Source organism: Kitasatospora sp. NPDC097691 (genome assembly GCF_040302665.1).
Taxonomy (GTDB): Bacteria; Actinomycetota; Actinomycetes; order Streptomycetales; family Streptomycetaceae; genus Kitasatospora.
In genome coordinates this window covers 1-54,354 of record NZ_JBEORY010000029.1, presented here as the reverse complement: position 1 = coordinate 54,354, position 54,354 = coordinate 1, and the positions used below count along the sequence as shown (strand labels likewise).

Here is a 54,354-nt window from a genome sequence, read left to right as displayed (position 1 = left end):
GGCCTCCAGATGCGCGAGGGAACCGGTGGTCATCAGGATCAGCACCCCGCCCTGGATGCCGGCCAGCAGCGCCGAGGCCTCCCGTTCGGCGTCCAGCGCGGGGTCGACCTCGCCGGCGGCCTGCAGGTGGCGGACGCCCGCGGCGAGCTGCCCCTGCCACTGCGCCAGCAGCTCCCCGGCCACCGCCCGGGCCGCGCCGGTGGCCGAGCCCAGCTCGGACAGGGCCACGTGCAGCGGGCAGTCCACGCCCTGCGCGCGGTAGCGGGCGAGGACCTTGTCGCGCCACTGCCGCCAGGCCTCCCAGGAGGTCAGCGCGCCCAGCTCGGGCTGCTGGTCGTCCAGGACCCGGGCCGCCTCGTGACGGGCGACGGCCAGCAGCAGTTCGTCCTTGCCGCCGGGGAAGTAGTGGAACAGCTGGCTCTTGCTGGTCGCGGTGCGGGCCATGACGTCCTCCAGGCGCAGCGCGAACACGCCCTCCTCGCGGATCCGCCCGGCGGCGCCCTCCACGATGCGCTGCCTGGTCGTGGCGCCCTTGCGGGTCAGCGGCACGTGCCCTCCCGGTGCCGGTCGTCCTGGTCCTCGGGTCCGATCCTCGCGCAACGCAGCGCGGGGCAGCGCCGCGCGGCCCGTCACGGCAGAAGCAGCAGCTTGCCCGTGGTGCGGCGGGACTCGATGTCCGCGTGCGCGCGGGCCGCCTCGGCGAGCGGGTAGCGACCGGTGATGCGCGGGATCAGCTGCCCGTCCAGGACCAGGTCGAACAGCTCGCCGGTGCGCCGCACCAGTGCCTCGCGGGTGGCGACGTGGTGGTGCACCACCGGGTAGGTGAGCAGGATGCTGTTGGGCAGGTCGGTGGGGCGCAGCGTGGGCACGCCCATGAACGGGCCGTAGTAGGCGTGCACCCCGTGCGGGCGCAGGGCCAGCTGCGAGGAGGCGAAGGTGTCGGCGCCGCCGCCGTCGTAGACGACGTCGGCCCCGCGGCCGCCGGTCAACTCCCTGACCGGCTCCTCGAATCCGGCGCCGGAATGGACCAGCACGTGGTCGGCCCCGGCCTGCCGGGCGGCGTCGGCCTTCTCCGGGCGGGAGACCAGGCCGATCACGTTGCCGCCGCGGGCCTTGACCAGCTGGGTGAGCAGCAGGCCCACCCCGCCGGCCGCCGCGTGCACCACCGCCGTGTCACCCGGGCCGACCGGGTAGGTCTCGGTGCTCAGGTGGCCGGCGGTCAGGCCCTGCATCAGCAGGCCGCCCGCGACCTCGTCCGGCACCCCGTCGGGCACCTTGACCAGCGAGACGGCCGGGACGGCCAGCAACTCGGCGTAGCTACCCGGGTGGTAGAACCAGGCGACCCGGTCGCCGACCGCCAGGTCGTCCACCCCCGGCCCGAGCGCGGCGACGTACCCCATGCCCTCGGCCCCGAGGACGGCCGGCGCCGCCCAGCCGCCCGCCCCCTGCGCACGGGCGCCGACGTCCATGTAGTTCACGCCGGCCGCGCCCAGGCGCACCAGCGCCTCGCCGGGGCCGGGCACCGGGTCCGGCAGCTCGGTCCAGCGCATGACCTCGGGGCCGCCGTGCTCCTCGATCCGGATCGCGTGCATGGGGGTGACCGCCTTCCTGTGCGGGCTCGTTCGGGAGGGAACGACCAGCACGGTAGGCAGCCGAAAATGGACCCACAAGTCCAGAACTGCGGGCGGGACCGGGCTCTTCACCCGGCCGGGAGCAGCGGCACGGCGACGTCCGCGACGTGCTCGTCCGGGCCGGCGGTCGCCCAGTTCGGGTGGTACACCTCCCGGTTGCAGCCCGTGCGTTCGTGGCCGTGCGCGCGCAGCCAGGCGGCGACGGCGTCGTGGGCGGCGGCCATCGTGGCGAAGTCGCCCTGCCGGCGGGTCAGTTCGGTGTACGCCTCGCGGTGGGCGGGCTCGACACGCACCCCGAACGGGCCGTCCGGCGCGAGGGCCGCGCCGGTCGGGGCGCAGACCTCGACCAGGGCGTCGGAGTCCTCGGACACCAGGCCGTGGTAGACGGCGAACAGCGGCCCGGACAGGCAGGCCCCGGCCTGCCGCAGCCTTTCCAGCAGCAGCCGGCTCGACTCGGCGAGAAAGCCCGGCAGTTCGGCGGCGGTCACGTGCCGCCGCACGAACAGGACGTGCTGCTCGGGCACGTCACGCTCGGCGACCTCGTACACGGCCGGGCTCCTTCCGGTCAGCACGGCCCGGGCGTAGCCCACCGCCTCCCGCCGGGCCGCGTGCACCTCCTCCTGCTCGCGCCAGTACGCGAGCAGCAGCCGTTCGCCCTCGGCGCCGTTCGCGTCGAGCACGGCGGCGATCCGCGCCAGCGGCAGCCCGGCCGCCCGCAGCAGTGCGATCCGCCGGGCCCGCTCGACCTGCCCGGGCCCGTAACGGCGCACCCCGCTGCGCGGGTCGGTGGCGGCGGGCCGCAGCAGGGCCCGCTCGTCGTACAGCCGAAGGGCCTTGACGCTCAGCCGGGTGCGGGCGGCGAGCTCCCCGATGGTGATCAGTTCGTTCTGCACGCCGCCACTGTGCGTCCTGCCCCTGGGGGAGGGGCAAGCCGGTCGGCACGTGATCTGCCGTGCCTATGCTGGATCCAGAGGAAAGGACGGCACCATGACGAACGATCAGATCGTCGGGATCCCCGGCTGGGCGGAGGGCCGGGGAATGCTCATCCGCGGCGGGACGGGCCCGGGCGCGGACTCCGTGGTCCACTCCTACGCGCACGGCGGGCGGCGCGGGCTGCCGGCCGTCGTCTTCGCGCAGTCGACCGCACGGGACCAGACGGAAGCGGCGGTCAGGAACCTGCTCGGACGGGGCGACCGGCCCGAGCAGCTCGAACTCGTCGAGGAAGCGCCCGCCCCGGTCGTGATCGGCGGCACCGCCGTCACCGCGGTGCGCCGCCGCTCGTCCGACGGGCGCCTGACGTGCGTCAGCTTCCCCTGGCAGGGCGCCATCGTCGCCGTCGCCGCGTGGGAGCACCCGCTCGACGCCGCGTTCTTCGCCTCGCTCGGCGTCGTCGACGCGTAGACGCCGCCGCCGTCAAGGGGGAGTTGATCGTTGTCGACCTGCACGTCGCCATCGCGGGCCCGGCCTTCCTCACGTACGTCGAAGCCGCGGGGGGCGGCCTTTCGGAGGAGGGAGTGGAACCGGTTGAGGACTTGACCTCAAGTCGACTTGACGTACAAGAGTGAGCGGCATGCCGAACGACACCGCGTCCCCGCGCCGCGCCGCCCCTTCCGATGCTGACCCGACCGACCTGGCCGACCATCAGCACGTCCGTGCCGCGCTGCCGCTGTCCGACACCGTGCTCGACGAGATCGCCGCACATCTGGCGGTCGGGGCGACGGTGGTCGGCATCGGGGAGTCCACGCGCTTCTCCCGGGAGACCTTCGGCGTGCGGGACCAGCTGTTCCGTCGGCTGGTCCGGGACCACGGCTTCCGCGCGCTGGCCGTCCAGGACAGCGCGGGCGCCGCCGCCGCCCTCGACGCGTACGTCGGCGGCGGCCAGGGCCCGGCCGCGTCCGTGCTGGCCGGCGCCTGGAGGCCGTGGCGCACCGAGGAGATGGCCGGCGCCCTGGAATGGATCCGGGCGTTCAACCGGGACCACGCGGACGACCCGGTCCGGATCCTCGGCGTGAAGCCGGTCCAGGCCGGGCCCGCCGACTACGACGCCGTCCTGGATCACACGCGCGCCTCGGCACCGGAGCGGCTCGCGCAGCTGGCGGCCCACCTGGACCCCATCCGCACCGCCCACCGGATCGACGAGCACGTGCAGCGGGCGCAGGGCATCCACCCGGGACGGCCGTTCGCCGAACACGCCCGCGACGCCCTCGCGTTGGTCGAATCCCTCCCGGGCGGTGACCGCGACGTGCTTGCACGGATGCGGCTGATCCTGGAGTTCCACGACCGCAGCGTCGCCGGACGCGGCAACTACGCGGGCGAGGCCGAGGTCGGGGCCGACATCGTCGCCGACTTCCAGCACAGGACCGGCCTGCGCACCGTCTACTGGGACGGCATCGCGCACACCTCGGCAGCCGAGACGGTCCTGGGCCTGGCCCCCGAGCGCGGTCCGCAGGCCACCGTCGGCAGCCTGCTGCGCAAGCGCTACGGCGCGCAGTACGTCTCGGCGGCGATCGGCTTCCACCACGGCGACCTCGGCATCGCCGTCGTCCCGGACCCGGGCGCGGACCTGGTCGACGCGAAGCTCGGCGTGACGGGCCGGCCCGCCCGCTGGCTGGACCTGCGCCACGGCGACGTGCGCGGACAATGGGACGGACCGGCGAAGACCCGAGTCGTCAGCGGCGTCTACACCCCGGAGCGCGACGCCGCCGAACACCTGGCCGTCACCTCCCTGGCCGAAGCCTTCGACGTCCTCGTGCACCTCCGCGAGGTCACCCCGGTGCACTGGCTGTCGTGAGCCCGGTGGGGCCGGCCGGGCCCCGGGCCCCAGGCCCCGGTCAGCCGACCGGGACCGGGACGCCCCGGACGAGGAGCGGAAGGCCGGCGCCGTGCTCCCAGGCGTCCCAGGCGTCCTCGACGCGGCGGTGCTGGTCATCGGCCATGACCCGGTGCAGCTTGGGCTGCGGCACCCAGTGCAGGGCACGGATGTCCGCCGGCGGCTGGTGCGGGCGGACAGCCCCGGCCTGCCGGGAGGTGACGACCCCGCCCGCGTACACGAAGTCCAGGGCCTCGGGGAGTTCGGCGGCGGGGGAGTAGTCGACCGTCAGGATGGTGCGCAGCGGCAGGACGAGCCCGGTCTGCGTTTCGAGATGCCGGCGGGCCGCGAGGTGGGGGAGTTCGTCCTGTTCGGCGCTGCCGCCGGGCAGGACCAGCCCGCTGTGGTGGGCGGAGTCGACCAGGAGGACGAAGTAGTCGCCCGACCCTCCGGGGTCCTCCCGCAGGACGAAGGCCTGGTGGCCCGATCGCCGGCCGGGGGGCTTGCTGACGAGACGGGGCGACGTGCTCAACTCTGCTCCAGATGTGAGGAATTGCTGTCGGACGAGACCGGCCACCCGTCGAACGGCCGACGCCGCGGCCGCCCGCAGGTGCCCGGCGCGAACTCCCGCGGATCCAGCGACCGGATCGCAGAGAGGGCGACCCGCCGCTGAGGGCCGCTCGCCCCCAGCGGCCGAAGCACCGCCTTGCCGAACACGGCCTCCACGAAGACACCCTCACTCGGCCTGCCACCTCCAGCGTCGCTGAAATCCCGCACCACCTCGTGGAGTTGGAAGAAGGACTGGGGATTCGGGGCGTCGGGCACGGGGGTCTCCACAGGTAGCGCTGCGCTTCCGGCGAATCACCGGGTGTAGCCATGGTGGCCTGATCGCCCCTACTATCGGAAGCCGATCTGAAGCTTGAAGTCAGTGCCCGGCAAGTAGGTGAAGATCAGTGAATCTCAAGGAACTTGATCCAACTTCAGGACCGTGGGCGCCCTTTGGGGTGCAACTTCGCAGGTCACGCAAGGCAGCTGGCCTCACACAGGCCCAGCTGGCGAGGCTCGTGGGGGTTGATCCCTCCTATGTCTCCTACGCTGAACTTGCCCCGCCTGGCCGGACCCCGCCGAGCGAGAAGTTCGCACGTGATGCCGACCGAGTGCTGGCGACGGGCGGAACCCTGCTGCTGATGTGGCTCCAGGCCAAGCACTCGGCATTGCTGGAGGGCTTTCCGGAGTACGCGGCCAACGAGACGCGAGCCAGTGAGATCCGGATCTTCGAACTCGGTGTCATTCCCGGCTTGCTGCAAACGAAGTCCTACGCGGCGGCTCTTGCCAGGGCGGACGTCCGCCGAAGGGACATCACTCCCCAGCAAGCGGAAGAGAGGCTGACCTTCCTGCTCGCGCGGCAGGAAGCCCTGGCGCGACGAGATCCGCCGCTCATCCACGCCGTGTTGGACGAGAGCTGCCTCCGGCGGATCATCGGCGGCCCGGAGGTCATGCGGGAGCAGCTTGGGCAACTTGAACAGCTCTGCGAGCAGGGACGCGTAGTCCTTCAGGTAGCACCGTTCAGTATGGGGGAGCACAGGCCGTTCGCCCTGCCTATGCGGCTGCTGACGCTCCCTGACGGCTCCCTGTTTGGTTACTCTGAATCCGAGGGGCGAGGGCACGTCGAGCGGGATGACGACCGGCTCCGTGACTGGCGCAGGCGATACGATCGCCTCCAGGTGGGGGCGCTGGCCGAGTCGGCGACTCTCGAACTGATACTCCATGCTCGGAAGGAATCTCATGGCTGATCTCGACTTGGCTTCCGCGTCGTGGGTGAAGTCGACATACAGTCAACAGGGCGGCGACTGCCTTGAGGTCGCGCGAGGCTCTCGTGAGCTGATGCCGGTCCGTGACTCGAAAGACCCCCAGGGACCGACCCTGCTCTTCCCTGTCGGGGCGTGGGAGTCGTTCGTCGCTGCTGTCTGTAGCGGTGAGTTCGGCGAAGTCTGAGAGGAATGTCGTGATTCCCCGTGTAGACCTGACCGGTGCCCAGTGGTTCAAGTCCTCCTACAGCAACAACGGCGGTAGCTGCGTCGAGGTGGCTCCCGACTTCCCTGGCCTGGCCCCGGTCCGTGACTCGAAGGATCCCCAGGGCCCCGCCCTCGTCTTCCCCGGCGCAGCCTGGGAGTCGTTCGTCGTCGCCGTCCGGGGTGGCGAGTTCGGCGAGGTGTGAGAGGAGTGTCATGACCGACCGCGTAGACCTGACCTGCGCCAAGTGGCGGAAGAGCACGTACAGCAACGGGCAGGGCGGCTGCGTCGAAGTTGCAGATGGCTACCTGGGCGTCATGCCGGTCCGTGACTCGAAGGACCCGCAGGGGCCTGCCCTCGTCTTCCCGGTCACTGCGTGGGAGTCATTCGTCGCCGCCGTCCGCAGTGGTGAGTTCGGCGAACTGTGAGAGGAGCGTCATGACCGACCGCCTAGACCAGGCCGTCGCCCAGTGGTTCAAGTCCTCCTACAGCAACAACGGGGGCAACTGCGTGGAGGTAGCAACCGCCTTCCCTGGTGTGATACCTGTCCGCGACTCCAAGGACCCCAATGGGCCGGCCCTGCTCTTTGCCGCCGAGGCCTGGGTGTCGTTCGTTGTTGCTGTCCGCAGTGGAGAGTTCGGCGAGGTCTGAGAGGAAGTCCAATGATCGGCCGCGTAGATCTGTCCGGCGCTTCGTGGGTGAAGTCGACATACAGTCAACAGGGCGGCAACTGCCTTGAGGTCGCGCGAGGCTCTCGTGAGCTGATGCCGGTCCGTGACTCGAAAGACCCCCAGGGGCCGACCCTGCTCTTCCCTGTCGGGGCGTGGGAGTCGTTCGTCGCCGCTGTCTGTAGCGGTGAGTTCGGCGAAGTCTGAGAGGAGCGTCGTGATTCCCCGTGTAGACCTGTCCGGCGCCCAGTGGTTCAAGTCCTCCTACAGCAACAACGGCGGTACTTGCGTCGAGGTGGCTCCCGACTTCCCCGGCCTGGCCCCGGTCCGTGACTCGAAGGATCCCCAGGGCCCCGCCCTCGTCTTCCCCGCCGCAGCCTGGGAGTCGTTCGTCGCCGCCGTTCGCAGTGGTGAGTTCGGCTCCGTCTGAACCTCACGTGCCGCCGGCCCGGACCGCCGCCGCAGGCGGTCCGGGCCTGCGGGCGTGACCGATGTCACGCGCCAGAACCGAAACCCCGTCAGTTCGTTGCTCAGTCTGACCACCGGAATGGTCGACAAGGCGATCAAGAAGCTGGAGGAGGAGGCCGCGATCGTCGGCGGCACCCTGGTCGTCGGCGCCGCGCTGGCCTTCGTCACCTTCAGCATCTCCGCGGACATCGCCGCCGCCACCGCCGCGGGCATCGTCGCCACCGCCGCGTCGGTGGGCGTCGCCGTCTCCGAGGTCGTCGCCACGATCGCCGCCACCGTCCTGGTGGGCGCCGCCTTCGGTGCCGTCGAGGCGATCACCGTGGACCTCGCCGTTGCCCAGCCGATCCGGGTCGAGTTCTTCGACGGCGGCTACAGCCTCACCGAGGCCCTCGACTCCGCCGAGACCGGCGAGATCATGGGCGCCGCCGGCGGCGGCCTCGGCGCCGGCGGACGCATCGTCGTCAACGCCGCCGAACGTGCCGAAAGCGCCTCGGTCGTCCTCGCCGGCCTGGCCAAGGTCGCCAACGCCGCCGACACCCTCCCCGGCCAAATGGTCACCGGCGCCGGCCTCAGCATCGGCTACGACGCCGAGTTCAAGACCGGCCCGGTCATGCCCCTCGACGTCGTCGTCGGCGCTGCCGGCGGCGCGGCAGGACCACGCGGACGTCCCGGCGAGAACGTTCCACGCGGCCCGAGGCATGCCAAGCCAGTCGAACTGCCGATGCCCGGGAAGCTGCCGCTTGAGTACGTTGAAGATCATCCGAGCATCGACAAGGTGGAAACGGAGCTGGCACGCGTCCCGGGGCACATCTTCGACAAGGTCTGGGACCATCTGAAAGAGGTGCCGGGCGGCGGGGTCAGCATCGGTCCCAGGCCCATCACTCAACTGCCGGGCGGCTACCATCTCGCCGGCGTGAACCCGGTAGGGGGCACGTCACCGGCGGATTTCATACCTGGTATGTACGTACCCGGCCAGCGTAGACTCCTGGTCAATTCCATTGCCAAGGCGCCCAGTAGTGTTGCGGTCCATGAGTTCGGGCACGCGGTCGATGAAGCCTACGGCAATCTGAGTCGCCAGCCGGAGTGGCTGCATGCGCGACAGCAGGTCCTGGACCGGATCGGCGACAATCCGCGTTTGGATGCGTACACCCGCCAGCCGCACGAGTACTTCGCCGAGGCGTTCAATCACTGGACTGCCGGGACACTGGAAAAGTTCACGTACGGCGACCGCGAGGCGGCGCAGATTCTGGAGGGTTACTTTGAGCGAGCATTCTGATTCCGAGACCTACCACGTCACCGGGCATCCGATGCTCGACGCCAATGGCGTCACGATCTGGCAGCGGTACGGCGGAAAGGCCCCGGAGGGGTTCTTCTACGACGGGTGGCACAACTTCGAGCCGGGGGACCCTCGTTACGACGAGCTGCTTCCCGCCGCTCGGCAGAATCCGCAGGATGTCGAGGAGAGCACGGCCCCGGTCTACCCCAAGACCTTGGCCAAGCTCCAGGAGATGCGGCGCAAGACGCGGGAGTGGAAAGCGGAGCACGAGCAGTCCTGACGTGCCGCAGGCCCGGGTTGCTTGTGGGAGCGGCCCGGCCCTGCGGACGTCTCCGCCGCGCAAGCCACGGGGCGGCGCAGATTCTGGAGGACTGTTTTGAGCGAGCATTCTGAGCAATCTGAGAGCTACCACGTCACCGGGCATCCGAGGCTCGACGCCGATGGCGTCACCATCTGGCAGCAGTACGGCGGAAGGGCTCCGGAGGGGTTCTTCTACGACGGGTGGCACAAGTTCGTGCCGGGGGATCCGCGCTACGACGAGCTGCTCCCGACGGCACGGCAGTATCCGCTGGTCGTTGAAGAGAGCACAGCCCCGATCTACCCCAAGACCTTGGCCAGGCTGGAGGAGATGCAGCGCAAGACGCGGGAGTGGAAAGCGGAGCACGAGCAGTCCTGACGTGCCGCAGGCCCGGGTTGCTTGTGGGAGCGGCCCGGCCCTGCGGACGTCTCCGCCGCGCAAGCCACGGGGCGGCGCAGATTCTGGAGGACTGTTTTGAGCGAGCATTCTGAGCAATCTGAGAGCTACCACGTCACCGGGCATCCGAGGCTCGACGCCGATGGCGTCACCATCTGGCAGCAGTACGGCGGAAAGGCTCCGGAGGGGTTCTTCTACGACGGGTGGCACAAGTTCGAGCCGGGGGATCCGCGCTACGACGAACTCCTCCCGCAAGCACGGCAGTATCCGCTGGTCGTCGCAGAGAGCAAGGCTCCGGTACGCCCCGAGAGCTTGGCCAAGGTGAGGGAGATGCTGCGCAGGACGCGCGAGCGGGATGCGGAGCGCGAGCAGGCCTGACATGCCGCAGGCCCGGGCCGCTCCCACATGCGGTCCGGGCCTGCGGACGTTTCCGCGCCCCTCTTACGAGCCGGCGGTGGCCGCCTCCAGGGTGGTGGCCATCACCGGGCTGGTGAAGGTGTTCGTGGCGTCGCCCGTGGACTCGTGGTACGAGCCCCACTTGAGGTAGTTGCGGTTGCCGTCCCAGGTGGTGCCCTTGAAGGTGCCCGAGCCGGTGGTGAAGGTCTGCTTCTTGCCGTCGAACCAGAAGTCGATCGTGCCGTCGGTGCGGCCGAGGCGGATCTTCAGCGCGTAGGAGTGCCACTGGCCGTTGGCCGTCGGCGCGGTCCACAGTGTGTGCGCCACGTGGTCGGTGTCCCACTCCTGCAGTCTGATGCGGCCGTTGGTCGCGTCGATCTCGATCGGGTGGTTGGCCGTGTCCGTGCTGGGGTCGCACTTGAGCTGGAAGACGTACCGGCTGTTGGCGTCCTTGATGTCCACCTTGGACGACCAGCCCAGGTAGAAGGTCTCGCCGTTCTTCAGGTCGGGGCTGAGCGTTTCGCAGCGTTCCTGCCCGGCGGCCTGGTGGGCCCGCCACACCTTGCCCTTGGCGGCGTCGTTCACGACCTTGAAGTTGCCCGAGGCGCACTGCACGGCGGCGAAGGAGGACGCCCCCTTGCTGGTGCTCGGGGTCCACAGGACCTGCCCTGCCGCGCTGCTGGGGGTCGCGGCGGCCCAGGAGAGTGCGAGGACGGCGGCGGCCACGCTCCCGTAGGCGAGCTTGCGGCGGTCGGTCAGGTCGGACATGCCTCTCCCGGGGGGTCGGACGGTCGGCGCGGGGCGTTCGCAGCGATTCGACCATCCGTCGGGCCCGCGGACCAGGCGGAAGCACGGGCGGAAGTAGCCGCGGGGCCACTTCCGCCCGTGCCGCCCGTGTCCTCGCCGGCCGTCAGCTACCGGCCCCGGCCCCGGCCTGCTCGTCGTACGAGGAGGTGCCCTCGTCCAGGAGCGGCTCCTGGACCTTGAGGTGGGCGGGGGCGAGCGCCCGCAGGGCGTGGTAGCCGGTGATGACGACCAGGGTGCCCAGGGCGATGCCGCTGAGGCTGAAGGTGTCGGTGAACTTCAGGGTCACGTTGCCGATGCCGATGATGATGCCCGCGGCGGCCGGCACCAGGTTGAGCGGATTGCGCAGGTCCACCCCGGACTTGGTCCAGATCTGCGCGCCGAGCAGGCCGATCATGCCGTACAGGATGACGGTGATGCCGCCCAGCACTCCGCCGGGGATCGCGGCGACGACGGCGCCGAACTTCGGGCAGATGCCGAAGAGCAGGGCGAAGCAGGCCGCGGCCCAGTACGCGGCGGTGGAGTAGACCCGGGTCGCGGCCATGACGCCGATGTTCTCCGAGTACGTGGTGTTGGGCGGGCCGCCGACGGCGGTGGAGAGCATGGAGGCCACGCCGTCCGCCGAGATCGCGGTGCCCAGCTTGTCGTCCAGGTTCGTGCCCGTCATCTCGCCGACGGCCTTGACGTGTCCGGCGTTCTCCGCGACCAGCGCGATCACCACGGGCAGCGCGACCAGGATCGCGGACCACTGGAAGGAGGGGCCGTGCAGGGTGGGCAGGCCGACCCAGTCCGCCTTGCCGACGCCCGACAGGTCCAGGCGCCAGTGGTCGGTCAGGTGGCCGCTCGCGTCCACCGAGTGGATCTTCCCGAAGACCCGGTCGAACAGCCAGGAGATCCCGTACCCGAAGACCAGCCCCAGGAAGATCGCCACCCGTGACCAGAAGCCGCGCAGGCCCACCACGGCCAGCCCGGTGAAGAGCATCACCAGCAGCGCCGTCCACTGGTCCTGCGGCCAGTACACCGACGCGGTCACCGGGGCCAGGTTGAAGCCGATCAGCATGACCACCGCGCCGGTGACGATCGGCGGCATCGCCGCGTGGATGATCCGCGCCCCGAACCGCTGGACCGCCAGGCCCACCAGGAACAGCGCCGCGCCCACCACGAACACCGCGCCGGTCACCGTCGCGCTGGTGCCGCCCTGTGCCCGGATCACCGCGGCGACGCCCACGAAGGACAGCGAGCAGCCCAGGTAGCTGGGCACCCGGCCGCGGGTGGCCAGCAGGAAGATCACGGTCGCCACGCCGGACATCATGATCGCGAGGTTCGGGTCGAGCCCCATCAGGACGGGCGCCACGAAGCTGGCCCCGAACATCGCCACCACGTGCTGGGCGCCCAGTCCTGCGGTACGGGGCCAGGAGAGCCGTTCGTCGGGGCGGACCACCGCCCCCGGCGCGGGCGTGCGCCCGTCACCATGCAGCTTCCAGCGCACGCCGAGATCCATGAGGTATCGCTTTCTCTGTACTTCCGGGTAATGGTCCGCCCCATTCTGGTGGCCGCCGGGTGTTCCGCCGAATCCGCGCGTCCCGTCCGCGCGTTCCAGGGGCCAGGCATCGTGCCTGGTCAGAGCCCGCCCGGGCGTTCCGGCGTCCCTGACTGCCCGTGACCGCTGGCGGCCGGGACGGATCTCCGCGCACGCTTGCGTCATCCGGCGGGCGGCGCTCCGCCACCCGGGAGACAGCCCATGATCGACATGCCGCCCACTGTCATATGCTTGTCACATCAATGAGGGGCGGGTCTTGGATTTCCGACTGCTGGGCTCGGTGGCCGCGGTGGCCCCGGACGGCCGGGAGCTGCCGACCGGGTCCGCCAAACGCCGCAGCCTGCTGGCCATGCTGCTGCTGAACCCCGGCGCACCGGTCACCGTCGACCGCCTCACCGAGACCCTGTGGGACGAGGAACCGCCCCGGCACTCACGCACCGTCATCCACAACCACGTCTCCGGCCTGCGCGCACTGCTCGCCGCGCACGGCGCGCCCGCCGGCGGCGTCGAACTGGTCACCGACGGCGGCGCCTACCTGCTGCGGGTGCCCGAACTCGCGGTGGACACCGCCCGCTTCGAACACCTCCTGCGCCGCGCCCGGTCGACACCCGACACCACCGACGCGGTCACCGCGCTCCAGGAGGCGCTCGCGCTGTGGCGCGGCCCCGCACTCGCCGGCGCCGCGCCCAGCGTCCCGCTGCAGTGCGCCGCGCACGCCCTGGAGGAACTGCGCCTCGCCGCCGTCGAGGAACTGGCCCGCGCCCACGGCCGGCTCGGCGACCACGGCGCGGCGGCCGGCGTACTGTCCACCGAGGCCGTCATGAACCCGCTGCGCGAGCCGCTGGTCGCCGCGCTCGTCCTGGCACTCGGCCGCGCCGGGCGGCGCTCGGAGGCACTCGACTGGTTCCACCGCACCCGCCGGGCCCTGGCCGAGGAGCTGGGCATCGACCCCGGGCCCGAACTCGTCGAGGCCTACGACTCCCTGCTGCGCACCGACGCCGCCGCCCTGCGGCCCGGCCGGGTCCCGCCGCCGCGGGTGCCCACCGTCGGCGGCCCGTCCTGCGCCCCCGACCCGGAACCCGCACACGCCCGCGCCGCCGCCGTACGCACCCCCGCCGCAACCGCCGCCGGGCCTGCCGCCGCCGCACCCACCCCCGCCCCGGCCGCGGCCCCCGTCCCCGCCCCCGTTCCCGTCCCCGCCCCCGTTCCTGTCCCCGCACCCGTTCCCGCCACCGCCGGGCCGGCCCCCGCCGTCCGCCGGCCGCGCCCCGCGCCCTGGCCCTTCCCCCGCCGCCCGCGCGGCTTCTCCGGCCGGGAGGACGAACTGGCCGCGCTCGACCGGGCCACCGCCGGCCCCGGCGCGATCGCCGTCGTCACCGGCGGCGCCGGGGTCGGCAAGACCACCCTCGCCCTGTACTGGGCCCACCGCCGCCAGGACGACTTCCCCGACGGGCGGCTGTTCGTCGACCTGTGCGGCCACAGCCCGCTGCCCGAACGCTCCACCCCCGCCGTCCTGCGCGAACTGCTGCTCGGCCTCGGCCTGCCCGCCGAGCAGATGCCCGCGACCCCCGAGGCCCTGGCCGCCCGCTACCGCGAGCTGACCGACGGGCGCAGGATGCTCATCGTCCTGGACAACGCCCGCCGCTCCGACCAGGTCCGCCCGCTGCTGCCCGACGGCGACGGCTGCGTCACCCTGGTCACCAGCCGCGACCGGCTCGGCGGCCTGGTCGCCTCCGACGCCGCCCGCCCCGTCCCGCTCGCCGAGCTGTCGCCGCCGCAGGCCGTCACCCTGCTCGCCGCCACCCTCGGCGCCGACCTGGTCGCCGCCGAACCCGAAGCCGCCGCCCGGCTGGCCGGCCTGTGCGACGGCCTGCCGCTCGCCCTGCGCCTGGCCGCCGCCCGCGTCGCCACCGGCCCGGCCCGTGACCTGGCCACCCTCGCCGACGAACTGGCCGACGAACAGGGCCGGTTGGGCATCCTCGACGTCGAGGACACCAGCGTCGCCGCCGCGCTCGGCCTCACCGTCCAGCACCTGCCCCGGTCCGCCCGCCGGATGTTCCACCGCCTCGGCGCCCACACCGGCACCACCCTCGACAGCCGCACCGCCGCCGCCCTCGCCGACTGCAGCACTGCCGAGGCCTCCGGCGCCCTCGGCCGGCTCGCCACCGCCCACCTCCTCGTCGAGATCGGCCGGGACGCCTACGCCCTCCACGACCTCGTCCGCCTCTACGCCCGCAGCCTGCCCGGCGACGTCGACGACGAGGTGCTGCCGCGCCTGCTCGACCACCTGCTGAACACCCTGGTCGCCGCCTGCGACGCCGCCGAACCGGGCAGCGAGCCCTGCTGCACCCTGCCGCCCGGCACCCGGCGCCCCGCCGACGTGCGCCCCTTCCCGGACCGCGCGAGCGCGCTCGCCTGGTACGCCGCCGAGCGGGACACCCTGCGCGGCGCGGTCGAGGCGGCGGTCGCGGCCGGACTGCACGACCGGGCCTGGCGCCTGGTCCTGCTGCAGTGGCCGCTGATCGTGTGGCAGGTCCGGGACGGCTGGGTGCCGCTGCTCGAACACGGCCTGGCCGCCGCCGAGGCCGACCAGGACCCGGCCGCCCAGTCCCGGGCCCGCGCCCTGCTCGGCTGGGTCCTGCTGGAGGAGGGCCGCCACGAGCAGGCCCTCGTCCACCTGGAGCGCGCCCCCGACCTCGCCGCCCGGGCCGGCGACGGCACCGCGCAGGCCGTCGCCCTGATGAACCTGGCCGTCGCCCTCGGCCGCTACGGCCCCAACGCGCGGGTCCGCGGCCTGCTGGTGCGCGCCCTCTCGCTGTCCGAGCGGGCCGACCGCGCCGACCTGGTCGCCCTCGCCCGCCAGCACCTCGCCCAGGAATGCCTGAGCGCCGGCGCCCCCGACGAGGCCGCCCACCACGCCGCCCGCGGCCTGGCCGTCGCCGAACCGCCCTTCCCCGCCGCCCGCCGCGTCCTGCTGCAGACCCTCTACGGCCGCGCCCTCGCCGCCACCGGCCACCCGGAGGAAGCCGCCCTCCACCTCGAAGCCGCCCTCCGCGCCGCCCGCGCCCACCAGTACGGCGAGGGCGAGGCGGGCGCCCTGGCGGCCCTGCGGTCCCTCCCGGCCACGGCGGCTCCCGGGGCGGTCACGGCTCCGACAGCTCCGACGGCGGCGACCACGGCGACGGCCACGGCCACGGCCGGGGTGTACGGCCGGGGGCCCTGCTGACCGGTGCCGGGCGCGGTGGTGCGTGCGGACCGGGCGCGGTGCGTGCGCTTGACCCGGTGGCGGGGTCAGGTGCCGAGGAGGTCGGCCACCAGCCGGCCGGCGTAGGCGGCGTCCAGCCCGTCCGGGCGGAACAGGATCCGGTACATCAGCGGCGCGACGACGCGGTCCATCGCCTCCTCGACCCCGGGCGGCCGCTGCCCGCGTTCGCGGGCGCGGGCGAGGACGGTGTCGAGCTGCTCGGCGGCGTAGGCCGAGCAGCGGCCGGCGTTGCCGCCGTCGGGGTCGCCGAGCAGGGCGTCGCGCACGTAGGCGCGGCCCGCGGGGGAGGCCATCTCGTCGAGGAACTGCTCGGCCCAGGCCGTCAGGTCGCGCCGCAGGTCGCCGTGGTCCGACGGCGCGGTGTCGGGCCGCAGGCGCTCCACCGCGACGTCCGACAGCAGCTCCTGGAGGTCGCCCCAGCGGCGGTAGACCGTCGACGGGGTGACCCCGGCCCGCTGGGCGACCATCGGCACCGTCAGCCCGTCCCGGCCCGTCTCCGCCAGCAGCTCGCGCACGGCGGTGTGCACCGCCGCCTGGACCCGGGCGCTGCGCCCGCCGGGGCGCACCATCTGCCTGCCACTCATGGGGCCATCTTAAAGCGCAGCCGTTGCGTTTAGAGCGGGCCGCGCTGTCACGCCGCAGCCACGCCGTCGCCGGCCGCCGCCGCGCCGCTGCTGTGCCACCACCGCGCCCGCCATAAAAGCTAATGGTTTGCGTTAGTCGGCTCGCGGGTTCTATTCTCCACCTAACGCAAACCCGTTGCTTTTAGCGGTGCGGCCAGGCCGCGCCACGACGAAGACGAAGGAGCACCCCGATGCCCGCCCCCGCCTCCGCCCCGGCTCCCGCTCCCGACCCGACCTGGACCGTGGGGGACATCACCGTCCACCGCGTCGACGAGATCCCGCTGCCCCGCGAGACCGGCCCCTGGCTCCTGCCCGACGCCACCCCCGAGCTGGTGACCGGTCAGGACTGGCTGCACCCCCACTTCGCCGACCCGGACGGCACGCTGCGCCTGGCCAGCCACACCTTCGCGTTCACCGTGGGCGGCCTGCGCGTCCTCGTCGACACCGGCATCGGCAACGGCAAGCAGCGCGCCAACCCCGCCTGGCACGACCTGGACACCGACTACGAGCAGCGCCTGGCCGCCGCCGGCTTCCCCGCCGACGCCGTCGACCTGGTCATCCTCACCCACCTGCACGCCGACCACGTCGGCTGGAACACCCGCAGCGTGGACGGCCGCTGGGTCCCGACCTTCCCCCGTGCCCGCTACCTCACCTCCCGCACCGAGCGGGAGTTCTGGGCCGGCCACCCGATGGAGGACGCGCGCCGGCAGATGTTCGAGGACTCCGTCCTCCCGGTCGAGCACGCGGGCCTGCTCGACCTCCTCGACGTCCCCGCCGAGGGCCTCACCGTCGCCCCCGGCCTGCGCCTGCTGCCCACCCCCGGCCACACCCCGGGGCACGTCGCCGTCGAACTGACCAGCCGGGGCAGCACCGCGCTGATCACCGGCGACTGCGTCCACCACCCCGTCCAGCTCGCCCACCCCGGCGTCGGCGCCTGCGTCGACATCGACCCCGAGCGCTCCCGGACCACCCGCCGCGCCCTGCTCGCCTCGCTCGCCGACACCGGGACCCTCCTGCTGGGCACCCACTTCGCCCCGCCCACCGCCGGCCGCGTCCGCACCCACGGCGACGCCTACCGCCTGGAGCCCGTCCCCGCGGCCTGAGGAGCGGCGGGGCTCGAGGAGCGGCGGGGCTCGAGGCGCGGCCGTGGCCAAAGGCGTGGCCGGACCGGCCCGCGCGCGGCCGGTAGAACGCGGCGCCGCAGGGAAAGTGACGTCGCATCAGTGCCGACGGGGCGGCACCGTGCCCGAACGGTTCGTCCTCGCCGCCCGTGCCCGCCCCGCCCGACCGAGGGAGCCGCGATGACCGTCCCGCCGGAGCCGGACCGACCGAGCGAACTGCTGGAGCTCTACAAGCTCGCCGTGGAGATGGCCGACCGCGTCTCGGCCCGCCGGGGCAGCGCCAACACCTTCTTCCTGTCCGTGCAGACCGCGCTGGTCACCCTGATCGGATTCGGCATACCCCGGCTCTCCGAGTCCCCGTGGTGGGTGCCGACGGCCGTGGCGCTGGCCGGCATCACCCTCTCCCTCGCCTGGTGGATGCAGCTGCGCAGCTACCGGGACCTCAACGCCGCCAAGTTCAAGGTCATCAACGGCCTGGAGGACCGGCTCGCGGCGCGGATCTACACCGACGAGTGGGACACCCTCAGGAGCGCCTCCCGCGGCGGCCGCTGGCACAAGCACTACACCGAACTCGGCACCACCGAGCGGGCGGTGCCGGTGGTCTTCGCGGCGGCCCACCTGATCCTCCTCACCGGCACCCTGGCCGGCGGCACACTGTCCTCATGAGCCACCTCGACCCGATCGCCGATCTGATCCGCGACTGCCTGCCCTCGGAGGCGAGACCTCCCGCGGGCTCCGACGACCTGTTCCGCATCTACGCCGTCCTGCTCCAGGCCAAGGGCGACGCGGTCACCGACGAGGACGTCCACAACGCCTGGACCGCCTGGACCCAGGCCACCGACGACAGCCACCGCGCCCTGGTGCCCTTCGACGAGCTCGACGCCCCCACCCGCGCCCTCGACACCCCGTACACGCTGGCCATCCGCACCGCCGCCCGCAAGCTCCACCACCCCACGGCCTGACGGCGTCCGGGGCCGCGGCGCGCCCCGCCGCGGCCCGAACGGCAGGGTCACTCCGGACCCTCCTCCTCCGCCTCCGCCTCCTCCGCCGGGAGGGCGTACTGGGCGAGCCCGTGGCCGAGCGACCAGTCCACCGGCGCGTTCTCGGTGAGGACGACGAACACGTTGCGCGGCTCCGTGCCCGCGTACGCCTGGGCGAGCCGGGCGATCCGGCGGTACAGCGCCCGCTTGCGCGCGGCCGGGCGCCCGGCGCGCAGCGTGATCGAGACGTAGACGATCCCCTCGTCCCGGTGCACACCCAGGTAGCCGCCGTAGCGCAGCGCGCCGCTGACGCCGTCGTGCCCGACCAGGACCTGGAAGAGGTCGTCGGGCGGGATGCCGAGCGTCTCCACCAGCGCCTCGTGCACGGCGCGCCCGAGGGCGTCGAGCCGGGCGGGGTCGGCTCCCGACGCGTCGATCCGGACGAACGGCATGGCAACTCCCTTCCCGGGGCGGCGTCTGGCCGACACCCACTGCTGTACATACTAGTAGGTACAGCAGTGGGTGGGGCGGTTCGCGGGCCACCCACCCGGTTCCCGAACGGGTTTCACGAAACCTCCACCCCGGGAGCCCGCATCGATCGGCGGGCACCGGGTATCCGGGGCGTTCGACCGTGCCGACACGAGGAAGGGAATCCGATGGTCACGCCCACTGGTGAACTGCCCGTCTCCGCCGACCCGTCGACGGGCGGGCCGTCGTCCCGTCCGGCCGTGCCCGACGCGGCGCCACGGGAGCCGCTGCCGCCGCAACTCGCCGAGGTCGACGACCCGCGGGAGATCGCCCCGGCCGACGCGCGGGAGCTCACCCGGGTGCTGCTGCGACGCCTCGCCGCCCTGGAGGAGGGGACGCGCGAGTACTCCTACGTCCGCGCCACCCTGGTGGAGATGAACCTGTCCCTGGTGCGGTTCGCGATCCGCCGCTTCAGCACGCACCGCGAGCCCCAGGAGGACCTGCTGCAGGTCGGCGCGGTCGGCCTGATCAAGGCCATCGACCGCTTCGACCCCGACCTCGGCGTCGAGTTCACCACCTTCGCCGTGCCGACCGTCCTCGGTGAGATCCGGCGCCACTTCCGCGACACCACCTGGGCCGTCCACGTCCCGCGCCGCCTCCAGGAACTGCGCATCGCCCTGGCCCGGGCCCAGGAGGAGCTGGCGCAGGAACTGGACCGCGCACCCACCGTGGCCGAGCTCGCCGACCGCCTGGGGCTGTCCCCGGAGGAGGTGGTCGAGGGCCTGACCGCCGCCAACGCGCACACCGCGGGCTCCCTGGACACCGGCACGGAGGACGACGACCGCCCCGGGCCCCTGGGCGAGCGCCTCGGCGAGGACGACCGGGACCTGGCCCTCGTCGAGGACCTGGTGGCGCTCAAGCCGCTGGTCGCCGCGCTGCCCGAGCGCGAACGCCGCATCCTTTCGATGCGCTTCTGCGAGGACCTGACGCAGTCCCAGATCGGTGAACGCCTCGGTCTGTCCCAGATGCACGTCTCCCGGCTGCTGAGCCGCACCCTGCGACGCCTGCGCGAGGGCCTGGAGGACGCCTGACCGTGCGCCGCGGGGAAACCGCCCGCGGCGGGGCCGGTTCACGCCCCCCTGCTTGGCCGACGGGCGCGACCTCCATAAGGTCGGAGGGCACGGACACGGAGGGGACGACGATGATGCCATCCGACGACGACCGACGGGACACCGCGCTGGCGGCCGCCGCGCCCCGGACGGAACCGGCGGTGCGGAGCCGTCCCGGCGCCGGCGGCGCGCTGGTGTGCGCACTGGAGGGCGACCTCGACATCGAGACGCTCGCGCCGGCCGCCGACGCGCTCGCCGCCCTCGTCGCGCAACGCCCCCGGGCGCTGGTGATCGACCTCGCGCAGGTGGGCTTCTGCGACTCCTCCGGCCTGAACCTGCTGCTCAAGACCCGCCTCGCGGCGGGGGAGGAGGGGGTGGCCCTGCACCTGGCCGCCGTGTCTCCCACCGTCATGCGGGTGCTCGAACTGACCGGCGCCCACGCGGTGTTCTCCCTGCACGCGTCCGTCGAAGCGGCCCTGACGGCCTGAGCCCGGCGCGCCCGGCCGGGCCCCTCCGGCGGGCCCTCCGGCGGGCCCCGGCGCGGGCCGCGCCGTTCGGACGCGGCCCGGGCCCGGGCCGGTGCATAATCCCGAAAGCGCCGGGAAACCGACCATGCGACAACCGCCGTCGATCCGAAGGGGTGCCCTCACATGACGATGAGCCGGGGAACCCTGGAGGGTGATCCGCACCGGACCGGGCCCGCGCTGCCCCCCGGCGGCCAGCGCCGACGGCTGACCCTGGCCGGGCTCCCCAAACCGGTCGCCCACGCCAGGACCTTCACCCTGCGCGCCCTCGGCGACTGGTACGGCCCCGCCCCCGCGCCGGACGCCCACGAAGGCGTCGCCTCCGACGTCGTCCTGCTGGTGGCGGAACTCGTGGCCAACGCCATGCTGCACGGTGACGGCCCGCTGGAACTGGTCCTGGACGCCGCCGCGCACCGGCTGCGGGTCGAGGTCAGCGACCGCAGCCCGGCCATGCCCGCCCCGCGCCTGCCGCACGAGCCGGCCCTGCCCGGCGGCCACGGCCTGGTCATCGTGCAGCGCATCGCCGACCGCTGGGGCGCCGAACCGCACAGCCAGGGCAAGACGATCTGGGCCGAGCTCGACGCCCGGCGCCTGACCGGCGCCTGACCGGCGCCTGACCGGCCACCACCGTACGGGGGGCGGCCGGTGGCGCGGCGGCCGGACGCGCGGTCAGAGGATGCGGCCGTTGCCGTAGAACGGGCCGTAGTAGAGCCCGTACCGGTCGCGGACGTCGATCCCCGCCTCGGCCGTCCCCGGGTCGAGGTCGGGGCCGCGGCGGATCTCCTCCTTGGTCCGGTCGACGTACACCTTCCGCTCCCCGAGCCCGATGCGGGTGACGGTGCCGGCCGGCAGGAGCACCCGTCGCCCGAAGATCCAGGGGCCGGTGTCGACCACCAGGTACTGCGCGCCCACCTCCTCGGACAGCCGGTCCACCCGGCCGATCGGGCCGTCCTCGGCCTCCACGTGGAACCCGACGAGGTCGACGCCGACGGTGTGGCCGGCGGCGCTGCGGAACTCCCAGATGCCGACGTTCCCGCTCATGCCCTGCTCCCTTCCGCCGCGTGCCGAGAGCCGGCCGGACTGCCGGGCCCGGCGCCACGCGCGGGGACCGCGTGCCCCGCACCGCCGCTTCCATGCCGCCCCTGCGCCCGGCCGCGCCCCGGCGGGGTACCGGCGGGGTGCCGGGAGGAATGACCGCGTCCCGCCGGGACAGACGAGCAGGCGACACCGGCGCCGGGCGGCGCAGCCCGGCCGGGTGCCTGGGACACGCGGCCCGGCGGGAGAGCCCGGGCAGGAGGGAAGGACGGACGATGTGGTGGAGCCTGGTACGCCTGGCACTCGCGAGCGCCGCGGCGCTCCTCTTCGCGTACGGCCTGGACCGGGTCGCGCAGTTCGCGCTCCGGCGGCCGGCCGCCCGCGGGGGCGGCACCGGCGTGCCGCGGCTGGTGCGCAGGTGCCGGATGCCGATCCTGGCGCTGACGGCGTGCCTGCTCCTGCTCGGCGCCCTCCCGTGGATCGCCGCGCCGCCCGCCGCCCGCGAGGGGCTGCGCCACCTGGCGGTGATCCTCGCCGTCGCCGCCGGGGGGTGGCTGTGCGCCCGGCTGGTGGCCCTGCTGGTGGACAGCACCCTGCGGCTCGCCGTGCACCGCCGCGACCCGGCGTGGGCCGGCCGCGCCCGCACCCAGGCCGATCTGCTCGGCCGGATCGGCCAGGCGATCGTCGCCCTGGTGACGCTGGGCGCGGTCCTGATGACCTTCCCGGCGGTGCGCGGCATCGGCACGAGCCTGCTCGCCTCGGCCGGCCTGGTCGGCGTGGTCGCCGGGGTGGCGGCCCAGAGCACGCTGGGCAACGTCTTCGCCGGCATCCAGATGGCCTTCGGCGACCTCGCCAGGATCGGCGACACCGTCGTGGTGGGAGGCGAGTGGGGGACGGTGGAGGAGATCACCCTGACGGCCGTGGTGATCGAAACCTGGGACCAGCGGCGGCTGGTGATGCCGATGTCCCACTTCGTGGGCCGCCCCTTCGAGAACTGGTCGCGCCGCTCCAGCCGGATCACCGGCACCGCGCTGCTCTACCTCGACCACCACGCCCCGATCCCCCTGCTGCGGGAGGAGTTCGACGCGTTTCTGGCGAAGAGCGAGCTGTGGGACGGCGAGGGCAGCGCCCTGCAGGTGGTCGACACCACCCCGACCACCATCGTGGTCAGGGTGCTGGCCACTGCCGCGGACGGCGCCGACGCCTTCGAACTGCGCTGCGAGCTGCGCGAGCACCTCGTCGGCTTCCTGCGCGACCACCACCCGTACGCCCTGCCCCGCCTGCCGGTGGCACAGGCGCCCGGGCGGCGTCCGGAGGTTCCCGACCCCGGGGCCGTGGCCGATGCGCCCAGGCCCGATGCGCCCAGGCCCGCTGCGTCCCGCCGCGATGATCTGCCCCGCCCCGAGGTGCCCCGGCCGTTCCGGGGCCCGGCCCGGCCGTGACCGCCGGCGGTGCCCCCGGCGGCCCGGCGGCTCAGCGGCCCTCGACCGCGCGGGCGTCGCCGGTCAGCGCGTAGCGGCGGCAGGCCAGCAGCTCCTCGCAGGTGCTGCCGATCTCCTTGCCGAGCAGGTGCAGGACGCCCTCGGCGTCGCGGTCCGGGACGTAGCCCGGCGCGACCCGCAGGGCGAGCAGGCCCAGCTCCCGGAAGCCGCCCAGCAGCCGCTGCTGCGCGCCCAGGCCGCGGGCGACGACGGCGCGCCAGGCCTCGACGTCGTGGCCGTCGGGCCGCTGGACGGCCTGCAGGTCGACGGGCGGGACGTCCGGGCGCTCGCGCAGTTCGGTGACCGCGTCGGCGACGGCGGCGCCGACCAGGGCGGGCTGCGCCGGTGCGCCGCCGGCCTCGGTGCGCACCAGGGCCAGCCGCTCGGCGATCAGGTCGGCGAGCTCGGCCAGCCGGCCGCGCAGGTCGACGACCGCCTGGACGGACAGCACCGGCCAGGAGTCCCAGGTGTGCGAGAGCGAGGGCCCGGCCTCGCGCTCCACGGTCGCCTCGATCGTCTCGGCCACCGCCGCGAGGTCCAGCAGCCGGTAGGCCGTCGGCCGGGACAGGCCGAGTTCCGCCATCGCGTAGGCGCCCCACGAGGGGAAGCCGAGCGCCGTCCAGACCCGGCCGTCGTGCGCGGCGCGCACCCGGTCGGTCAGCACCAGGGCGGCGGTGCGCGCGTCCGCCACCGCCGCCCTCAGCTCGCCGGTCAGCCGCCGTGCCTCGGCCGCGCCGACCACCGGGCCCGGTCCGCCGTCCTGTCGTGTGCCCATGTGTCTGCTTGTGCCCGCTCCCGGAGGGGGCGAACCGGGACGGACCGGGGCGAATCGCCGACGCGGGCCCGGGTGCCGCTCTCCGGCGCGGGGCGCGGTTCAGCCGCCCGTGGCCCGACCGCCGGCGCCCTCGCTCGCTTCTTCGCCCTCCTCGCCGGCGCCCGCGCCCGTCCGACCGCCGGCGCCGGCGAGGAGGGCGTGCACGGTGGCGGCCATGGTGTGCCGTGCCTGTCCGACGTCCAGGCCGCCGTCGCGCCAGTGGTGCCAGGCGCTCCACGTGGTCACCGCGTCCAGGCCGTTGAGCAGGTCCGTGCGGGCGGGCTCGGGCAGCGGGTCGAGTTCCGCGGCGAAGACCTGGGCGAGCCGCAGGCGCGCGAAGTCCAGCATCTGCCGCACGGCCTCCCGGACCCGCGGGGAGGGGTTCTCCAGGCGCATGATGGCGAGTCTGGCCGGGGTGACGCCCTCCAGGATGCGCGCGCGCTGTTCGGTGAGCGCCGCCACGCGCACCTCGCGCGGCCCTTCGGTGGGCAACGGCCTGATCTGGGTGGCGAGTTGCTCCAGGCGCCGGTTGACGGCCACTTCGGCCAGCTCGGCCATGTCCGCGAAGTGGTGGAAGACCAGCCGGCGCGAGACGCCCGCCCGCTCGGCCACCTTGTCGGCGGGGAAGTGCGCCTGGTTCTCGTCGAGCAGCGACAGCACCGCGTCGGCGATCTTCTCGCGGGTCTGCCGCCCGCGTTCCGTGCGCCCGTCGGGGACGGGCGCGGCGGCCTCGGTCCGTTTCACGTGGGTCCCTCGACCTCTCGTTGACATTCTTGCACCGCGAGTGCAAGTGTACGCGTTGCACGGTGAGTGCAATAAGTTTGGCGGGGGCCCTTGCGCGCTGCCCGCCGCACGAGAAGGGCCGTCCGCCGCCGATGTTCACCACTGTGGGGCGCTGGTGCGCCCGCAGGCCCAAGCGCGTCCTCGCGGCCTGGCTGATGCTGGCGGCCGCCGCGCTCGCCGCCCTCGCCACGTTCGGGCGCGTCACCAGCGAGGCCGTCTCCATCCCCGGCAGCGACAGCCAGGCCGCGAAGGACATCGCCGACCGCGCGTTCCCCGCCCCGGCCTCCGGCAAGCAGCCCGTCCTGCTGCACACCCCCGACGGCGCCGCCCCGCTCACCGCCCCCGCCACCGCCGCCGCGGTCCGCAGCGCGGCCGCGGCCATCGCGTCGGTGCCGCGCGTGGTCGCCGTCACCACGCCCTACGACCCGGCCGGCGCGGGCGCCGTCAGCGCCGACGGCCACACCGCCTACCTCTCGGTCGAACTCGACGTCTCCGGACGGGACGTGACGCCCGCGACGACCGACGCCGTGCTCGCCGCGGCCGCCCCGGCCACCGCCGCCGGCATCGAGGTCACCCCGGGCGGCTACCTGGCCGCCGCGGTCGACAAGGGGAGCACCGGGCGCAGCGAGGCCATCGGCCTCGGCACCGCCCTGGTGATCCTCGCCCTCACCCTCGGCAGCCTCGTCGCCGCCGCCCTGCCACTGCTCGCCGGCGTGGTCGGCCTCGCCATCGCCCTGCCCGTCCTCGGCCTGGCAGGCCACCTGATGGACGTGCCCGAGGCCGGCGAGACCATCGCCGCCATGATCGGCCTGGGCGTCGGCATCGACTACACCCTCTTCGGCCTCACCCGCTTCCGGGACCTGCGCGCCGCCGGGATCGGCGTCGAGGACGCCGCGGTGCGCACCACCGCCGGCTCCGGCAAGTCCGTCGCCTTCGCCGGCAGCGCCGTCGTCGCCGCGCTCGCCGGACTGGCCCTGGGCGGACTGCCGCTGCTGTACGCCCTGGCGCTCGCCCCCGCGATCGCCGTGCTGACGGCGCTGGGCGTGAACCTCACCCTCCTGCCCGCGACCCTCGTCCTGCTGGGAGGCCGCCTGACCCCCCGGCCCGCCGCCCCCGCCCCCGGCGGGCGCCCGCGCGGCTGGGGGAGGATCGCGGCCCTGGTCGCGGCCAGGCCCTGGCCCCTGCTGCTGGCCGGCCTGGCCCTGCTCGGCGCCCTCGCCGCCCCGGCCGCCGGCCTCCACCTCGGACAGCTCGACGCGGGCAGCAAGGCCGCCGGAAGCATGAGCCGCACCGCCTACGACCGGATGGCCGCGGCCTTCGGCCCGGGCGCCAACGGCACGCTCCAGGTCGTCGACGTGCTGCCCACCCCGGCCGCCGCAGGAACCGCCGACCCGCGCGCGGCGGCCGTGACCGCCGCGCTGCGCACGGCCGGGGGCGTCGCCGCCGTCAGCCCGCCGGCGCTCGCCGCCGACGGACACACCGTCCGCTGGCAGCTCACCCCGACCACCGCCCCCTCCGACCCCGCCACCACCGCGCTCGTCCACCGGCTGCGCGCGGACGTGCTGCCCGCCGCCACCGCCGGCAGCGGCCAGGCGGCGCACGTCGGCGGCGCACCCGCCGCCCAGGCGGACCTCAACGCGCGGATCGCCCAGCGCATGCCGCTGGTCGTCGGCTTCGTCCTGACCGTCGCGGGCCTGCTCCTGCTCCTGGCCTTCCGCGCGCCGGTCGTCGCGGTGAAGGCCGCCGTGATGAACCTGGTCTCCGTCGCCGCCGCCTACGGCGTGCTCACCGCGGTCTTCCAGCACGGCCACGGTGCCCGGCTGATCGGCCTGGACGGCGCCGTGCCCGTCCCCGGCTACGTGCCCCTGCTGATGTTCGCCGTGCTCTTCGGCCTGTCGATGGACTACGAGGTCTTCCTGCTCAGCGCCGTGCGGGAGGGCTACCTGCGGGAGCGGGACAACCGCCGCGCCGTGGTGGCCGGCCTCACCGCCACCGGACGGATCATCAGCTCGGCCGCCCTGATCATGGTCGCGGTCTTCCTCGGCTACCTGCTCTCCGAGGACCCGGTCGTCAAGATGTTCGGCATCGGCCTGGCGACCGCCGTCGCCCTGGACGCCACCGTCGTGCGCGGCCTGCTCGTCCCTTCCACCATGGTCCTGCTCGGCGACGGGAACTGGTGGCTGCCCCGACGGCTCGACCGCCTGCTGCCGCACGTCGACATCGAGGGCGACGGCCACCGGGAGCACCCCGCCGCGCCGCAGGCCGCCGCCCCGCCGGCCGCGGCCGGCGCCCGGTGAACCCCGCGGGCACCCGACCGCACCCCGGCCGAAACCGCGTCCGTACCCGTACCCGATCCACCCGCCAGGAGCAGTTCCCGATGCACCCCCACCCGCGCCGCCCGTCCGCGCACACCGCCCTTTCGACGACCGCCGCCCTCGCCCTGGCCGCCGGAGCCGTCGCCGTCGCGGCGCCCGCCGCCCACGCGGCCCCCGACTGCGGGCGGGCGCCGGTCCAGTACTCCGTCGACGGCGGCGTCCACTGGACGAACAGCGCGACCATGCCCGCCGAGTCCGCCACCGTGCAGGTCCGACTGGCCGGCGTACCGGCCGCCGGCTGCGACTACCACGTCTCCCTGGGCTCCTACGAAACCCAGGGGCCGACCTGGGCCACCTCGGGCCGGTCGGTCTTCCTCGGCTGGGCGACCATCACGCTCACCCGCGAGCACTACCGTGACACCCTCGACGTCACCGGCCACCTGCCGCACTGCTACGGCGAGTTGGCCCTCTACACGGTCGGCGGGAAGTACGACGGCAGCAACAGCGACCACCCGCTGCCGCACTACCCGGACGAGCCGTTCTCCGGCCTGGCCGTCGCCACCTGGAACGGCGGCACGGCCTGCACGCCCGAGCCCACGGCCGGCCCCGCCACCCCGACGACCCCCGCCCCGGTGCCGTCCGCCGCGACGGCGTCACCGACCGGCCCCGCGCCGGCACCGTCCCCCACCCGGCCGACCGCGTCGCCCCGGGCCGGCTCCGCGACGCCCGCCCCGGAGCTGGCCGCCACCGGCGCGGACGACGGCCTGCTGACCGCCGCCGCGGTCGCCGCCGCCGTGCTGCTCGCCGCCGGAGGCGCGGCCGCCTACGCCGGGCGCCGCCGCTGACGGCCCGCCGACACCGGACGGCGCCACCGGACGGCGCCACCGGGGGCCGCCGTCCGGCTCGACGCCCCGCCGGTGCTCGACGCCCCGGCGGGGCCGGCTGCTCAGCCGGCGTCCAGGGCGGCCGAGGGGGTCTGCCCGGCGGCCGTCTGCTCGACCCGCCGGGCCAGCATCGTCGCCAGGTTCTCCAACTGCTTGACGTCCGAGGACTCCTGGAGCATGACGCCCGCGACGGTGGTGCCCGCCCGCATCAGCACGACGTTGCGCGGACCCTTGCGGAACGTGGCGCCGTAAGCCACGGTCTCGTTCCCGATGGTCGGCATCGCCAGCTTGGCCGGCGACTGGGCCTTCTTCTCGAACTCCGCCGCCGTCTTCGCCAGGTAGGCGCCGGCCTGCTCCTTGGTCGCGAAGGTGGTGACGTCGAAGGTGGCGGTGACCTTGCCGTCCTCGAACTCGGAGCCGGCCTCGACCTTGCAGCCCCGGCAGTCCTCGTCGCCGTCGTCCTTCACGTCGACGTCGCTCTTCTGGATCTCCCACCCGGGCATCGCCGCCCGGTCGGGCACGGTGTGCTTCAGCGCGTCCTTGTCGGAGAGCACGGTCTCGAAGTCCACCCACTTCTGCGCACCGGGGGCCATCTGGTCCGAGAGCGGGCTGGACCCGCAGGCGGTCAGCGCACCCCCCAGCACGATCGACGCGATGCCGATGCCCAACCCCCGTGCGGTGGCGCCGATGTGCGCGGCCATGCCGAACCCCCGTCCCTAGCTTTCAAGATCATCGGATAATACGTCAGTTTCAGGGGCGAATGGGCACCTCCCGTTCCGCCCCCGTCCGTCGTACCCTCCGAGCCCGGGGGAGACGACCACAGGGGGAACCGGATGCTGACCGACACGACGACCGGCGCGGGCAGGGCCGTACTGATCCACGACCGCTGCCCCACACTCGCCGAACTCACCGACACCGCACGACAGCTGACCGACCGTCGACCCGACCTGTGCCGGCTGCGCACCGTCGGCACCTCCCGCGCCGGCCGCCCGCTCACCCTGCTGTCCGTCGGCCGCGCCGAACGCAACGTCCTCGTCGTGGCGGGCGCCCACGCCGACGAGTTCGCCGGCCGCGCGAGCATCGTCGAACTCGCCCACCGCGTCCTCGCCCGCCCCGCCCTGCGCACCGCCGCGACCTGGAACTTCCTGCTCTGCCTCGACCCCGACGGCGCCCACCTCGCCCGCGGCGCCCTCACCGCCCGCACCCTGCCCGAGTACTTCGCCGGCTACTACCGCCCCGCCGCCGAGGAACAGCCCGAATGGGCCCCGGCGATCGGCGCGCGGCTCCCGGAGAGCCGCACCCTGCTCGACCTGATCGACGAACTGCGCCCCACCCTCCAGTTCACCCTGCACAGCATGGACGTCGGCGGCACCTTCCTCCAGGCCACCTGCGACCCGGCCCGCCTCGCCGCCCCCTTCACCACCTCCGCCGCCGCCCTCGGCATCCCGGTCGAGACCGGCACCTACGACACCTTCTGGCTGCGCGAATCCGGCCCCGGCGTCTTCCTGATGGAACCCCACCACATCGACCGCCAGGAGAGCAGCACCGGCATGCTCACCCCCCACCCCGCCCACCGGCCCGACGACACCGGCGGCGTCCGGGCCTCCACCTGGTTCGCCCCGCAGCGCCACGGCGGCCAGACCGTCATCGTCGAAGTGCCCGCCTGGACCAGCGACCGCCTCGGCGACACCCGCCCCGCCGACGACGCCCCCGAACGCCTGACCGCCAGCGCCGACCGGCTGCGCACCCGCACCGCCCTGCTCGCCGACCTGCTCCACGCCGCCCTGCCCCACCTGCCCGACCAGGACACCGCCCTGCTCCGGGCCGCCCGCACCCCACTGGCCGCCTCCCGGCAGCTGGCCGACGAATGGGACCCCGGCGCCCTGGGCCGGCGCCTGCTGCGCCCCGGGCTCATGACCCGGGCGAAACTCGCCGGCATCGACCTGTGGGCGCACCGCATCCCGGTACGCGCCGCCGCCCTGCTGCGACGCGCCGTCGAGCCCGCCGCAGCCCGCACCGCCGCCGACACCGCCCGCCTCGACGCCCTCCTGCAGGACTGGTGCGCCCGCTACCAGCGGCGCTTCCGCCCGGCCTGGCTGCCGGTCGCCCGCCAGGCCGAGCACCAGGCCAACATCGTCCAGGCCGCCGTGGAGCTGCGCCACCCGGCCTGACCGCCCCGGACTCAGCAGCCGGAGGCCGGGGCGGGGACCGGTGCGGGGACCAGCGCGGCGACCAGACGGCGGATCAGCGCCGGGCCGTCCGCCGACCCGTCCCCGTGCAGCAGCAGGTGGTGGACCGTGCCGGTGAGGGCGAGCGCGAGCATCGCGCAGTCCGCGTCCGCCGCAACCCGCCCCAGGCGCTGCTCGGCCTCCAGGTAGCGGGCGATCGCGTCCTCCACCGCGCCCGGCCCGGGCGCGCCCGCCTCCCAGGCCGTCCGCACCCGCTGCGCGACGCCCTGCCGGGACACCGACACCGCCGCGACCGCCGGCCCGTTCGCGCCGAGCAGGACGAGCGCCGCGCCGACCGTGTTCTCCCGCACCTCCCCGCTGCCCGCCCGCCCGGGCAGCGGGGCGACCTCGGCGGCGACCCGCTCGAAGCGGTCCAGGACGAGCTGGGCCACGAAGTCGTCCAGGTCGGCGAAGTGGTTGTACAGCAGGCCCTTCGCGCAGTCCGCCTCCTCGGTGACGGCCCGGTTGGTCAGCCCGGCCGGCCCCTCTCGGGCGAGCACCCGCTCGGCCGCCGAGAACAGCCGCTCCCGCACGTCGGGGATCGCTACGCCGCGTGGTGACATCCAGGTCCTCCGGAACAGGGCTTGCACAGTATGAGCGACTGCCCATACCTTGCTATGGGCACTCGCCCATACTAGTGGTCCGACAGGAGCGAACCCCATGCGCACACCCGTCAACACCGCACAGTCCCAAGCCTGGAACGGCGACGAAGGCCAGTACTGGAGCGACCGCCACGACCGCTGGAACGCGGTCAACGAAGGCTTCAACCGGCCGCTGCTCGCCGCCGCCGCGATCACCCCCGCCGACCGCGTCCTCGACATCGGCTGCGGCACCGGCCAGACCACCCGCCTCGCCGCCGAGGCCGCCGCCCACGGCTCGGTCCTCGGCCTCGACCTCTCGGCCCCGATGCTGGCCCGCGCCCGCGCCCTGGCCGCCGACCACGACCCGGAACGCACCGCCACCGGCCGGATCGCCTTCGAACAGGGCGACGCCCAGATCCACCCGCTGCCCGCCGCCGCCTTCGACGTCGCGATCAGCCGCTTCGGGATCATGTTCTTCGACGACCCCACCGCCGCCTTCGCCAACATCGCCCGCGCCCTGCGCCCCGGCGGCCGCCTCGCCTTCGTCTGCGTCGCCGACCCCGCCCGCACCGAATGGGTCGGGGTCCTCGACGAGGCCCGCGCCGCACTCCCGCTCCCGCCGCCGCCCGCCGCCCCGCACGACGGCCCCGGCATGTTCTCCCTCGCCGACCCCGCCGTGATCCACCGCGTCCTCGACGCCGCCGCCCTCACCGACATCCGCACCGAACCCGTCGAAGCCCACGCACACTTCGGCCGCGACGCCGCCGACGCCGCCGACCACCTCCTCGGCGCCGGCCCGATGCGCGACCTGGCCGAACAGCTCGACCGGGCCGAGGCGGGCGCCACCGCACCGGGCGCCCCCAGCGGCACCGACCGCGTCCGCGCCGCCCTCACCGCCGCCCTCGCCCCACACGAACGGCCCGACGGCCTGCGGCTGCGCACCTGCGCCTGGCTCGTCACCGCCACCCGCCCCTAGGGTCCGTCCTCGCCTGCCGGCCCGGGCCCGGGCGCCCGGGCCCGTACGGCTACGCCTGCTCGCCCTCGCCCTCGGTGTCGATGTGCGGCAGGATCCGGTCCAGCCAGCGCGGCGTCCACCAGGCCGCCGCGCCCAGCAGGGTCATCACCGCCGGGACGAGCAGCAGCCGCACGACCGTCGCGTCCACCAGCACGCTCACCGCCAGGCCCAGCCCCATCATCTTGATCACGATGTTGTCGCTGACGATGAACGCGGCGAAGACGCTGACCATGATCAACGCGGCGCAGGTGATCACCCGGGCGGTGATCTCCAGGGCGTGGGCGACGGAGTCCTGGGCGCGCCCGGTGCGCAGCCAGGCCTCGTGCACCCGGGAGAGCAGGAAGATCTCGTAGTCCATGCTCAGCCCGAAGACGATCGCGAACATCATCATCGGCACGTAGCTCTCGATCGGGACCTTCCCCGCCACCCCGAGGGCCGGCCCGCCCCAGCCCCACTGGAAGACCGCCACCACCACCCCGTACGAGGCCGCGATCGACAGCAGGTTGAGCACCGCGGCCTTGAGGGCGACCAGCGGGCCGCGGAAGACCACCAGGATGACCAGGAAGGCCAGGGCGACCACGACCGCGATGATCAGCGCCAGCCGGCTCGCGACGATGTCCAGGAAGTCGACCTGGGCCGCGGTGTTGCCGGTGACGTAGGTCTTCGCGCCGGTGCCGGCCACCGCGTCGGGCAGCACGGTGTCCGACAGCCGGTTGACCAGGTCGGTGGTGGCCCGGTCCTGCGGCGCGGTCGCCGGGATGACGGTGTCGAACAGCACCGCGCCGTCCGGGCTGGTCTGCAGCGGGGTGCTGCTGGCGGCGCCGGGCACGCCGGTGAGGGCCTGCTGCACCGAGGACAGCACGGCCGGCCGGCTCTCGGCGGGCACGGCGCTCTGGTCGACGACCACGGTCAGCGGGCCGTTCGACCCGGGGCCGAAGGCGGCGGACATCAGGTCGTAGGCGCGCCGGTCGGTGAAGTCGGTGGAGTCGGCGCCGTCGTCGATGTGGCCGAGCTGGATGGAGAACAGCGGGATCGACAGCACCGCCAGCACCACCACCCCCGCCGTCAGGTAGCGCCAGGGGTGCGCCTCGACCCGCCGGGCGTAGCGGTGCCAGCTCCCGCCGCCCTCCGCACCCTCCACGCCGCCCGCCTCGGCGATCGGGCGGCGCACGCAGACGCGGTCCATCCGGGGCCCGATCAGCCCCATCAGCGCCGGCAGCAGGGTGAGCGCGCCGAGCACCGCCGACACCACGGTGACGGCCGCCGCGGCGCCCAGCTTGGCGATGAAGGAGATGCCCGACACCGACAGCCCGGACAGCGCGATGATCACCGTGCAGCCGGAGACCAGCACGGCGCGTCCGCTGGTGGCCACCGCCTGCCCGGCGGAGGCCACCGGGTCCGCGCCGTCCATCAGGTTCTGCCGGTGACGGGTCAGCAGGAACAGCGCGTAGTCGATGCCCACCCCGATGCCGATCATCGTCGCCAGGGTCGGCGCGACGGTCGCGAAGGTGGACAGCGCCGCGATCAGGCCCAGCACCCCGAGGCCGACCACCGCCGCGAACAGCGCCGTGACCAGCGGCAGCCCGGCCGCGATGAGGCTGCCGAACCCCACCAGCAACACCACGATCGCCACCGCGAAGCCGATCGCCTCGCTGGCGCGGTCGTCCGGCGCCGGGCGGGCCAGCTCGCCCAGCGGCCCGCCGTACTCCACCTGCACCCCGGCCTGGCGCAGCGGCGCCACCGCCGCGTCCACCCCGGTCAGGTAGTCGGTGCCCAGCAGGGTGGGCGTGGTGTCGAAGCGGACGGTGATGTAGCCGGTCGTCCCGTCGGCGGACAGCGGCCCGTTCGGCGGCGCCGGCTGGCCCGGGGGCGGCAGCGGGCTCTGCGCCGAGATGACGTGCGGCAGCTGCTGGAGCGAGGAGACGGCCTGGGCGATCTGCGGCTGGAAGCCGGTCAGCGGTGCGGCGTCGTGCAGCACCACCTGGGAGCTGGTGCCCGCGGCGGCCGGCTCGTGCGCCTGGAGGACGTCGCGGCCCTGCTGGGCCTGGGTGCCGGGCAGTGAGAAGTCGTCCGAGTAGCTGCCGCCGATCGTCTTGTTGGCGGCCTGGACGCCGGCCAGGGCGACGATCCACAGCACGATGACGATCAGTGAGTGGCGTGCGCACCACTCGCCCAGGCGGCGCAGCGCCGCGCGCTTGGTCGGGCTCGCGGCGGCCTGGGTGGCTTGGCGGGCGGACGGCGGCATGGACGGCTCCCGGGTCTGCTGCGCGCTGGTGCGCCGGATCGGCGCAGTGTTCCCGGTGGGCCGTCCGGGTCACCGGTACCGGTGGGTAGTCGCCCCGACGGCCCCGGCTCCGGGCGTGGGGCCGTCGGGGGAGGCGGGCGGTCAGGGCCGGGCGGGTCCGCCGAGCAGGGGGGTGGGGACGGGGGCGGCGGCGCCGATCAGGACGACGAGTTCGTGGCCGCCGGGGTTGGTTTGGACGGGGACGGTGCGCCAGTTGTTGGCCAGCCAGACGTTGCCCGAGGGGTCGATCTGCAGGCCGGTGTTGCGCTCCAGGCCGTCGCTCGGGTAGCCGGTGTCGGGCGGGGAGATCGGCTGGCCGGTGCGGTGGCCGGGCGGGCAGGCGGTGAGGTTCGTGCCGCACAGCCGCGCGACGCGGTGGCCGCCGAAGTTGGCGACCCAGACGGTGTCGTCCCCGTCGACGGCGACGCCCCAGGGCAGGAACAGGCCGCCGTTGGTGAAGGGTTCGGGGGCCGGGGTCCCGTCGGGCCCGATCAGGGTGACGGAGGCGCCCGGGCGCGTTCCGGTGTCGGCGCCGGTCGCGGCGGTGGCGAGGTCGTCCGCGGTGGTGTCCGCGCAGGGCACGGGCAGGATGCCGCTGTTGCTGACCCAGGCGTAGCCCTTGCTGTCGGTGGCGACGGCGAGCGGGCGGCGCAGGCCGCCGCCGGTGACGGTCCGCTCCGAGGTGCCGTCGGGGGTCAGGACCTGGACGCTGTCGTTGCCGTTGCCGCTGACCCACAGCCGTCCGGCGGGGTCGACGGCGGCGCCGAAGGGCTTGCTCAGCGCGGGGGTGGGCACCTCCCGGGCGCGGGTGGCGTCGCCGTCCGGGATCCGGGTCACGCTGTCGCCGCCGCAGTTGGCGACCCAGACGGTGCCGGCGCGGTCGGCGGCCATGCCCTGGGGCTGGGCGATGCCGCCGGTGCGCCAGCCGCGGGGCGGGGAGAGCGGGGTGCCGTCGGGGGCGAACTGCGAGAGGCTGCGTTCGACTTCGGTCGGGTCGACGGGGCAACCGCGGCCCTGGAAGCCGAAGTTGCCGACCCAGGCGCTGCCCTCGGTGTCGACGGTGATGCCGAAGCCCGCGCCGTACAGGCCGCCGCCGCGGTAGGGCGCGCCGGGGGCGTCGTGGCCGGTGGGGGTGAACTTGAGGACGGTGCGGCCGCCGCAGACCGGGACGGTGGGGTCGGCGCCGTACTCGTAGTTGTTGGTGACCCAGGCGTTGCCGTCGGCGTCGAAGGCGATGTTGCCGGGGCCGTCGAGTTCGTGGCCGTTGCCGTCGTAGCGCAGGGCGACGGTCCAGGCGTCGGGGGCGGCGGGCAGGGCGGGCCGGTAGGTGGGGGTGGTGGCGGCGAGGGCGAAGAGCTCGGCGGCGTTGTGGCCGGGGTCGTGGGCGATGTCGACGGCGGCGCGCAGGGTGTCGTGCGGCCGGTCGTGGCCGGGGCGGCGGGCGAGGTCGAACAGCTGGTCGCAGGCGTCGCCGGTGACGCAGGCGGCGAGCAGGTCGGCCAGGGTGTTGAACTCGGCCATGGTCGAGGTGAGGGCGCCGTTGGGCGCGGTGGCGAGCGGGGCGGCGATGTCTCCGGTGCCGGTGTCGGCCAGGTTGTGGGCGACGGCGGCGGCGTTCTGCAGCCCGGGGTGGGGGCCGGAGACGCCGGCCGGGCCGGTGAAGCGGGCCAGGGCGTAGGCGACGGCGACGGTGGTGCGCTCGTTGACGACGAGTTCGGGCGGGGCGTCGGCCCCGCTGAGCACGGCGGCGAGGGTCACGGGCCCGTCCGGCGGCGTCCCGTGCGGCGTGGTGCGTTCCCCGGGGCGGCCGGCGTCGGCGAGCACGTAGAGCACGGCGCGCGGGTCGTGCGGGCGGCGGTAGTCGAGGGTGAAGCGCCCGTCCTGGGCGCTGCGGGTGCGGGCCAGCACCCGTGGCGCGGCGCCCGCGCCGTCCCCGGCCTGGTAGAGCGTCACCTCGGCGCCGCCGAGCGGGGTGTCGCCGCTGCGGACCACTCCGCACTGGTCGGTGCCCTCCCACCCGGCGGGGGCGGGGGCCGCCGCGTGGGAGGGGCCGGCGGCGAGTTGGGCCAGGAGGGCGGCGGTCAGCAGGACGCCGTGGCGTCGGCGCATGGGGGCTCCGTTCGGTCGCAGGGGCACGGCGGCCCCGCCCACCGGGGGCGGGGCCGCCGTCCTCCTGCCTGCCACATCCGGGGGCCGCCCGCGTGCGACCGGCCGCGGGACGCGGCGGAAATTGCCCGGTACGGGCGAGGCGGGCCGTCCGCGCGGGCTGCCCCGCCCCGGGGTGCGGGCCGCTCAGCCGAGTTCGGCCAGCGCGGCGGCGGCGAAGGAGTGGTCCTGCTCGGGGGCGCCGCCGCCGACGCCGATGGCGCCGATCAGGCGACCGTCGCGGTGGACGGGGATGCCGCCGGCGATGAACAGCAGAGGGCGGTCCAGCGCGGTGGACAGGGAGTGGAACGGGCCGTCGGGCTTGACCAGGTCGACCAGGTCGGCGGTGGGGGCGCCCAGCTGGAGGGCCGTGTAGGCCTTGCGGGTGCTGGTCTCGCCGGCGATCAGCACGGCGCGGTCGTCGCGGCGGAAGGCGAGCAGGTGCCCGCCCGCGTCCAGGACGGTGATGCCGACCGCGACCCCGGCCGCGTCGGCGGCGGTGCGGGCGGCGGCGACGAGGGTCTCGGCGTCGGTGACGGTCAGCGGGGCGACGGCGGTGGCGGTGCTCGTGGTGGCGGTGCTCGTGGCGGTGCTCATGGTGGTGCGTTCTCCGGGGGCGAAGGGGCGAAGGGGCGAAGGGGTGATGGGGGAGGGGCGGTCAGTGGTGGGCGGGAACGGGGGCGGCAGCGGTGGCGGCGGCCGGGGCCTGCGGGGCGGGGGTGCGGCGCTCCAGGGCGGCGGACCACAGGGCGAGGACGAGCGCGGCGGCGGCGAGGGCGGCGCCGACCCAGTTCGGGGCGGTGTAGCCGAGGCCGGCGGAGATGACGATCCCGCCGAGCCAGGCGGCCAGCGCGTTGCCGAGGTTGAACGCCCCGATGTTGACGGCCGAGGCCAGGGTGGGCGCGCCGTGGGCCTGGTCCAGCACCCGCTTCTGCAGCGGGGGGACGGTGGCGAAGCCGAGGGCGCCGACGAGCAGGACGGTGACGGCGGCGAGGATCCGGTTGTGCGCGGTGAGGGTGAACAGCGCCAGCACGGCCGCCAGACCGCCGAGGGTGGTGTAGAGCAGCGGCATCAGCCTGCGGTCGGCGAACCTGCCGCCGAGCAGGTTGCCGAGGAACATGCCGACGCCGAACAGCACCAGCAGCCAGGTGACCGCGCCGTCGGAGTAGCCGGCGACGTTGGTCATCATCGGGGCGATGTAGGTGATCGCGGCGAAGACCCCGCCGAAGCCGAGCACGGTCATCGCCATCGCGAGCAGCACCTGCGGGTTGCGGAAGGCGGTCAGCTCGCGGCGCAGGTGGGCGCCCTCGGGGCGCGGCAGGGCGGGCACCAGCCGGGCGATGCCGAGCAGGCCGGCCACGCCGAGCGCGGCGACGATGCCGAAGGTGGTGCGCCAGCCGACGGCCTGGCCGATGAAGGTGCCCAGCGGCACGCCGACGACGTTGGCGACGGTCAGGCCGGTGAACATGGTGGCGATGGCGCCGGCCTTCCTCTCGGGGGCGACCAGGTCGGCGGCGACGACGGAGCCGATGCCGAAGAAGGCGCCGTGGGCCAGCGAGGTGACGATGCGCCCGGCCAGCATCAGCGGGAAGGTCGGGGCGAACGCGGAGAGCAGGTTGCCGACCGTGAACAGGCCCATCAGCAGCATCAGCATCGTCTTGCGGCTGATCCGGGTGCCGAGGGCGGTCATCAGCGGTGCGCCGACGAGGACGCCGAGGGCGTAGCCGGTGACCAGCAGGCCCGCGTGGGGGATGGACACGCCGTAGTCGTCGGCGATCCGGGGCAGCAGGCCCATGATCACGAACTCGGTGGTCCCGATCCCGAACGCGCCGATGGCCAGGGCGAGGAGAGCGAGGGGCATGGCCGTCCCTTCTGAGATTGCTTGAACGGGCGCCTAGCGAGCTTTAACAATAGTTGCAGACGCGCGATAAGTGCAAACGAAGGTATCGGGCATGCGCCAGGGAGTCGGCGGGTGTCCCGGCTGGTGCGCCGACGGGTGCGCCCGTCGGGTGTGGCGGGCGGGTGTGCGGGGCGGGGGAATGCGAACGGGCCCGATCCGTCCGTGCCGCGAGGCGGCGGGGACGGGTCGGGCCCGATGGGGGAGCGGGGGCGGGGCGGCCGGCGAGGCCCCGCCCGGGGTCAGCGGCGGGGCGAGGCGGCGTCCACGGCCTCGACCGCCCGGACCAGCGAGGCCAGCTCGGGGTTCCTGGCGGCCTCGTCGAGCGCCTCGCGCAGGGCGGCGTCGTTGGTCGGCCGGGCCTCCTCCAGGAGCCTCAGGCCGTCCTCGCTCACATTGGTGTAGATCCCGCGGCGGTCGGTCGGGCACAGGTAGCGCGACAGCAGGCCGCGGTCCTCCAGTCGGGTGACCAGGCGGGTCGTGGCGCTCTGGCTGAGCACGACGGCGTCGGCGACCTGCTTCATCTGCAGGTGCCCGCCCTCGCCGTCGTGCTGACGGCTGAGCACGTCGAGCAGCGAGTACTCCCGCACGCTCAGGTCGTGCCCGGACTGCAGGGCGCGCTCGATGTGCGCCTCGATCCTGCCGTGCAGGAGGGACAGTGCGCCCCAGCCGCTGGCGAGGGCGGTGAGCGCGGGGTCCGTGGCGGTCATGGGGCCCGGCCTCCTTCCGGAAGGGTTGCGGTACCAGGATAAGCCATGAACAAAAATATCGGCCAGAGCGTATATAGCGCTTGTGCAACCAATTGGGAGGGTGGCCCCGCGCGGCGGTTCCGGCCGGCCGCCGCACACCGGTGGGCGCACACCGGCGCGCGCGCCGGGAAAGCCGCACATCGGTACATTGATGGACATTCGGGAGCAGCGCCAGGCTTCGCGCGGCCACGCGCGGAAGCACGCACAGAAGGCCGAACCGCCTTCGGAAAGGGTCTCCATGCACCCCGCCCTCAGCCCCGCCGTCCTCGCCGAGCTGCGCCGGCCCCGGCCCTATCCGGCGGTGTCGATCGTGATGCCCACCCACCGCCGGGAACCGGACAAGACGCAGGACCCGGTCCGGCTGCGCAACCTGCTGGCCGAGGCGCGGGAGAAGGTCCAGGCCGACCCCCGGGTCTCCCGCGCCGAGCGGATCGACGTCCTGGAGCAGCTCGACCGGGCCCTGGCCGAGGTCGACCTGGTGCACGCCGAGGAAGGCCTGGCCATCCTCGCCGCGCCCGGCGAGCACCGGGTCTGGTCGCTCGGGCGCAGCGCCCCCGCCCGGGTGGTCCTGTCCGACACCTTCCTCACCCGCAACCTGGTCGCCGCGCACGCCGCCGAACGCCCCCACTGGGTGGTCGCGATCGCCGCCGACCGGGTGGCGCTGTGGGGCGGCACCGAGGAGCGGGTCACCGAGGAGACCGGCAACGGCTTCCCACTGGTGCGCCTCCACGACAACCCCGACCCCGAGCGGCAGGAGCAGATCGGCGACACGCCCAGCACCTTCCGCGACGAGGAGACCAAGACCTTCCTGCGGCAGGCCGACGCCGGGATCGGCAAGGTGCTCGCCGCCGACCCCCGCCCGCTGTACGTGGTCGGCGAGGCCGCCGCGCTCGCCCTGCTGGACGCCGTCGGCCCGATCGCCCAGCAGGCCGCCGCCCAGATCCCGCACGGCGGCCTCGCCCAGGCCGACGCCGAGACCGTACGCCGCGTCGTCGGGCCCGCCGTGCGCGCCCGGGCCGAGCAGGAGGTCACCGACGCCCTCGCCCTGCTCGACAAGGCCCGCGGCGGCAAGGGGTTCGCCGCCGGCCTGGACGAGGTCTGGCAGGCCGCCGGCGAGGGCCGGGTCGAGCGGCTGGTGGTCGAGGAGAACTACCGCGCCACCGTCCGCGACGGCGGCGCGCACCTCGTCCCCGCCGAGGCCGACGGGCACGGCGCCCGCGAGGACATCGTCGACGAGGTCATCGAGCGCACCCTCGACACCGGCGGCACGGTCTCCTTCGTCCCCGACGACACCCTCGCCGACAGCGGCCGGATCGCCGCCGCCCTGCGCTACTGACCGTTCCGGCGGGCGGCCGCGGCGCGTCCGCACGGCCGACGCCCCGTCACCTCCCGTCCCGTCACCTCCCGTCCCGCGACCGGCCAATCCGCCGTCCCGTCCGCTCCGAACAACGGACGCGGCCCCCACGGGCGCCGCCCAGCCGGGCCGTAAACGCCGTACACGCCGTACGCAGGTACGACCCGCACCGCCGCACCGCACGTCGCACCGCACCGGGCCGACCGGAAGGGACCCCGTTGACCACACCCACGACCACACCACCCGCCGCCCGGCGCACCCCGCACACCCCGCGCACCCCCGGACGCCGCCGCATCGCCGTCGTCGGCGCGGGCGTGGCCGGCCTCACCGCGGCCTGGGAACTGCGGCGCGCCGGCGCCGAGGTCGAACTCTTCGAAGCCGACACCCGGCTCGGCGGCCACGCCCACACCCAGCGCGTCACCGCCCCCGACGGCCGCGAACTCGCCCTGGACACCGGCTTCCTGGTCCACGACGCGCACACCTCCCCGCACCTGGCCCGGCTCCTGCGCGACCTCGGCGTCCCCACCCGGGACACCGACACGAGCATCTCCGTGCACTGCGAGGGCTGCGGCCTCGAATACGCCGGCGCCGACGGCCCGGCCGCACTCCTCGCCCTACCCGACCCCGCGCTGCGCCACCGCTACCTGCGCCTGATCGCCGACATCCCGCGCTTCCAGGACCGCGCCCGCCGGCTGCTCGCCGACCCCGGCGCCGGTGACCCCACCCTGCGCGACTTCCTCCTGGACGAGTGCTTCTCCGGCTACTTCCTCCACCACTACCTGATCCCCCTCGCCGCCGCGGCCCCGCCCTGCGCCCCCGAGCCGTCCGGCGACCACCCGGCCCGCCACCTGTTCGCCTTCCTGGACCACCACGGCCTGCTCTCGGACGACGGCCCGCCGCCCCGGCGCACCGTCACCGGCGGCTCCGCCACCTACGTGCGGCGGATCGCCGAACGCCTCACCGCCGTCCACCGCCACACCCCCGTCCGGGCCGTCCACCGCCACCTCGACGGCATCACCCTCACCACCGGCGACGGCCGCCGCGCCGAGGCCGACGCCGTCGTCATCGCCACCCACCCCGACCAGGCCCTGCGCCTGCTCGCCGACCCCACCCGCGCCGAACGCGAGGTCCTCGCGGCCTTCCGGCACACCCGTACCCCCACCGTCCTGCACCACGACGCCTCCGTCCTGCCCCACGCCCGCTGGGCCCGCGGCTCCTGGAACTACCGCATGCCGCACTGCACCGCCCCGGCCGGCGCCGCACGGATCAGCCACCACCTCAACCGACTGCTGCACCTGGACACCGGCGAGGACTACCTGCTCACCCGCAACGAGCCGCCCCACGACCCCGTCCCCGAGCACCTGGTGATCTCCCGCACCGTCCACGAGCACCCCGTCCACACCGCCGAGAGCGTCGCCGCCCAGCGCCTCCTGCCCCGGCTCACCACCGGCCGCACCGCCTTCGCCGGGGCCCACCACGGCTGGGGCTCCCACGAGGACGGCTGCCACTCCGGCCTCACCGCCGCCCACGCCCTGCTCGGCGCGGCCGCCCCCTGACACCTGCCCCGCCCCGGGCCCGCCTCGGGCGGAAACGCTGCGAAAGCAGAAACGCTGCGAAAGCGCTGCGAGTACCCGTTCGGGCCGGTGCTGCGCGACGGTCGGAGTGTGCAGGCGACGATCCAGCGGCCGTCCGGCGGGCCCGCCCCGGAGGCGCCCGCCCCCGAAACACCCGGCGCCGGGGTGCCAACCCCCGAGGCACCCGGCGCCGGGGTGTCCGCTGACGGGCGGGCCGGGCTGCGCGGGCTGATGGCGCGGACCGCCCGCGGCGACGAGCGGGCCTTCGAGGACCTCTACGGGGCCACCGCCGGGGCCGTCCTCGCGCTGGTGCTGCGGGTGCTGCGGGACCGCGCCCAGGCCGAGGAGGTGGCCCAGGAGGTGTTCTGGCAGGTCTGGCGGGAGGCGCCGCGCTACCGCCCCGAGCGCGGCGAGGTCCTGCCCTGGATGCTCACCCTGGCCCACCGGCGGGCCGTCGACCGCGTCCGCTCCGCCCGGGCCGCCGCCGACCGCGACCGCGCCGCCGCCCTGCGCGACTACACCCCGGACTTCGACGAGGTCGCCGACCGCGTCGAGGGCAGTCTGGAGCGCGACCGCGTGCGGCGCGCCCTGGCCGCACTGAGCGACGTCCAGCGCGAGTGCCTGCTCCTGGTCTACTTCGGCGGCTGCACCCAGGCCCAGGCCGCCGCCCGGATCGGGGCACCCCTGGGCACCGTCAAGACCCGCATCCGCGACGCCCTGCGGCAGCTGCGCGCCCACCTCGGCGAGGCGCCCGCGCACCCAGCGCCCCCCGCGCCCCCCGCGCCCCCCGCGCCCCCCGAGCACCCCAGGCACCGCGAACCCCGCGAGGCCCCGCCCCGTCGGCACGCGCGTCCGCCCGGCGCCGCGCCGCGCCCCGCCGTAGGCTCACCGCCGTGACCGCCCCCGCCGCCGAGGCCGCCGCCGCACTGACCACCGGGGCCCTCGCCCGCCGCCTCGGCGTCTCGCCCACCACCATCCGTTCCTGGGAGAGCCGTTACGGCATCGGCCCCGCCCGCCGCGACCCCGGACGGCACCGCCGGTGGGAGCCGCAGGACGTGGCCGTGCTGGAGGAGATGTGCCGCCTCACCGCCCGCGGCACCGCCCCCGCCGAAGCCGCCCGCCTCGCCCTGTCCGGGGCCCGGACCCTGCCGCCCGGCCCGTCCCGGACCGTGCCCGCCCCCGGCGGCAACACCCTGCCGCTGGGCACCGTCCGCCCCGAGTGCCGGGGACTGGCCCGCGCCGCCGTCCGCCTCGACGCCCCCGAGATGGCCCGCATCCTGCGCCGCAGCATCGACGACCTCGGCGCGGTCACCGCCTGGACCGAGGTCATGACCCCGGCCCTGCGGGCGGCCGGGCGCAAGTGGGCCGTCGAGGGCGAACGCTGCGTCGACGTCGAACACCTGCTGTCCTGGCACGTCGCCGCGGCCCTGCGCCGGGCGGCCGAGCGGGTGGAACAGCCGCCGGGCCCGGCCGCACTGCTCGCCGGCATGCCCACCGAACTGCACTCCCTGCCCCTGGAGGCGGTCGCCGCGGGACTGGCCGAACGCGGCCTGCCGTTCCTCATGTTCGGCCCCGCCCTGCCCACCGAGGCACTCATGGAGGCCGTGCACCGCACCGGCCCGCCCGCCGTCCTGCTCTGGTCCCAGGTCGCCCGCACCGCCGACCGGGCACTGGCCCAGCGCGTCGCCCGCACCACCTGGGGCCCGCACGGCGCGCGCACCGGGCCCGTCGTCCTGGCCGCCGGCCCCGGCTGGGCCGGCCCCCGCCGGCCCCCGGGCACCCTGAGGCCCCGTGACCTGGCCGGCGCCCTCGACCAGTTGGAACGACTGCTGCGCTGACGGCGCGAAGCCGCACGGGAGGACCGAGGAAAGGAGCCGACGGTGAACGAGCCGACGGTGGACGACCGGACGCTGGACGAGCCGACCCCGACCGGGCTGCGCTGCCTGGTCACCGGAGCCACCGGCTACATCGGCGGACGCCTGGTGCCCGAACTCCTGGCCGCCGGGTACCGGGTGCGCTGCCTGGCCCGCGACCCCGGGCGCCTGCGCGACCAGCCCTGGCGCGCCGAGGTGGAGGCCGCCGCCGGCGACGTCACCCGGCCCGACACCCTGGACGGCGCCCTCGACGGCGTCGACATCGCCTACTACCTGGTCCACTCGCTCGGCACCGGCGCCGACTTCGAGGACACCGACCGGCGCGCCGCCCGCGCCTTCGCCCGGGCCGCCGCCTCGGCCGGCGTCACCCGGATCGTCTACCTCAGCGGCCTGCTGCCCGCCGGCGTCCCCGAGGCCGCACTCTCCCCGCACCTGCGCTCGCGCGCCGAGGTCGGCCGCCTCCTGCGCTCCACCGGCGTGCCCACCGCCGAACTGCGGGCCGCGGTGATCATCGGCTCCGGCTCCGCCTCCTTCGAGATGCTCCGCTACCTCACCGAGCGCCTGCCCGTCATGGTCACCCCCCGCTGGGTCGACACCCGCATCCAGCCCGTCGCCGTCCGCGACGTGCTGGCCTACCTGGTCGGCGCCGCGGCCCTGCCGCCCGAAGCCGACCGGCCCTTCGACATCGGCGGACCCGACGTGCTCACGTACCGCCTGATGATGCGCCGCTACGCCCGGGCGGCCGACCTGCCCCGGCGGCTGATCGTGCCCGTGCCCGTCCTGTCCCCGGCCCTGTCCAGCCTCTGGGTCGGCCTGGTCACCCCCGTGCCCGGCCCGCTCGCCCGCCCGCTGGTGGAGTCGCTGCGCCACGAGGTGGTCTGCCGCGAGCACGACATCGCCCGCTGGATCCCCGACCCGCCCGCCGGCCTCACCGGCTTCGACCGCGCCGTCGAACTCGCCCTGCACCGCATCCGCGACGCGCAGGTCACCACCCGCTGGTCCTCCGCCTCACTGCCCGGCGCCCCCAGCGACCCGCTGCCCACCGACCCCGACTGGGCCGGCGGCAGCCTCTACCAGGACCTGCGCGAACGACGCGTGGACGCCGAACCCGCGGCCGTGTGGCGGGTGGTCGAGGGCATCGGCGGCGACAACGGCTGGTACTCCCTGCCCCTGGCCTGGTCCCTGCGCGGCACCCTCGACCGCCTGGCCGGCGGTGTCGGCCTGCGCCGCGGCCGCCGCGACCGCCACCGCCTGCGGGTCGGCGACGCCCTCGACTTCTGGCGGGTGGAGGAGATCGAGCCCGGCCGCCTGCTGCGCCTGCGCGCCGAGATGCGCCTGCCCGGCCTGGCCTGGCTCGAACTGCGGGTCGCCCCCGGCCGGGACGGCGGCACGCTCTACCGCCAGCGCGCCCTGTTCCACCCGCACGGTCTGGCCGGCCACGCCTACTGGTGGTCGATGGCGCCCTTCCACGGCCTGGTCTTCGGCGCCATGGCCCGCAACATCACCGACCGCGCCCGCCGCCCCGCCTGACCCGGGCCGCGCCCGCCGCCCTGCCTGACCCGGGCCGCGCCCGCGCCGCCGCCCGCCCGGTGGCCGTGGTCACCCGGCGGCCGCCCCGGCGGGCCCGGGGGAGGGGGCCTGCGGGGCCGTGCCGTCGTCGGGGCAGGACGGCTCCAGGGCGACGTCGAGCACGTCGACCATCCGGCGCAGCTTCTGCTGGACGCGCACGGCCTCGGGCCGCGGGACGCGGACGACGGCCCGCGCCGAGGACGGCGCCGCGGCGCTGAAGGCGAGGTCCAGGACCCGGTGGTTGTTGAGGGTGGAGGCGAGCCGGGCGAGCGTCCCGGTGGTGGGGCGCAGGGTGACGGTGAGCCGGGTGTGTTCCATGGCGACGGTCCTGTCGGTGGGTGGGACTGGCGGGCCGGAAACAGAAAGACCCCTCGCGGAGTGCGAGAGGTCTGCGTGCGGGCGGTGGGCCGGGGAGGGTCACTCCTCCCGGCGCGGTGCCGGCACGCGGCCGCTGGTAATCAGCTGCTGCTGCATGCCCCGCATGCTGGCAGAAAGCCGCCGGGATGGGACGGGTCGTCTCAGACTGCGGGACGGCGGCGGCGCGGTGGCGGCTCCGGCCCCGACCGGCCGTCGCCGACCCGCCGTCAACCGGCCCGCCCTGTCAACCGGCCCGGCCGGTAAATCGGTTGGCCGGGCGCGCCGGCGCCTGCTAGCGTCTGCGCAGCCGTGTAGAGAACGCAAGGAGGTGTGACACCCATGAAGGCCGTATCCGTGTGGGTGCTCCTCCTTTCCGCCACGGCGGGCGATTGACGCAGGTGTCGCCCGGGAGCGCCACAAACCAGGCACTCCCGAGAGGCAACACCATGAACGCTTCGCATTCCCCGCAATCCCCGTATTCCGCCCCGGGCACCGACGACCGCACGGTCGCGGTCACCCGGATCTCGGACACCGAGTGGCACGCCGTGCAGGACGACCGCGTGGTCGGCTCCGGCGACGCCTCGCGCCGGCCCGACGGGCGGCTGTTCGTCAGCGCCGACGCCTGGCACGGCACGGTCTTCGACCGCCTCGTCGCCGCGATGGCGGCCGACCTGCCGGAACCGCTGCACACCGTCACCGACGAGGCCGACCACGACACCACGGCCGCCTGGCAGCGGGCCGGCTTCACGGCCGTACGCCGTGAGCGCGGCTACCTCCTGCCCACCGACCCGCAGGCCACCGGGCTCGGCCCGGTCCGGCCCCCGGCGGGCGTGACGATCGTGCCCGTCGGCGAGGCCGAGGAGGGCCCGCTGCGCGCCCTGGACCGCGTCATCCACGCGGAGGTCGAGGCCGGCATCGGCTGGCCGGCGATGCCGGCCCAGGTGCTGCCCTGTCCGGCGGGCACCACCGTGCTCGACCCCGCCCGGTACGCGGTGGCCCGCCAGGGCGACGACTACGTCGGGCTGCTGCGGGTGGCCCCGGTGCGCCGGCCGCGGATCGGGCTGCTCGCCGTGCGCGCCGACCACCGGCGCCGCGGCATCGCCCGGGCCCTGCTGGCCCACGCGCTGGAGTCGATGCACCGCGCCGGCACCACCGCCGCCTGGGCCGACGTGGCGGAGTCCAACACGGCCGCCACCGCCCTCGTCGAGGGCATCGGCGCCCGCCGCGCGGGCGCCACCCTCGAACTCGTACGCCACTGACGCCCCACCACCGAACGGAGAGGTGAGAGACATGACCAAGACATCGGACGGCATCGAAGTCGAAGGCACCGTCACCGAGTGCCTGCGCAATGCCACCTTCAAGGTGGAACTCCCCAACGGGCACGTCGTGCTCGCCCACATCAGCGGCAAGGTCCGCAAGAACCACATCAAGATCCTCCCGCACGACCGGGTCCTGGTGGAGCTCAGCCCCTACGACCTCACCCGCGGCCGGATCCGCTACCGCTACCGGTCATAGCCGCCGCGCCGGCGTGCGGGCCGGCCCCCGCGCCCTCCCGGGGCCCTCGGCGCGGTCCGAGGCGCCCCGGGGCGGTGCAGTCATCCGTCCGTCACCCGCGCGGTGACCGAGCGTCAGGTGACCGATGTGCGTGATCGCCGAGCCGGGCCACAGTGGGTGGTGCCGGCCGCCGGTCCGCGGGGTCGGCTGACGCGAGCCGCACGACGGAGGAACGAGCATGATCGACAGGCGCACCTTCACCAAGGCCGTCGGGCTCGGGGCGGGCGCGAGCGCGCTGTCCCTGGCCGCCCTTCCGGCGGCCGCGGAGGCCGCCCCCGCCCCCGCCCCCGCCGCCGCCACCGGCCCCACCGGCCCCGCGCCGCAGGCCGGGCCGGACGCCGCCCCCGGCCCTACCGCCCCCGCCGGGCGGACCGGGTTCACCCGACTGGTGCAGGTCCGCGCCGGGATGCTGGACGTCGGCTACGCCGAGGACGGCCCGGCCGACGGCCCGGTGGTCGTCTGCCTGCACGGCTGGCCGTACGACATCCACAGCTACGTCGACGTCGCCCCGCTGCTCGCCGCGCAGGGCTACCGCGTCATCGTCCCCTACCTGCGCGGGCACGGATCGACGCGCTTCCTGTCCGCCCGCACGCCGCGCAACGCGCAGCAGGCGGCGGTCGCGACGGACGTCGTCGCCCTGATGGACGCGCTGGGGATCGGCCGGGCCGTGCTGGCCGGCTTCGACTGGGGCTCGCGCACCGCCGACATCATCGCCGCGCTGTGGCCCGAGCGGGTCAAGGCGCTGGTGTCGGTCGGCGGGTACCTCGTCACCGACGTCGAGAAGCAGAAGGAGCCGCTGGCGGCCGCCGCCGAGCACACCTGGTGGTACCAGTTCTACTTCGCCACCGAGCGCGGGCGCCTGGCCATGGAGGACCGGGACAAGCGGCGCGACCTGTGCCGCCTGGTGTGGGAGACCGTCTCCCCGACCTGGGCCTTCGACGACGCCGTCTTCGAGCGCACCGCCGCCGCCTTCGACAACCCCGACTACGCGGCGATCGTCATCCACAACTACCGCTGGCGCCTGGGCCTGGCCGACGGCGAGCGCCGCTACGACCGGCTGGAGCAGCGGCTCGCCGCGCGGCCCCGCATCGCCGTCCCCACCGTCACCCTCGACGCCGGGCGCGACCCCTTCACCGCCCCCGGCGACGGCTCCGGCTACCGGCAGTACTTCACCGGCCCCTACCTCCACCGCACCCTCGCCGACGTCGGCCACAACCTGCCCCAGGAGGCGCCCGCCGACTTCGCCCGGGCCGTCCTCGACGCCGACCGGCTCTGACGGCCCCGCCGCCGGCTCCCCCCGCCAGGCTCCGGGGATCCGGCGGCGGTCATTGCCGACCTGTTGCACGGGGAGTGGCCCGGCTCACAGCCGTTCGAGGGCGAAGCGTGATCGACTCGGCCGATGCGCCAGTTCGAGAAGCCCGCCACCTCGCTGACGGCCCGTCGGCCCGCCGCGGCCGTCACCCTCGCCGCGGTCGCCGCCGCCCTGCTCACCGGCTGCGGCTCCCACCCGACCGGAGCCGGCGCACCGACGGCATCCGGCAGCGCCGGGCCCTGCGGTGCGACGCAGCCGTCGCCCACCGGCGGCGCCCCGGTCCCCTCCGGGCTCGCCCGGGACGGGGTGCGGATCACCGCCGTCGGCCCGGCCTGCGCCCAGTACGAGGTGACCAACCCCGGCACCGAACCGTACGACGTCACCGTGGTGTTCAGCCGCTCCCCGGGGACCGGGGGCGGCGCACCGGAGAACGTGACGCGGACCGTCACGGCACTCGCCCCGGGAGCCACCACGACTGGGCGGCTCGACCTCACCGGGCCCACCCCGGCCCGGCCCGGCACCACACCCCGGGTGGAGATCGTCAAGGTCCGCAGCGTGCCCAGCGCCGAGGCCCCGCAGCCCGGCGGCCCCTGCCCGCCCTCCGGCCTGCGGCTGTACGCGGACGAGGGCGACGCCGCGATGGGCCTGCGCGCGGTCGGCCTGCACCTGCGCAACTGCGGCACCGCCACGGTGGACCTCGACGGCTACCCCACGCTGCAGCTGCTCGACCCGCAGCACCGGCCCGTCGACGGGGTGCGGCTGCTGTCCGGCGGCGCCGGGATCGCCACCGGCACCGGCGCGGACGACCCGCCGCAGAAGATCGCGCTGCGCCCCGGCGAAGGCGCCCGCACCACCCTGGTGTGGCGCAACACCACCGGGGACGGCGCCCCGGTGAACGCCCCCTACGTCCGGGTCCGCGCCACCCCGGACGCGGCCCCCGTGATGGTCACCCCGGAACTCGACCTGGGCACCACCGGCCGCCTGGGCGTCGGCGCCTGGGCCCGCGAGGACCCCGGAGCCCAGCCCCCCGCCACCAGGCCCCCGACCCAGGCCGGCTGACCCCGCGACACCCGGCCGCCGCCACCGGGCGGCGGTCGTTTCCGGCCGTTCCCGGGCCCGCGGGGGTGCCCCGTCCGTCCCGGGGGCGCCGTCGTGCCCCAGGACTGCGGGGGCGCGGGGGAAAGAGCGCTGCCCCCGGGCGGTGCGGTGCATTTCCCGCCGTCATATGCGCGCGGGGCGGGCGGATCCCTGGAGTCGCCGCAGCGCCGAGGGACCCGCGGTCGGCGGCCCGGCGCGACGGCGCGTCACCCCAGCCATGTCGACCCCGAGGGCGGACCCACTGTGAGCACCCGGACCAGGAGCAGGATCGCCGGCTTCCTCGTGACGGCGGCCGCCGCCGCGGCCCTGGGCGTCGCGGCCCCGGCCGCCCAGGCGCAGAGCGCCGCGCCGGCGGCCGTGCTGAGCGTCAACTGCAGCACCGGCACGTTCGGCAGCGACGGCACCCAGCAGTACTTCAACATTTCCTGCTCGGCGACCGGCACCACCAAGTGGTGGGTGAACGTGAGCTGTTCGAACAGCACCACGCGGACGGCCGGCCCGTACACGACCTTCCAGAACGTGCGGGTGTACTGCCCGCCGAACACCACCGCCCTGCGGGGCTGGGTCAGTTACGTCTGACCCCGCGCCGCGACACGGCCGGCGGCCCGGCACGCTCCCCCGTGGCGTGCCGGGCCCACGGTCCGTCGCGGTCCCGCGCGAGGCGGCCGACGGCGGCACGGCGCCGCCGGTGTCCACCCGTGGAGGATGCCAGGGCGCGGCGCGGCCGCGTTGGCGCTGCGTCGACGGTTCCTTGGCGCTGCGTCGACAGTTCCCCGGTACTGCGTCGACGGTTCCCCGTACTGCGTCGACCCGCCGCTCCCGCGGCTACCCGCCCGCGCGCTCGGACAGCGCCCGGTGCCGGTGCTCGCTGGGGGAGAGCCCGTACGCGGCGCGGAAGGCGCGGCTGAGGTCGGAGGGGCGGGGGATGCCGCACCGGGCGGCGACGGCGTGCACCGGCAGGGCGCGCAGCGCCGGGTCCGCGAGGTCGCGGTGGGCCTTCTCCAGCCGCCGGGCGCGGATCCACGCGGCGACCGTCTCGCCCTGCGTGTGCTGGGTGAAGACGCGGTGGAGGTAGCTGACGGAGATGTGGTGCGCGGCGGCGATCACGGACGGCGTCAGCCCGGGGTCGTGGAGGTTGCGCCGGACGAAGGCGCGCACCTGCTCGACGATGACGCGCCGGCGGGCGTCGTCGGGCAGCGCCGCCTCGGCCTCCAGCTCCCGCGCGAGCCAGGCGGACACCAGGTCGACGACGACCGTCCCCAGCCGGGGCGCCTCGGCGGGTCCGAGGAGGGCGGCCTGGCGGTCCAGGCCGACGAGGAAGTCGGCGAGCAGGGCGGGGGTGCCCTCCCGCCGGGAGAAGCCGCGCCCCATCAGTTCGCGGGCGCGGTCGGGTGGCAGCGGCAGCGCGGAGACGGGGAAGTCGACGCCCAGCGCCTCGACCCGCAGGGGCCCCCGGTCGGCGGTGCGCGCGCCGAGGCCCCGGACGTCGTACGGCTGCGAGCTGTCGAGCGCGTACAGCTCGCCGGGGCCGAACACGGCCGTCGGGCCGCGGTCGTCGCGGGCCAGCGACAGGCCGCCGTCGAGCACCAGGGTCAGGTGGTAGACCTCCGGGTCCGACCGCCGCACCCTGGCGGCGGTGCGCCGGAACCGCGCGGGCGGGAACGAGGACCTGAGGAGGGTCACCGGGCCCAGTTCCAGGCGCCGCATCTCCGCCTGGAAGTCGGCGGCGTGCGCACTGGTCATCTCGCTGTCCCGGGTCCGCCCGATCAGCTCCCGCCAGCAGTCGAACCGCTCCTTCGCGGGCACGTCCTCGTCCCGGAACACGCCCGCCGTCCCTGCGCCCGTCCCTGCGCCGGCCGTCCCTGCGCCGGCCGTCCCGGTGCCCGCCGTCCCCGCGCCCACGCTCCCCGCTCCCTCCTGCGCGCCCTTCGTCCGGCCCGTCCGCGAGGCCCCCGGCCTGACGGCACCGGGCTCCGTGGCGACTCGCCCGAGCGTAAGGGGACGGTGACGGTGCGACGCGTGCGGGGGGTGGGCGGCCGGGGCGGCGTCCGGACGCCGGTTTCCCTTTTCCGATCATGAGCTGGTAACTTCTTCCTCGTCAGCAGGACAAGATCGCGAAAGCGGTCGTGGTCCTGCCGGGACATGCGTCGGTGGTGCAGCGGTAGCACGCCCGCTTTCAGCGGGAGGGGTTCGTTCGATTCGGGCCCGGCGCTCCACAAAGGCAGGGGCGGAAGTCGATTTCGACTTCCGCCCCTGCCTGCTTGGTCGGGGCATTCCTCCGGGCAGCAGGGCGAGCGTGCTCTTGACCTCGTCGCCGGTCGGCAGGGTGGGCCGGTCGGTGGCGAAGGAGCGGCGCAGGCCGCGCGGCGGGTCGCTCTGGACGGGCATCCCGTCGAGGTCGCTCTCGATGCGGACGGTGAAGCCCCCGGCCGCGGCCCTCAGACGGGCGGGGCGCCGAGGGCGAGGGTGAAGCTGAAGCGGTCGCCGCGGTAGAGGGTGCGGACCTGTTCCAGGGGGCGGCCGGCGGCGTCGAGGCTGCGGCGGTGGAGCAGGAGCATCGGCAGCGCGGGCGGGGTGCCGATGAGCAGGGCCTCGCGCGGGTTCGCCAGGACGGTCTCGATGCGCTCGTCCGCGGCGCCGAGGTGGACGCCGTGGTCGCGCAGGTAGCCGTAGAAGGAGCCCTCGGGGTCGAAGTCCCGGGCCAGGTCCGGGACGCGGGCGACGGGCACGTAGGTGGACTCCAGTCCGACGCGCTCCTCGTCGGCGCGCAGCACGCGCTCCAGGTGCCACAGCGGCTCGCCCTCGGCGACGTCCAGGCGCCCGGCCAGCGCGGGGTCGGCGGGCAGGCGGTCCAGGGCGACGAGGGTGCGGCCGGGACGCAGGCCCTGGCGGGTGACGCCCTCGGTGTAGCTGGACAGCGAGAGCGGCTGCTCGATCTTGGGCCCGGCGACGACCGTGCCGCGGCCCTGGCGGCGCAGCCGGCCCTCCAGCAGCAGCTCGCGCAGGGCCTGACGGACCGTGGCCCGGGCGACGCCGTGACGCTGCGCCAGATCGGCCTCGGTGGGCAGCCGGCCACCCGGGCCCAGCTCGGCGATGAGCTCTTCGAGCCGGGCCTTGACCACGTAGTACTTGGGCACCCGGCCGTGCTCGGGCACGCCGGCGCGGGCGGGCTCGGCGCCGGCCCGGGGGGTGGGGTGGTTCACCGCGCAAGCCTACCGAGCGGTCCGGCGGCCGCCGAGTCCCGGGCGAGAGGTCCCGGGCGAGAGGTCCCGCGCCGAAGGTCACGGAACGATAACCGGTCTGGTCTGAATTTCGGCGGTTGTTCATACAAGCGTGGATTCGGGGAGAGCCCCGCCTCGCCCGGCCGCCCCATCCTCGGTGCCGGTGCAAGTGCACCGATCCGCCGCCCGGTTGGGAGACCCCGTTGCGTACCTCCCGCTCCACCCGCACCGCCGCCCTGGCCACCGCGACCGTCGCCGCCACCGTCGCCGCGCTCGTCCCGCTGTCCGCCGCCGCTGCCGACGCGGCCTCCACGGCCGGCTCCTACCAGGGCCTGCCGAACGGCACCAAGCAGGCCAAGACCCTGGTCATCGGCATCGACGGCACCCGCTACGACAAGCTGCTCACCGCCGACGCGCCCAACCTCAAGGCCCTGATGGCCGCCGGCATGACCGCCACCGGCAACCTCTACGCCAACCCGCTGGCGCCCACCCTGTCCGGCCCCGGCTGGTCGACCATCGCCACCGGCGTGTGGCCCGACAAGCACCAGGTCAAGGACAACGCCTTCACCGGCGCCCGCTTCGACCTGTACCCCGACTTCGCCACCCGCCTGGAGACCGCCGACCCCGCCGACTCCACCCTGGTCATCGGCTCCTGGAACCCCATCACCGCCAACGTCTTCAACGGCCGCGCCGACCTGCGCATCCCGGAGAGCGAGAACGACCCCAAGACCGCCTCCGACGCCGCCGACTACCTCGCCCACGGCAACCCGGACGCCACCTTCCTGCACTTCGACGAGGTCGACGAGGCCGGCCACGCCCACGGCGGCGCCAGCGCCGACTACCTGGCCGCCATCCACTCCGTCGACGCCCTCGTCGGCCAGGTCGTCCAGGCCGTCAAGTCCCGCCCCACGTACGGCGACGAGGACTGGCTGATCGTCGTCACCACCGACCACGGCCACACCGACGCCGGCGGACACGGCGGCAACAGCGCCAACGAGCGCCAGACCTTCCTCATCGCCGACGGCGCCGGCCACACCCCCGGCTCGCACCGCTACGACGTCAAGCCGGTCGACATCGCCCCCACCGTCCTCAAGCACGAGGGCGCCGCCATCGACCCCGCCTGGCAGCTCGACGGGAAGCCCGTCGACGAGATCACCCCCGACGCCTTCGACGCGCTGCGCCCGAGCCTGCAGACCCGCGTCGACGAGAGCGGCATCCCGGCCACGGTGAAGGGCTGGACCCACACTCCGCCGGCCGGCTGGAGCATCGACAACTCCCGGATGCCCAGCGGCGGCGTCACCGAGTGGCGCGGCTGGGCCTTCGCCACCGACGAGTTCTGGACCGCCACCCAGCTCGCCCAGTCCCGCGAGACCAACGTGCGTGCCCGCAACGTCTTCGCCGTCGCCGACTCCGACGAGTGGGACGACAAGGCCCACGGCGCAGGCCAGTTCGACTCCACCCTGGTCAGCCCCGCCTACCCGGTGACCGGATCGGGCCGCGGCACGCTCTCCTTCGCGACGGACTACAAGGTCGACGGCCCGCAGACCGGCGACGTGTACGTGGTCTTCGACAACGGCGCCCCGCAGCCGGTGAAGTCCTACCGCAGCGACCTCAACACCGTCGAGCACCTGCCCGTCACCGTCCCGGCCGGCGCCACCACCGCCCGCTTCCAGTTCCGCTACACCGGCACCAACAGCGCCTTCTGGACCGTTGACCAGGTCACCTTCACCACCTCCTGACCCGGTACGGGCCACGGGCGGGGCGCACCGGGTGGTCGAGCTTGGCGCCCGCGTCCCAGACCGGGTACCAGATCCGCTCGGGCAGCTCGCGGAGGACGGGGC

At 74.9% G+C, this 54,354-nt stretch carries 56 protein-coding genes, 1 tRNA gene and 1 pseudogene (1 of these 58 only partly in view); 37 read left to right on the top strand and 21 right to left on the bottom strand.

The genetic code is table 11. The annotated features are described in order from the left end of the window. From ABTY56_RS21285 to ABTY56_RS21275, 3 genes are all read right to left on the bottom strand, one after another. A protein-coding gene (locus ABTY56_RS21285; RefSeq protein ID WP_350630514.1) for a TetR/AcrR family transcriptional regulator crosses the window boundary here: on the bottom strand, nucleotides 1-549 show its 5' portion. The gene continues 57 nt to the left of window position 1, outside the view; 549 of the gene's 606 nt are visible here — the first part of the coding sequence; its start codon is at nucleotides 547-549; the stop codon falls past the left edge of the window. Between the two features lie 80 nt (nucleotides 550-629). Beyond that, nucleotides 630-1,592, bottom strand: coding sequence for a quinone oxidoreductase family protein (locus ABTY56_RS21280; RefSeq protein ID WP_350630513.1), 963 nt, complete (start codon nucleotides 1,590-1,592; stop codon nucleotides 630-632). A gap of 107 nt (nucleotides 1,593-1,699) precedes the next feature. Beyond that, nucleotides 1,700-2,524 (bottom strand): MerR family transcriptional regulator, encoded by an 825-nt coding sequence (locus tag ABTY56_RS21275; protein WP_350630512.1) that lies wholly within the window; start codon nucleotides 2,522-2,524, stop codon nucleotides 1,700-1,702. Between the two features lie 94 nt (nucleotides 2,525-2,618). On the opposite strand from ABTY56_RS21275, the gene ABTY56_RS21270 reads away from it, so the two are divergent. Together ABTY56_RS21270 and ABTY56_RS21265 are read left to right on the top strand one after the other, a co-directional pair. Next, nucleotides 2,619-3,032: a hypothetical protein gene (locus ABTY56_RS21270; RefSeq protein ID WP_350630511.1), complete on the top strand. Its 414-nt coding sequence runs from the start codon at nucleotides 2,619-2,621 to the stop codon at nucleotides 3,030-3,032. Nucleotides 3,033-3,201: 169 nt separating this feature from the next. Next, a complete protein-coding gene (locus tag ABTY56_RS21265) occupies nucleotides 3,202-4,422 on the top strand; it encodes an erythromycin esterase family protein (protein WP_350630510.1) in 1,221 nt (406 codons plus the stop codon). A gap of 40 nt (nucleotides 4,423-4,462) precedes the next feature. Here the strand turns inward: ABTY56_RS21265 and ABTY56_RS21260 are convergent, their stop codons facing one another. After that, a complete protein-coding gene (locus tag ABTY56_RS21260) occupies nucleotides 4,463-4,972 on the bottom strand; it encodes an NUDIX domain-containing protein (RefSeq protein ID WP_350630509.1) in 510 nt (169 codons plus the stop codon). A gap of 421 nt (nucleotides 4,973-5,393) precedes the next feature. Between ABTY56_RS21260 and ABTY56_RS21255 the strand changes: the two genes are divergently transcribed. The 11 genes from ABTY56_RS21255 (at nucleotide 5,394) to ABTY56_RS21205 (ending at nucleotide 9,937) form a co-directional block, all read left to right on the top strand. Next, entirely contained in the window at nucleotides 5,394-6,233 is an 840-nt protein-coding gene (locus ABTY56_RS21255) for a helix-turn-helix domain-containing protein (protein ID WP_350630507.1), read from the top strand. Next, complete coding sequence (locus ABTY56_RS21250) at nucleotides 6,208-6,435, top strand: DUF397 domain-containing protein (protein ID WP_350630506.1); 228 nt, start codon at nucleotides 6,208-6,210, stop codon at nucleotides 6,433-6,435. The genes ABTY56_RS21255 and ABTY56_RS21250 overlap by 26 nt, the downstream gene beginning before the upstream one ends. 10 nt (nucleotides 6,436-6,445) lie before the next feature. Further along, nucleotides 6,446-6,658, top strand: a complete 213-nt coding sequence (locus tag ABTY56_RS21245) for a DUF397 domain-containing protein (protein WP_350630505.1) — start codon at nucleotides 6,446-6,448, stop codon at nucleotides 6,656-6,658. Between the two features lie 10 nt (nucleotides 6,659-6,668). Next, nucleotides 6,669-6,881: a DUF397 domain-containing protein gene (locus ABTY56_RS21240; protein ID WP_350630504.1), complete on the top strand. Its 213-nt coding sequence runs from the start codon at nucleotides 6,669-6,671 to the stop codon at nucleotides 6,879-6,881. A 10-nt stretch (nucleotides 6,882-6,891) separates the two neighbouring features. Then, the gene (locus ABTY56_RS21235; protein WP_350630503.1) at nucleotides 6,892-7,104 is read left to right on the top strand and encodes a DUF397 domain-containing protein; all 213 of its coding nucleotides are present in this window, start codon (nucleotides 6,892-6,894) and stop codon (nucleotides 7,102-7,104) included. An 11-nt stretch (nucleotides 7,105-7,115) separates the two neighbouring features. After that, nucleotides 7,116-7,328 (top strand): DUF397 domain-containing protein, encoded by a 213-nt coding sequence (locus ABTY56_RS21230; RefSeq protein ID WP_350630502.1) that lies wholly within the window; start codon nucleotides 7,116-7,118, stop codon nucleotides 7,326-7,328. 10 nt (nucleotides 7,329-7,338) lie between these two features. Then, on the top strand, nucleotides 7,339-7,551 hold the full coding sequence (locus ABTY56_RS21225) for a DUF397 domain-containing protein (RefSeq protein WP_350630501.1): 213 nt from the start codon (nucleotides 7,339-7,341) through the stop codon (nucleotides 7,549-7,551). 54 nt (nucleotides 7,552-7,605) lie between these two features. Then, nucleotides 7,606-8,865 carry a hypothetical protein gene (locus ABTY56_RS21220; protein WP_350630500.1) on the top strand — a complete coding sequence of 420 codons (1,260 nt, stop codon included), beginning with the start codon at nucleotides 7,606-7,608 and terminating at the stop codon, nucleotides 8,863-8,865. Next, a complete protein-coding gene (locus ABTY56_RS21215; protein ID WP_350630499.1) occupies nucleotides 8,849-9,145 on the top strand; it encodes a hypothetical protein in 297 nt (98 codons plus the stop codon). The genes ABTY56_RS21220 and ABTY56_RS21215 overlap by 17 nt, the downstream gene beginning before the upstream one ends. Before the next feature lie 96 nt (nucleotides 9,146-9,241). Further along, nucleotides 9,242-9,541: a hypothetical protein gene (locus ABTY56_RS21210; RefSeq protein WP_350630498.1), complete on the top strand. Its 300-nt coding sequence runs from the start codon at nucleotides 9,242-9,244 to the stop codon at nucleotides 9,539-9,541. Between the two features lie 96 nt (nucleotides 9,542-9,637). Continuing rightward, the gene (locus ABTY56_RS21205; RefSeq protein ID WP_350630497.1) at nucleotides 9,638-9,937 is read left to right on the top strand and encodes a hypothetical protein; all 300 of its coding nucleotides are present in this window, start codon (nucleotides 9,638-9,640) and stop codon (nucleotides 9,935-9,937) included. A 63-nt stretch (nucleotides 9,938-10,000) separates the two neighbouring features. Here ABTY56_RS21205 and ABTY56_RS21200 read toward each other — a convergent pair whose 3' ends face one another. Together ABTY56_RS21200 and ABTY56_RS21195 are read right to left on the bottom strand one after the other, a co-directional pair. Beyond that, a complete protein-coding gene (locus ABTY56_RS21200; RefSeq protein ID WP_350630496.1) occupies nucleotides 10,001-10,723 on the bottom strand; it encodes a heparin lyase I family protein in 723 nt (240 codons plus the stop codon). Between the two features lie 142 nt (nucleotides 10,724-10,865). Next, nucleotides 10,866-12,260 (bottom strand): uracil-xanthine permease family protein, encoded by a 1,395-nt coding sequence (locus tag ABTY56_RS21195; RefSeq protein ID WP_350630495.1) that lies wholly within the window; start codon nucleotides 12,258-12,260, stop codon nucleotides 10,866-10,868. A gap of 295 nt (nucleotides 12,261-12,555) precedes the next feature. On the opposite strand from ABTY56_RS21195, the gene ABTY56_RS21190 reads away from it, so the two are divergent. After that, nucleotides 12,556-15,525, top strand: coding sequence for an AfsR/SARP family transcriptional regulator (locus tag ABTY56_RS21190; protein ID WP_350630494.1), 2,970 nt, complete (start codon nucleotides 12,556-12,558; stop codon nucleotides 15,523-15,525). A gap of 65 nt (nucleotides 15,526-15,590) precedes the next feature. Here the strand turns inward: ABTY56_RS21190 and ABTY56_RS21185 are convergent, their stop codons facing one another. Then, nucleotides 15,591-16,133: a TetR/AcrR family transcriptional regulator gene (locus tag ABTY56_RS21185; protein WP_502893160.1), complete on the bottom strand. Its 543-nt coding sequence runs from the start codon at nucleotides 16,131-16,133 to the stop codon at nucleotides 15,591-15,593. Between the two features lie 245 nt (nucleotides 16,134-16,378). Between ABTY56_RS21185 and ABTY56_RS21180 the strand changes: the two genes are divergently transcribed. The 3 genes from ABTY56_RS21180 to ABTY56_RS21170 all read left to right on the top strand — a co-directional run bounded on the left by ABTY56_RS21180 (nucleotide 16,379) and on the right by ABTY56_RS21170 (nucleotide 18,270). Next, entirely contained in the window at nucleotides 16,379-17,290 is a 912-nt protein-coding gene (locus ABTY56_RS21180; RefSeq protein ID WP_350630492.1) for an MBL fold metallo-hydrolase, read from the top strand. 198 nt (nucleotides 17,291-17,488) lie between these two features. After that, nucleotides 17,489-17,974, top strand: coding sequence for a RipA family octameric membrane protein (locus ABTY56_RS21175; RefSeq protein ID WP_350630491.1), 486 nt, complete (start codon nucleotides 17,489-17,491; stop codon nucleotides 17,972-17,974). After that, on the top strand, nucleotides 17,971-18,270 hold the full coding sequence (locus ABTY56_RS21170; protein WP_350630490.1) for a DUF7701 domain-containing protein: 300 nt from the start codon (nucleotides 17,971-17,973) through the stop codon (nucleotides 18,268-18,270). Before ABTY56_RS21175 ends, ABTY56_RS21170 begins: the two co-directional genes overlap by 4 nt. Before the next feature lie 47 nt (nucleotides 18,271-18,317). Here the strand turns inward: ABTY56_RS21170 and ABTY56_RS21165 are convergent, their stop codons facing one another. Next, nucleotides 18,318-18,740: a tautomerase family protein gene (locus tag ABTY56_RS21165; RefSeq protein WP_350630489.1), complete on the bottom strand. Its 423-nt coding sequence runs from the start codon at nucleotides 18,738-18,740 to the stop codon at nucleotides 18,318-18,320. A 204-nt stretch (nucleotides 18,741-18,944) separates the two neighbouring features. On the opposite strand from ABTY56_RS21165, the gene ABTY56_RS21160 reads away from it, so the two are divergent. The 3 genes from ABTY56_RS21160 (at nucleotide 18,945) to ABTY56_RS21150 (ending at nucleotide 20,995) form a co-directional block, all read left to right on the top strand. Continuing rightward, the gene (locus ABTY56_RS21160; protein ID WP_350630488.1) at nucleotides 18,945-19,847 is read left to right on the top strand and encodes a SigB/SigF/SigG family RNA polymerase sigma factor; all 903 of its coding nucleotides are present in this window, start codon (nucleotides 18,945-18,947) and stop codon (nucleotides 19,845-19,847) included. A 110-nt stretch (nucleotides 19,848-19,957) separates the two neighbouring features. Next, on the top strand, nucleotides 19,958-20,353 hold the full coding sequence (locus tag ABTY56_RS21155; protein ID WP_350630487.1) for an STAS domain-containing protein: 396 nt from the start codon (nucleotides 19,958-19,960) through the stop codon (nucleotides 20,351-20,353). A gap of 162 nt (nucleotides 20,354-20,515) precedes the next feature. After that, a complete protein-coding gene (locus ABTY56_RS21150; RefSeq protein WP_350630486.1) occupies nucleotides 20,516-20,995 on the top strand; it encodes an ATP-binding protein in 480 nt (159 codons plus the stop codon). 63 nt (nucleotides 20,996-21,058) lie between these two features. On the opposite strand, the gene ABTY56_RS21145 is transcribed toward ABTY56_RS21150, so the two are convergent. Beyond that, nucleotides 21,059-21,430, bottom strand: coding sequence for a PRC-barrel domain containing protein (locus ABTY56_RS21145; RefSeq protein WP_350630485.1), 372 nt, complete (start codon nucleotides 21,428-21,430; stop codon nucleotides 21,059-21,061). A 269-nt stretch (nucleotides 21,431-21,699) separates the two neighbouring features. On the opposite strand from ABTY56_RS21145, the gene ABTY56_RS21140 reads away from it, so the two are divergent. After that, on the top strand, nucleotides 21,700-22,866 hold the full coding sequence (locus ABTY56_RS21140) for a mechanosensitive ion channel family protein (RefSeq protein WP_350630484.1): 1,167 nt from the start codon (nucleotides 21,700-21,702) through the stop codon (nucleotides 22,864-22,866). 31 nt (nucleotides 22,867-22,897) lie between these two features. On the opposite strand, the gene ABTY56_RS21135 is transcribed toward ABTY56_RS21140, so the two are convergent. Together ABTY56_RS21135 and ABTY56_RS21130 are read right to left on the bottom strand one after the other, a co-directional pair. After that, entirely contained in the window at nucleotides 22,898-23,680 is a 783-nt protein-coding gene (locus ABTY56_RS21135; protein WP_350630483.1) for a hypothetical protein, read from the bottom strand. 99 nt (nucleotides 23,681-23,779) lie between these two features. Then, nucleotides 23,780-24,463: a TetR/AcrR family transcriptional regulator gene (locus ABTY56_RS21130; RefSeq protein WP_350630482.1), complete on the bottom strand. Its 684-nt coding sequence runs from the start codon at nucleotides 24,461-24,463 to the stop codon at nucleotides 23,780-23,782. Nucleotides 24,464-24,594: 131 nt separating this feature from the next. Here ABTY56_RS21130 and ABTY56_RS21125 point away from each other — a divergent pair, with 131 nt between their 5' ends. After that, nucleotides 24,595-26,799, top strand: coding sequence for an MMPL family transporter (locus ABTY56_RS21125; RefSeq protein ID WP_350630481.1), 2,205 nt, complete (start codon nucleotides 24,595-24,597; stop codon nucleotides 26,797-26,799). A gap of 80 nt (nucleotides 26,800-26,879) precedes the next feature. Continuing rightward, nucleotides 26,880-27,662, top strand: a complete 783-nt coding sequence (locus ABTY56_RS21120; protein ID WP_350630480.1) for a hypothetical protein — start codon at nucleotides 26,880-26,882, stop codon at nucleotides 27,660-27,662. A 101-nt stretch (nucleotides 27,663-27,763) separates the two neighbouring features. Here the strand turns inward: ABTY56_RS21120 and ABTY56_RS21115 are convergent, their stop codons facing one another. Further along, complete coding sequence (locus tag ABTY56_RS21115; protein WP_350630479.1) at nucleotides 27,764-28,402, bottom strand: hypothetical protein; 639 nt, start codon at nucleotides 28,400-28,402, stop codon at nucleotides 27,764-27,766. A 132-nt stretch (nucleotides 28,403-28,534) separates the two neighbouring features. Here ABTY56_RS21115 and ABTY56_RS21110 point away from each other — a divergent pair, with 132 nt between their 5' ends. Next, nucleotides 28,535-29,872 carry a M14 family zinc carboxypeptidase gene (locus ABTY56_RS21110; protein ID WP_350630478.1) on the top strand — a complete coding sequence of 446 codons (1,338 nt, stop codon included), beginning with the start codon at nucleotides 28,535-28,537 and terminating at the stop codon, nucleotides 29,870-29,872. 11 nt (nucleotides 29,873-29,883) lie between these two features. On the opposite strand, the gene ABTY56_RS21105 is transcribed toward ABTY56_RS21110, so the two are convergent. Next, complete coding sequence (locus ABTY56_RS21105; RefSeq protein WP_350630477.1) at nucleotides 29,884-30,492, bottom strand: TetR/AcrR family transcriptional regulator; 609 nt, start codon at nucleotides 30,490-30,492, stop codon at nucleotides 29,884-29,886. Nucleotides 30,493-30,589: 97 nt separating this feature from the next. On the opposite strand from ABTY56_RS21105, the gene ABTY56_RS21100 reads away from it, so the two are divergent. Continuing rightward, nucleotides 30,590-31,486 carry a class I SAM-dependent methyltransferase gene (locus ABTY56_RS21100; protein WP_350630476.1) on the top strand — a complete coding sequence of 299 codons (897 nt, stop codon included), beginning with the start codon at nucleotides 30,590-30,592 and terminating at the stop codon, nucleotides 31,484-31,486. A 49-nt stretch (nucleotides 31,487-31,535) separates the two neighbouring features. Here ABTY56_RS21100 and ABTY56_RS21095 read toward each other — a convergent pair whose 3' ends face one another. The 5 genes from ABTY56_RS21095 to ABTY56_RS21075 all read right to left on the bottom strand — a co-directional run bounded on the left by ABTY56_RS21095 (nucleotide 31,536) and on the right by ABTY56_RS21075 (nucleotide 38,561). Beyond that, nucleotides 31,536-33,770 carry an MMPL family transporter gene (locus ABTY56_RS21095; RefSeq protein ID WP_350630475.1) on the bottom strand — a complete coding sequence of 745 codons (2,235 nt, stop codon included), beginning with the start codon at nucleotides 33,768-33,770 and terminating at the stop codon, nucleotides 31,536-31,538. A gap of 141 nt (nucleotides 33,771-33,911) precedes the next feature. After that, nucleotides 33,912-35,918: an NHL repeat-containing protein gene (locus tag ABTY56_RS21090; protein ID WP_350630474.1), complete on the bottom strand. Its 2,007-nt coding sequence runs from the start codon at nucleotides 35,916-35,918 to the stop codon at nucleotides 33,912-33,914. A 183-nt stretch (nucleotides 35,919-36,101) separates the two neighbouring features. Then, a complete protein-coding gene (locus tag ABTY56_RS21085; protein WP_350630473.1) occupies nucleotides 36,102-36,551 on the bottom strand; it encodes a GlcG/HbpS family heme-binding protein in 450 nt (149 codons plus the stop codon). Between the two features lie 61 nt (nucleotides 36,552-36,612). Beyond that, the gene (locus ABTY56_RS21080; RefSeq protein ID WP_350630472.1) at nucleotides 36,613-37,815 is read right to left on the bottom strand and encodes an MFS transporter; all 1,203 of its coding nucleotides are present in this window, start codon (nucleotides 37,813-37,815) and stop codon (nucleotides 36,613-36,615) included. A gap of 278 nt (nucleotides 37,816-38,093) precedes the next feature. Continuing rightward, on the bottom strand, nucleotides 38,094-38,561 hold the full coding sequence (locus tag ABTY56_RS21075) for a MarR family winged helix-turn-helix transcriptional regulator (RefSeq protein WP_350630471.1): 468 nt from the start codon (nucleotides 38,559-38,561) through the stop codon (nucleotides 38,094-38,096). A gap of 277 nt (nucleotides 38,562-38,838) precedes the next feature. Here ABTY56_RS21075 and ABTY56_RS21070 point away from each other — a divergent pair, with 277 nt between their 5' ends. The 5 genes and pseudogenes from ABTY56_RS21070 (at nucleotide 38,839) to ABTY56_RS21050 (ending at nucleotide 44,932) form a co-directional block, all read left to right on the top strand. Further along, entirely contained in the window at nucleotides 38,839-39,936 is a 1,098-nt protein-coding gene (locus ABTY56_RS21070; RefSeq protein WP_350630470.1) for a baeRF3 domain-containing protein, read from the top strand. 311 nt (nucleotides 39,937-40,247) lie between these two features. Then, nucleotides 40,248-41,510 (top strand): NAD(P)/FAD-dependent oxidoreductase, encoded by a 1,263-nt coding sequence (locus ABTY56_RS21065; RefSeq protein WP_350630551.1) that lies wholly within the window; start codon nucleotides 40,248-40,250, stop codon nucleotides 41,508-41,510. A 183-nt stretch (nucleotides 41,511-41,693) separates the two neighbouring features. Further along, nucleotides 41,694-42,272: pseudogene (gene sigK / locus ABTY56_RS21060) on the top strand (ECF RNA polymerase sigma factor SigK); the annotation flags it as partial. 149 nt (nucleotides 42,273-42,421) lie between these two features. Continuing rightward, nucleotides 42,422-43,366 (top strand): MerR family transcriptional regulator, encoded by a 945-nt coding sequence (locus tag ABTY56_RS21055; protein ID WP_350630469.1) that lies wholly within the window; start codon nucleotides 42,422-42,424, stop codon nucleotides 43,364-43,366. A 42-nt stretch (nucleotides 43,367-43,408) separates the two neighbouring features. Next, the gene (locus ABTY56_RS21050) at nucleotides 43,409-44,932 is read left to right on the top strand and encodes an SDR family oxidoreductase (protein ID WP_350630468.1); all 1,524 of its coding nucleotides are present in this window, start codon (nucleotides 43,409-43,411) and stop codon (nucleotides 44,930-44,932) included. Nucleotides 44,933-45,001: 69 nt separating this feature from the next. Here ABTY56_RS21050 and ABTY56_RS21045 read toward each other — a convergent pair whose 3' ends face one another. Beyond that, complete coding sequence (locus tag ABTY56_RS21045) at nucleotides 45,002-45,289, bottom strand: hypothetical protein (RefSeq protein ID WP_350630467.1); 288 nt, start codon at nucleotides 45,287-45,289, stop codon at nucleotides 45,002-45,004. Nucleotides 45,290-45,774: 485 nt separating this feature from the next. Between ABTY56_RS21045 and ABTY56_RS21040 the strand changes: the two genes are divergently transcribed. The 5 genes from ABTY56_RS21040 to ABTY56_RS21020 all read left to right on the top strand — a co-directional run bounded on the left by ABTY56_RS21040 (nucleotide 45,775) and on the right by ABTY56_RS21020 (nucleotide 49,871). Continuing rightward, entirely contained in the window at nucleotides 45,775-46,587 is an 813-nt protein-coding gene (locus ABTY56_RS21040; protein WP_350630466.1) for a GNAT family N-acetyltransferase, read from the top strand. 31 nt (nucleotides 46,588-46,618) lie between these two features. Further along, on the top strand, nucleotides 46,619-46,843 hold the full coding sequence (infA, locus tag ABTY56_RS21035) for a translation initiation factor IF-1 (protein WP_350630465.1): 225 nt from the start codon (nucleotides 46,619-46,621) through the stop codon (nucleotides 46,841-46,843). A 217-nt stretch (nucleotides 46,844-47,060) separates the two neighbouring features. Then, on the top strand, nucleotides 47,061-48,158 hold the full coding sequence (locus ABTY56_RS21030; protein ID WP_350630464.1) for an alpha/beta fold hydrolase: 1,098 nt from the start codon (nucleotides 47,061-47,063) through the stop codon (nucleotides 48,156-48,158). A 123-nt stretch (nucleotides 48,159-48,281) separates the two neighbouring features. Then, nucleotides 48,282-49,253 carry a DUF4232 domain-containing protein gene (locus tag ABTY56_RS21025; protein ID WP_350630463.1) on the top strand — a complete coding sequence of 324 codons (972 nt, stop codon included), beginning with the start codon at nucleotides 48,282-48,284 and terminating at the stop codon, nucleotides 49,251-49,253. 282 nt (nucleotides 49,254-49,535) lie between these two features. Next, on the top strand, nucleotides 49,536-49,871 hold the full coding sequence (locus tag ABTY56_RS21020; RefSeq protein ID WP_350630462.1) for a hypothetical protein: 336 nt from the start codon (nucleotides 49,536-49,538) through the stop codon (nucleotides 49,869-49,871). A gap of 246 nt (nucleotides 49,872-50,117) precedes the next feature. Here the strand turns inward: ABTY56_RS21020 and ABTY56_RS21015 are convergent, their stop codons facing one another. Next, complete coding sequence (locus tag ABTY56_RS21015) at nucleotides 50,118-51,116, bottom strand: AraC family transcriptional regulator (RefSeq protein WP_350630461.1); 999 nt, start codon at nucleotides 51,114-51,116, stop codon at nucleotides 50,118-50,120. A 320-nt stretch (nucleotides 51,117-51,436) separates the two neighbouring features. Here ABTY56_RS21015 and ABTY56_RS21010 point away from each other — a divergent pair. Beyond that, nucleotides 51,437-51,508: transfer RNA gene (locus tag ABTY56_RS21010), tRNA-Glu, on the top strand. 222 nt (nucleotides 51,509-51,730) lie between these two features. On the opposite strand, the gene ABTY56_RS21005 is transcribed toward ABTY56_RS21010, so the two are convergent. After that, complete coding sequence (locus tag ABTY56_RS21005) at nucleotides 51,731-52,495, bottom strand: GntR family transcriptional regulator (protein ID WP_350630460.1); 765 nt, start codon at nucleotides 52,493-52,495, stop codon at nucleotides 51,731-51,733. 221 nt (nucleotides 52,496-52,716) lie between these two features. Between ABTY56_RS21005 and ABTY56_RS21000 the strand changes: the two genes are divergently transcribed. Beyond that, nucleotides 52,717-54,252: an alkaline phosphatase family protein gene (locus tag ABTY56_RS21000; protein ID WP_350630459.1), complete on the top strand. Its 1,536-nt coding sequence runs from the start codon at nucleotides 52,717-52,719 to the stop codon at nucleotides 54,250-54,252. Nucleotides 54,253-54,354: the final 102 nt, after the last annotated feature.

Excerpts from the sequence above, each read along its gene's own strand:
- ABTY56_RS21100 (WP_350630476.1), top strand. The coding sequence starts at position 30,590 with ATGCGCACACCCGTCAACACCGCACAGTCCCAAGCCTGGAACGGCGAC.
- infA (WP_350630465.1), top strand. The coding sequence starts at position 46,619 with ATGACCAAGACATCGGACGGCATCGAAGTCGAAGGCACCGTCACCGAG.
- ABTY56_RS21090 (WP_350630474.1), bottom strand. The coding sequence starts at position 35,918 with ATGCGCCGACGCCACGGCGTCCTGCTGACCGCCGCCCTCCTGGCCCAA.
- ABTY56_RS21115 (WP_350630479.1), bottom strand. The coding sequence starts at position 28,402 with ATGGCCGCGCACATCGGCGCCACCGCACGGGGGTTGGGCATCGGCATC.
- ABTY56_RS21025 (WP_350630463.1), top strand. The coding sequence starts at position 48,282 with ATGCGCCAGTTCGAGAAGCCCGCCACCTCGCTGACGGCCCGTCGGCCC.
- ABTY56_RS21200 (WP_350630496.1), bottom strand. The coding sequence starts at position 10,723 with ATGTCCGACCTGACCGACCGCCGCAAGCTCGCCTACGGGAGCGTGGCC.
- ABTY56_RS21135 (WP_350630483.1), bottom strand. The coding sequence starts at position 23,680 with ATGGGCACACGACAGGACGGCGGACCGGGCCCGGTGGTCGGCGCGGCC.
- ABTY56_RS21155 (WP_350630487.1), top strand. The coding sequence starts at position 19,958 with ATGATGCCATCCGACGACGACCGACGGGACACCGCGCTGGCGGCCGCC.
- ABTY56_RS21170 (WP_350630490.1), top strand. The coding sequence starts at position 17,971 with ATGAGCCACCTCGACCCGATCGCCGATCTGATCCGCGACTGCCTGCCC.
- ABTY56_RS21070 (WP_350630470.1), top strand. The coding sequence starts at position 38,839 with ATGCACCCCGCCCTCAGCCCCGCCGTCCTCGCCGAGCTGCGCCGGCCC.
- ABTY56_RS21195 (WP_350630495.1), bottom strand. The coding sequence starts at position 12,260 with ATGGATCTCGGCGTGCGCTGGAAGCTGCATGGTGACGGGCGCACGCCC.
- ABTY56_RS21160 (WP_350630488.1), top strand. The coding sequence starts at position 18,945 with ATGGTCACGCCCACTGGTGAACTGCCCGTCTCCGCCGACCCGTCGACG.
- ABTY56_RS21030 (WP_350630464.1), top strand. The coding sequence starts at position 47,061 with ATGATCGACAGGCGCACCTTCACCAAGGCCGTCGGGCTCGGGGCGGGC.
- ABTY56_RS21265 (WP_350630510.1), top strand. The coding sequence starts at position 3,202 with ATGCCGAACGACACCGCGTCCCCGCGCCGCGCCGCCCCTTCCGATGCT.
- ABTY56_RS21040 (WP_350630466.1), top strand. The coding sequence starts at position 45,775 with ATGAACGCTTCGCATTCCCCGCAATCCCCGTATTCCGCCCCGGGCACC.
- ABTY56_RS21105 (WP_350630477.1), bottom strand. The coding sequence starts at position 30,492 with ATGTCACCACGCGGCGTAGCGATCCCCGACGTGCGGGAGCGGCTGTTC.
- ABTY56_RS21140 (WP_350630484.1), top strand. The coding sequence starts at position 21,700 with ATGTGGTGGAGCCTGGTACGCCTGGCACTCGCGAGCGCCGCGGCGCTC.
- ABTY56_RS21145 (WP_350630485.1), bottom strand. The coding sequence starts at position 21,430 with ATGAGCGGGAACGTCGGCATCTGGGAGTTCCGCAGCGCCGCCGGCCAC.
- ABTY56_RS21180 (WP_350630492.1), top strand. The coding sequence starts at position 16,379 with ATGCCCGCCCCCGCCTCCGCCCCGGCTCCCGCTCCCGACCCGACCTGG.
- ABTY56_RS21150 (WP_350630486.1), top strand. The coding sequence starts at position 20,516 with ATGACGATGAGCCGGGGAACCCTGGAGGGTGATCCGCACCGGACCGGG.
- ABTY56_RS21120 (WP_350630480.1), top strand. The coding sequence starts at position 26,880 with ATGCACCCCCACCCGCGCCGCCCGTCCGCGCACACCGCCCTTTCGACG.
- ABTY56_RS21095 (WP_350630475.1), bottom strand. The coding sequence starts at position 33,770 with ATGCCGCCGTCCGCCCGCCAAGCCACCCAGGCCGCCGCGAGCCCGACC.
- ABTY56_RS21110 (WP_350630478.1), top strand. The coding sequence starts at position 28,535 with ATGCTGACCGACACGACGACCGGCGCGGGCAGGGCCGTACTGATCCAC.
- ABTY56_RS21250 (WP_350630506.1), top strand. The coding sequence starts at position 6,208 with ATGCTCGGAAGGAATCTCATGGCTGATCTCGACTTGGCTTCCGCGTCG.
- ABTY56_RS21045 (WP_350630467.1), bottom strand. The coding sequence starts at position 45,289 with ATGGAACACACCCGGCTCACCGTCACCCTGCGCCCCACCACCGGGACG.
- ABTY56_RS21230 (WP_350630502.1), top strand. The coding sequence starts at position 7,116 with ATGATCGGCCGCGTAGATCTGTCCGGCGCTTCGTGGGTGAAGTCGACA.
- ABTY56_RS21165 (WP_350630489.1), bottom strand. The coding sequence starts at position 18,740 with ATGCCGTTCGTCCGGATCGACGCGTCGGGAGCCGACCCCGCCCGGCTC.
- ABTY56_RS21240 (WP_350630504.1), top strand. The coding sequence starts at position 6,669 with ATGACCGACCGCGTAGACCTGACCTGCGCCAAGTGGCGGAAGAGCACG.
- ABTY56_RS21175 (WP_350630491.1), top strand. The coding sequence starts at position 17,489 with ATGACCGTCCCGCCGGAGCCGGACCGACCGAGCGAACTGCTGGAGCTC.
- ABTY56_RS21080 (WP_350630472.1), bottom strand. The coding sequence starts at position 37,815 with ATGCCCCTCGCTCTCCTCGCCCTGGCCATCGGCGCGTTCGGGATCGGG.
- ABTY56_RS21075 (WP_350630471.1), bottom strand. The coding sequence starts at position 38,561 with ATGACCGCCACGGACCCCGCGCTCACCGCCCTCGCCAGCGGCTGGGGC.
- ABTY56_RS21125 (WP_350630481.1), top strand. The coding sequence starts at position 24,595 with ATGTTCACCACTGTGGGGCGCTGGTGCGCCCGCAGGCCCAAGCGCGTC.
- ABTY56_RS21185 (WP_502893160.1), bottom strand. The coding sequence starts at position 16,133 with ATGGTGCGCCCCGGCGGGCGCAGCGCCCGGGTCCAGGCGGCGGTGCAC.
- ABTY56_RS21270 (WP_350630511.1), top strand. The coding sequence starts at position 2,619 with ATGACGAACGATCAGATCGTCGGGATCCCCGGCTGGGCGGAGGGCCGG.
- ABTY56_RS21235 (WP_350630503.1), top strand. The coding sequence starts at position 6,892 with ATGACCGACCGCCTAGACCAGGCCGTCGCCCAGTGGTTCAAGTCCTCC.
- ABTY56_RS21280 (WP_350630513.1), bottom strand. The coding sequence starts at position 1,592 with ATGCACGCGATCCGGATCGAGGAGCACGGCGGCCCCGAGGTCATGCGC.
- ABTY56_RS21085 (WP_350630473.1), bottom strand. The coding sequence starts at position 36,551 with ATGAGCACCGCCACGAGCACCGCCACCACGAGCACCGCCACCGCCGTC.